At 45.1% G+C, this 57,671-nt stretch carries 51 protein-coding genes (1 of these 51 only partly in view); 45 read left to right on the top strand and 6 right to left on the bottom strand.

The window, feature by feature from the left end:
* Nucleotides 1-488 carry the 5' end (the start) of a 3'-5' exonuclease gene (locus tag AB4503_RS09075; protein ID WP_372114370.1) on the bottom strand. Its footprint begins 1,885 nt before the window's first position, so only the first 488 of its 2,373 coding nucleotides appear in the window; it begins with the start codon at nucleotides 486-488; the stop codon falls past the left edge of the window.
* Nucleotides 489-748: 260 nt separating this feature from the next.
* Here AB4503_RS09075 and AB4503_RS09070 point away from each other — a divergent pair, with 260 nt between their 5' ends.
* From AB4503_RS09070 to AB4503_RS08915, 32 genes are all read left to right on the top strand, one after another.
* Nucleotides 749-961 carry an HP1 family phage holin gene (locus tag AB4503_RS09070; protein WP_372114368.1) on the top strand — a complete coding sequence of 71 codons (213 nt, stop codon included), beginning with the start codon at nucleotides 749-751 and terminating at the stop codon, nucleotides 959-961.
* Nucleotides 942-1,469, top strand: a complete 528-nt coding sequence (locus AB4503_RS09065; RefSeq protein ID WP_372114366.1) for a lysozyme — start codon at nucleotides 942-944, stop codon at nucleotides 1,467-1,469. Before AB4503_RS09070 ends, AB4503_RS09065 begins: the two co-directional genes overlap by 20 nt.
* An 11-nt stretch (nucleotides 1,470-1,480) precedes the next feature.
* Nucleotides 1,481-1,837 carry a hypothetical protein gene (locus AB4503_RS09060; RefSeq protein ID WP_372114364.1) on the top strand — a complete coding sequence of 119 codons (357 nt, stop codon included), beginning with the start codon at nucleotides 1,481-1,483 and terminating at the stop codon, nucleotides 1,835-1,837.
* Nucleotides 1,779-2,051 (top strand): hypothetical protein, encoded by a 273-nt coding sequence (locus tag AB4503_RS09055; RefSeq protein ID WP_372114362.1) that lies wholly within the window; start codon nucleotides 1,779-1,781, stop codon nucleotides 2,049-2,051. The genes AB4503_RS09060 and AB4503_RS09055 overlap by 59 nt, the downstream gene beginning before the upstream one ends.
* A gap of 270 nt (nucleotides 2,052-2,321) precedes the next feature.
* Nucleotides 2,322-2,792 carry a hypothetical protein gene (locus AB4503_RS09050; protein ID WP_048616574.1) on the top strand — a complete coding sequence of 157 codons (471 nt, stop codon included), beginning with the start codon at nucleotides 2,322-2,324 and terminating at the stop codon, nucleotides 2,790-2,792.
* Nucleotides 2,773-4,869 (top strand): terminase gpA endonuclease subunit, encoded by a 2,097-nt coding sequence (locus AB4503_RS09045; protein ID WP_372114360.1) that lies wholly within the window; start codon nucleotides 2,773-2,775, stop codon nucleotides 4,867-4,869. The genes AB4503_RS09050 and AB4503_RS09045 overlap by 20 nt, the downstream gene beginning before the upstream one ends.
* On the top strand, nucleotides 4,866-5,087 hold the full coding sequence (locus AB4503_RS09040; RefSeq protein ID WP_048663569.1) for a hypothetical protein: 222 nt from the start codon (nucleotides 4,866-4,868) through the stop codon (nucleotides 5,085-5,087). Before AB4503_RS09045 ends, AB4503_RS09040 begins: the two co-directional genes overlap by 4 nt.
* On the top strand, nucleotides 5,080-6,573 hold the full coding sequence (locus AB4503_RS09035; protein WP_372114358.1) for a phage portal protein: 1,494 nt from the start codon (nucleotides 5,080-5,082) through the stop codon (nucleotides 6,571-6,573). Before AB4503_RS09040 ends, AB4503_RS09035 begins: the two co-directional genes overlap by 8 nt.
* Complete coding sequence (locus AB4503_RS09030; RefSeq protein ID WP_372114356.1) at nucleotides 6,554-8,566, top strand: ClpP-like prohead protease/major capsid protein fusion protein; 2,013 nt, start codon at nucleotides 6,554-6,556, stop codon at nucleotides 8,564-8,566. The genes AB4503_RS09035 and AB4503_RS09030 overlap by 20 nt, the downstream gene beginning before the upstream one ends.
* A gap of 68 nt (nucleotides 8,567-8,634) precedes the next feature.
* The gene (locus AB4503_RS09025; protein ID WP_105057278.1) at nucleotides 8,635-8,976 is read left to right on the top strand and encodes a capsid cement protein; all 342 of its coding nucleotides are present in this window, start codon (nucleotides 8,635-8,637) and stop codon (nucleotides 8,974-8,976) included.
* Entirely contained in the window at nucleotides 8,976-9,302 is a 327-nt protein-coding gene (locus tag AB4503_RS09020; RefSeq protein ID WP_105057277.1) for a hypothetical protein, read from the top strand. The genes AB4503_RS09025 and AB4503_RS09020 overlap by 1 nt, the downstream gene beginning before the upstream one ends.
* Nucleotides 9,283-9,807, top strand: coding sequence for a phage tail protein (locus AB4503_RS09015; protein ID WP_105057276.1), 525 nt, complete (start codon nucleotides 9,283-9,285; stop codon nucleotides 9,805-9,807). The genes AB4503_RS09020 and AB4503_RS09015 overlap by 20 nt, the downstream gene beginning before the upstream one ends.
* Nucleotides 9,808-9,817: 10 nt before the next feature.
* Nucleotides 9,818-10,294 (top strand): hypothetical protein, encoded by a 477-nt coding sequence (locus tag AB4503_RS09010; protein WP_372114443.1) that lies wholly within the window; start codon nucleotides 9,818-9,820, stop codon nucleotides 10,292-10,294.
* Nucleotides 10,242-10,835 (top strand): phage baseplate assembly protein V, encoded by a 594-nt coding sequence (locus AB4503_RS09005; protein ID WP_371692060.1) that lies wholly within the window; start codon nucleotides 10,242-10,244, stop codon nucleotides 10,833-10,835. The genes AB4503_RS09010 and AB4503_RS09005 overlap by 53 nt, the downstream gene beginning before the upstream one ends.
* Entirely contained in the window at nucleotides 10,832-11,164 is a 333-nt protein-coding gene (locus AB4503_RS09000; protein WP_371692039.1) for a phage baseplate protein, read from the top strand. Before AB4503_RS09005 ends, AB4503_RS09000 begins: the two co-directional genes overlap by 4 nt.
* Nucleotides 11,161-12,141, top strand: coding sequence for a baseplate J/gp47 family protein (locus AB4503_RS08995; protein ID WP_105057272.1), 981 nt, complete (start codon nucleotides 11,161-11,163; stop codon nucleotides 12,139-12,141). Before AB4503_RS09000 ends, AB4503_RS08995 begins: the two co-directional genes overlap by 4 nt.
* Complete coding sequence (locus tag AB4503_RS08990; protein WP_132940498.1) at nucleotides 12,125-12,775, top strand: phage tail protein I; 651 nt, start codon at nucleotides 12,125-12,127, stop codon at nucleotides 12,773-12,775. The genes AB4503_RS08995 and AB4503_RS08990 overlap by 17 nt, the downstream gene beginning before the upstream one ends.
* On the top strand, nucleotides 12,772-13,308 hold the full coding sequence (locus AB4503_RS08985) for a phage tail protein (protein ID WP_050650694.1): 537 nt from the start codon (nucleotides 12,772-12,774) through the stop codon (nucleotides 13,306-13,308). Before AB4503_RS08990 ends, AB4503_RS08985 begins: the two co-directional genes overlap by 4 nt.
* The gene (locus tag AB4503_RS08980; protein WP_050650693.1) at nucleotides 13,308-14,102 is read left to right on the top strand and encodes a hypothetical protein; all 795 of its coding nucleotides are present in this window, start codon (nucleotides 13,308-13,310) and stop codon (nucleotides 14,100-14,102) included. The genes AB4503_RS08985 and AB4503_RS08980 overlap by 1 nt, the downstream gene beginning before the upstream one ends.
* 7 nt (nucleotides 14,103-14,109) lie before the next feature.
* A complete protein-coding gene (locus AB4503_RS08975; protein WP_048666461.1) occupies nucleotides 14,110-14,439 on the top strand; it encodes a tail fiber assembly protein in 330 nt (109 codons plus the stop codon).
* A gap of 85 nt (nucleotides 14,440-14,524) precedes the next feature.
* Complete coding sequence (locus AB4503_RS08970; RefSeq protein ID WP_048666410.1) at nucleotides 14,525-14,722, top strand: hypothetical protein; 198 nt, start codon at nucleotides 14,525-14,527, stop codon at nucleotides 14,720-14,722.
* The gene (locus tag AB4503_RS08965; protein ID WP_371692036.1) at nucleotides 14,722-15,891 is read left to right on the top strand and encodes a phage tail protein; all 1,170 of its coding nucleotides are present in this window, start codon (nucleotides 14,722-14,724) and stop codon (nucleotides 15,889-15,891) included. The genes AB4503_RS08970 and AB4503_RS08965 overlap by 1 nt, the downstream gene beginning before the upstream one ends.
* Complete coding sequence (locus AB4503_RS08960; RefSeq protein ID WP_132813622.1) at nucleotides 15,884-16,372, top strand: phage major tail tube protein; 489 nt, start codon at nucleotides 15,884-15,886, stop codon at nucleotides 16,370-16,372. The genes AB4503_RS08965 and AB4503_RS08960 overlap by 8 nt, the downstream gene beginning before the upstream one ends.
* Nucleotides 16,373-16,836: 464 nt before the next feature.
* On the top strand, nucleotides 16,837-17,277 hold the full coding sequence (locus AB4503_RS08955) for a phage antirepressor KilAC domain-containing protein (RefSeq protein WP_371692059.1): 441 nt from the start codon (nucleotides 16,837-16,839) through the stop codon (nucleotides 17,275-17,277).
* A complete protein-coding gene (locus tag AB4503_RS08950) occupies nucleotides 17,274-17,471 on the top strand; it encodes a hypothetical protein (RefSeq protein WP_050650688.1) in 198 nt (65 codons plus the stop codon). Before AB4503_RS08955 ends, AB4503_RS08950 begins: the two co-directional genes overlap by 4 nt.
* 59 nt (nucleotides 17,472-17,530) lie before the next feature.
* Nucleotides 17,531-18,094: a phage tail assembly protein gene (locus tag AB4503_RS08945; RefSeq protein ID WP_371692035.1), complete on the top strand. Its 564-nt coding sequence runs from the start codon at nucleotides 17,531-17,533 to the stop codon at nucleotides 18,092-18,094.
* 112 nt (nucleotides 18,095-18,206) lie between these two features.
* Complete coding sequence (locus AB4503_RS08940) at nucleotides 18,207-20,948, top strand: phage tail tape measure protein (RefSeq protein WP_372114350.1); 2,742 nt, start codon at nucleotides 18,207-18,209, stop codon at nucleotides 20,946-20,948.
* Nucleotides 20,949-20,950: 2 nt separating this feature from the next.
* The gene (locus AB4503_RS08935) at nucleotides 20,951-21,319 is read left to right on the top strand and encodes a phage tail protein (RefSeq protein ID WP_132813625.1); all 369 of its coding nucleotides are present in this window, start codon (nucleotides 20,951-20,953) and stop codon (nucleotides 21,317-21,319) included.
* Nucleotides 21,316-21,519 carry a hypothetical protein gene (locus AB4503_RS08930; RefSeq protein ID WP_017101207.1) on the top strand — a complete coding sequence of 68 codons (204 nt, stop codon included), beginning with the start codon at nucleotides 21,316-21,318 and terminating at the stop codon, nucleotides 21,517-21,519. Before AB4503_RS08935 ends, AB4503_RS08930 begins: the two co-directional genes overlap by 4 nt.
* A complete protein-coding gene (locus AB4503_RS08925; RefSeq protein ID WP_132813627.1) occupies nucleotides 21,519-22,493 on the top strand; it encodes a hypothetical protein in 975 nt (324 codons plus the stop codon). Before AB4503_RS08930 ends, AB4503_RS08925 begins: the two co-directional genes overlap by 1 nt.
* A gap of 1 nt (nucleotide 22,494) precedes the next feature.
* Nucleotides 22,495-23,730: a tyrosine-type recombinase/integrase gene (locus tag AB4503_RS08920; RefSeq protein ID WP_372114348.1), complete on the top strand. Its 1,236-nt coding sequence runs from the start codon at nucleotides 22,495-22,497 to the stop codon at nucleotides 23,728-23,730.
* 78 nt (nucleotides 23,731-23,808) lie between these two features.
* Complete coding sequence (locus AB4503_RS08915) at nucleotides 23,809-24,096, top strand: MarR family transcriptional regulator (protein WP_371692031.1); 288 nt, start codon at nucleotides 23,809-23,811, stop codon at nucleotides 24,094-24,096.
* A 6-nt stretch (nucleotides 24,097-24,102) separates the two neighbouring features.
* Here AB4503_RS08915 and AB4503_RS08910 read toward each other — a convergent pair whose 3' ends face one another.
* Nucleotides 24,103-24,333 (bottom strand): hypothetical protein, encoded by a 231-nt coding sequence (locus AB4503_RS08910; RefSeq protein ID WP_048666401.1) that lies wholly within the window; start codon nucleotides 24,331-24,333, stop codon nucleotides 24,103-24,105.
* 432 nt (nucleotides 24,334-24,765) lie between these two features.
* Here AB4503_RS08910 and AB4503_RS08905 point away from each other — a divergent pair, with 432 nt between their 5' ends.
* The 10 genes from AB4503_RS08905 to AB4503_RS08860 all read left to right on the top strand — a co-directional run bounded on the left by AB4503_RS08905 (nucleotide 24,766) and on the right by AB4503_RS08860 (nucleotide 32,294).
* The gene (locus AB4503_RS08905; protein WP_372114345.1) at nucleotides 24,766-25,137 is read left to right on the top strand and encodes a hypothetical protein; all 372 of its coding nucleotides are present in this window, start codon (nucleotides 24,766-24,768) and stop codon (nucleotides 25,135-25,137) included.
* A 17-nt stretch (nucleotides 25,138-25,154) separates the two neighbouring features.
* Nucleotides 25,155-26,465, top strand: coding sequence for a nucleoside 2-deoxyribosyltransferase (locus AB4503_RS08900; protein ID WP_372114343.1), 1,311 nt, complete (start codon nucleotides 25,155-25,157; stop codon nucleotides 26,463-26,465).
* The gene (locus AB4503_RS08895; protein WP_017101214.1) at nucleotides 26,458-27,090 is read left to right on the top strand and encodes a 7-cyano-7-deazaguanine synthase; all 633 of its coding nucleotides are present in this window, start codon (nucleotides 26,458-26,460) and stop codon (nucleotides 27,088-27,090) included. The genes AB4503_RS08900 and AB4503_RS08895 overlap by 8 nt, the downstream gene beginning before the upstream one ends.
* Complete coding sequence (locus tag AB4503_RS08890) at nucleotides 27,087-27,755, top strand: hypothetical protein (RefSeq protein WP_123304895.1); 669 nt, start codon at nucleotides 27,087-27,089, stop codon at nucleotides 27,753-27,755. The genes AB4503_RS08895 and AB4503_RS08890 overlap by 4 nt, the downstream gene beginning before the upstream one ends.
* A gap of 297 nt (nucleotides 27,756-28,052) precedes the next feature.
* The gene (gene thrS / locus AB4503_RS08885) at nucleotides 28,053-29,981 is read left to right on the top strand and encodes a threonine--tRNA ligase (RefSeq protein WP_017059786.1); all 1,929 of its coding nucleotides are present in this window, start codon (nucleotides 28,053-28,055) and stop codon (nucleotides 29,979-29,981) included.
* Nucleotides 29,982-29,983: 2 nt separating this feature from the next.
* Nucleotides 29,984-30,535 (top strand): translation initiation factor IF-3, encoded by a 552-nt coding sequence (infC, locus tag AB4503_RS08880; protein ID WP_076654893.1) that lies wholly within the window; start codon nucleotides 29,984-29,986, stop codon nucleotides 30,533-30,535.
* Between the two features lie 104 nt (nucleotides 30,536-30,639).
* Nucleotides 30,640-30,834 carry a 50S ribosomal protein L35 gene (gene rpmI / locus AB4503_RS08875; RefSeq protein WP_004738430.1) on the top strand — a complete coding sequence of 65 codons (195 nt, stop codon included), beginning with the start codon at nucleotides 30,640-30,642 and terminating at the stop codon, nucleotides 30,832-30,834.
* Between the two features lie 42 nt (nucleotides 30,835-30,876).
* Nucleotides 30,877-31,230, top strand: a complete 354-nt coding sequence (gene rplT, locus AB4503_RS08870; RefSeq protein ID WP_004733517.1) for a 50S ribosomal protein L20 — start codon at nucleotides 30,877-30,879, stop codon at nucleotides 31,228-31,230.
* A gap of 231 nt (nucleotides 31,231-31,461) precedes the next feature.
* Nucleotides 31,462-31,776 (top strand): N(4)-acetylcytidine aminohydrolase, encoded by a 315-nt coding sequence (gene yqfB / locus AB4503_RS08865; protein ID WP_017063603.1) that lies wholly within the window; start codon nucleotides 31,462-31,464, stop codon nucleotides 31,774-31,776.
* Between the two features lie 68 nt (nucleotides 31,777-31,844).
* Nucleotides 31,845-32,294: a hypothetical protein gene (locus tag AB4503_RS08860; RefSeq protein ID WP_017063604.1), complete on the top strand. Its 450-nt coding sequence runs from the start codon at nucleotides 31,845-31,847 to the stop codon at nucleotides 32,292-32,294.
* Between the two features lie 81 nt (nucleotides 32,295-32,375).
* Here the strand turns inward: AB4503_RS08860 and AB4503_RS08855 are convergent, their stop codons facing one another.
* The 4 genes from AB4503_RS08855 to AB4503_RS08840 all read right to left on the bottom strand — a co-directional run bounded on the left by AB4503_RS08855 (nucleotide 32,376) and on the right by AB4503_RS08840 (nucleotide 37,831).
* Nucleotides 32,376-33,614, bottom strand: a complete 1,239-nt coding sequence (locus AB4503_RS08855) for a leucine-rich repeat-containing protein kinase family protein (RefSeq protein WP_017063605.1) — start codon at nucleotides 33,612-33,614, stop codon at nucleotides 32,376-32,378.
* 114 nt (nucleotides 33,615-33,728) lie between these two features.
* Nucleotides 33,729-35,303 carry an ATP-binding cassette domain-containing protein gene (locus tag AB4503_RS08850; protein WP_372114340.1) on the bottom strand — a complete coding sequence of 525 codons (1,575 nt, stop codon included), beginning with the start codon at nucleotides 35,301-35,303 and terminating at the stop codon, nucleotides 33,729-33,731.
* A gap of 516 nt (nucleotides 35,304-35,819) precedes the next feature.
* Complete coding sequence (locus AB4503_RS08845) at nucleotides 35,820-36,398, bottom strand: TetR/AcrR family transcriptional regulator (RefSeq protein WP_372114338.1); 579 nt, start codon at nucleotides 36,396-36,398, stop codon at nucleotides 35,820-35,822.
* The gene (locus tag AB4503_RS08840) at nucleotides 36,395-37,831 is read right to left on the bottom strand and encodes a coniferyl aldehyde dehydrogenase (protein ID WP_372058030.1); all 1,437 of its coding nucleotides are present in this window, start codon (nucleotides 37,829-37,831) and stop codon (nucleotides 36,395-36,397) included. Before AB4503_RS08840 ends, AB4503_RS08845 begins: the two co-directional genes overlap by 4 nt.
* 561 nt (nucleotides 37,832-38,392) lie before the next feature.
* Between AB4503_RS08840 and speA the strand changes: the two genes are divergently transcribed.
* The 3 genes from speA to AB4503_RS08825 all read left to right on the top strand — a co-directional run.
* Nucleotides 38,393-40,300 carry an arginine decarboxylase gene (gene speA, locus AB4503_RS08835; protein WP_372114336.1) on the top strand — a complete coding sequence of 636 codons (1,908 nt, stop codon included), beginning with the start codon at nucleotides 38,393-38,395 and terminating at the stop codon, nucleotides 40,298-40,300.
* The gene (gene speB, locus AB4503_RS08830) at nucleotides 40,300-41,226 is read left to right on the top strand and encodes an agmatinase (protein ID WP_136973983.1); all 927 of its coding nucleotides are present in this window, start codon (nucleotides 40,300-40,302) and stop codon (nucleotides 41,224-41,226) included. The genes speA and speB overlap by 1 nt, the downstream gene beginning before the upstream one ends.
* A 661-nt stretch (nucleotides 41,227-41,887) precedes the next feature.
* Nucleotides 41,888-57,671, top strand: a 15,784-nt coding sequence (locus tag AB4503_RS08825; RefSeq protein ID WP_372114335.1) for a retention module-containing protein, incomplete at its 3' end; no start/stop codon positions are given.

Genomic DNA, 57,671 nt, shown 5'->3' with positions numbered 1-57,671 from the left:
TCACTTTCAAGCTTGAATGGGGCTAAGTGCTTTTCGCTTACATGGCGTAATAATGGAAGAGCAAGTAAGTCTTCTGAAGAAGTAAGATCAGGTTCGATGAATTTATGGCTTTCTGGGTCTTTTGAACTAATTTGTATGAACTCTAACGTGTTATCTTTTTTGCTTTTTACCCATTGGTATTGTTTATGAGAGTCTAACCAGCTTTCAGCATCTTCATGATCACCAACAAATAAAAATGCTCTCAATTTATTTTCACCATCAACTAACTGGACAACTAATCGAAAGCCATTTCCCAAATCGTATTTTTCTGCGTTAGGTAATCTACTTTCACCATGATTAGTTCGTTTTAGAGAGTTTATTTGGCCTTCTGATGCGGCCTCATGCATGGCTGCTCGAGTTTTGTTTATTGCATCTCTGCCTTTCTTTCCTGCTTTCGTTAAATTTCTGAAGCATTTGTTTATGTACTTAGTTTGAATTACTTTGTTCATTAGGACCGCTTATGAAATTGGTGTGATAATTTACTAAGCATTATGCAATATATTTTATTGCTATGTGAATGATATACTTCAAATTTAATGGTGTAAGCAACAGTGCTAGAGCAAAATACTTGATTCAATAACGAACTTGGTGCACTATTACCACATTAGAAAACCTCGCCCATTCGGCGGGGTTTTTCGTTTCTACCGTTTCTAACTGACAAAGCACCCCTTTCTATTGTGAAAGTCGGGTGCTTTTTTGTGGGAGTAATATGCAAGATAAACTCAGTTCATTCTCTTCATATCTCACTAGTGGCTTACTGGCTCTTACCGGGGCATTCAGCATCCAAGACTGGGCGGCGGTGATTGGTGTGGTGATGGTGTTTGTCACGTACTTCACCAACCGCAGCATTAAACTCAAATTGCTTGAGGAAGTGCGCAAGCAACGAATTTCGGAAGAGCTCAGTGAAAAACTTAATCAATAAAACCGTCTGTTCTGTCGTGGTTGTTCTTTCTATCGTTTTTAGTCTTGGTCCAAACATGCAAACCAGCCAACAAGGCCTGGCACATATCGCTAACCTCGAAGGATGCAGAACAAAAGCTTATCAATGCAGTGCTGATGTTTGGACCAATGGCCTTGGTCACACAACAGGCGTGAAACAAGGTGATGTGGTCAGTGAAGAACACATTGCTCGTAACTTCATTGCCGATATTAAAATCGCCGAAAAGTCCGTAAACAAACACCTAACCACTGACGTTACTCAAGCTCAGTTTGATGTTCTTGTGAGCTTTGTGTTTAACCTGGGCGCTGGCAACTTTAAACGTTCCACCATGCTTAAGTTGTTTAACCAAAACCAACCCTTAAAAGCGTGCCTTGAATTTTCACGTTGGGTTTATGTTAACGGCAAAAACTGCAGGGAACCTGATAGCCAATGTTCAGGGGTCGTGAAACGTCGCGAATTAGAACAACAAGCTTGTTTGAACGGTTGGTAATAAGGAACTTTATGAACTTCTCTATCAAAAATGCTTTGTTGATAGGTTTGGTTCTGTTGCTGCTTGGTAGCTTCGCTTTCTCTGCGTATCTGCTTGATTTAACCAAGGTGCAAGCAAAGCGCTACGGTGAGCTGCAGGGTCAGTTTCAAGACTCACTCAACAAAAATAAGTCACTGTCTATCACCATTAAAACTTTAAGCGATGAAGTTCGGCAGGCTCAAAGCGCTGCGGATGAGTTGCTGCTAACTAAGGCCGCTCGGAAGACTGAAACGATTCACACAGTGACCCAAATCAAAGAGGTTCTGAACCATGAAGAATGTGCAGATGTGCCTATTCCTGATGCTTCTGAGTGGTTGTACTACCACTGAGGTCCTCACTGAATACCAAGACCGCTTAGTTCTTCCTCCTGCCGTTTATTTGACTTCTTGCACACAACCTTTTACTGCTCCCCCTAAAACCTACGGTGAAGCGGTAGAGCGCGACCCTATGTGGCTAGAAGCCTGGCGCAATTGCGCTAACCAAATCGAGCATTTACGTCGCTTTTATGGCTACGAGAGTGCAATACCAAATACGGGCAAATAACACTTATTACTTGGGTGGTCGTCCACCGTTATCCGTTGTTGCCCGTAATTCATTCCTTACGAGGGTGTTCAAGCGTGGGTTCCTCGCTGTCTTGCTTGTTAGCCATGATCATACTCAGCTCGCTGCTGAAACTCCTTATATGTTAGCGCAAGTCCAGATTCAAAAAGGAACAAGCAGAGTTTGAGAGAGCTTCATTAATCAGCAACGTCAGCTTAATGCGAATAAGGACGTGACACTCGGAGAGACGAGACTCATTCAAGAGGGCTTTCAATGAACAATGAAAAACGACTTTGGAATTTAACTGAGTTGGAAGCGTTCGATTATCACCGTTCTACGATCCGAAAAAAGCTTAAGTCTGCAGGCATTGAGCCTATCGCCTATAAAGGCAATATTCCCCTTTACGATGTGGTTCAAGTTGCCCCGTATTTATGCAAAGCAATGATTAAAGAAAGTGATGCTCCGGATTTGATGGGTTTTAAAACCGCCGCTGAGCTCAGAGCCTACGTTCAATCCGAGCGAGAGAAGTTAGCATTGCAGAAAGACTCAAGCGAGTGCATTGCAAAAGAAGACTACGAAAATGAAATCGCGATTTGTATCTCCGGTGTGAAGGGCTTTAAAGACAAAGTGATCACACGTATTGAATCGGCGATACCAACGGCAACAACGCAGCAGCTAGAAGATTTAGAAAACTTACTTAATTTTGATTTAAAGGCGGTATCCGATGGGCTTGAACACGTTTGATTCACGCCTTGGGGTTCAATTCGCCGATGCGGGCAAGGTTCGACGCGAGCTCGCTTATCTTTGTGCGCCAACCGATAAAACCCCCATTGAAGCTGCTGATGAAGATTTGTGGATCTCAGATGGTACTGACGTAACGAAATTTCTGTCTTCATTGGTTCCTTATATGAAGGAGCCAATGAACTGTCTAGCAAGGCGTATTTATGAAGCGGTGATTGTGGTGGGTCCTGCGCGTTCCGGGAAAACTAAAGCATTAGTTGAAGGGTGGATTAATTACACCGTGACGCAAGCTCCTGGCGATATGCTACTGATTTACAGCACTAAAACTAAAGCGGCAGATATGTCTAAGTCTGACTTAGACCGCTGCTTTTTAGCGACGCCAAGCATTGCACGTTTAAGAACGGGGCGAAAATCTGACGATAACATCACTTCTAAAAAGTTTAAAAACGGTATGAATCTCAAGTTAGATTCCGCGACAGAAACCAGTTTATCGGCCTCAACATATCGATATGCCGGCGCGACCGATTACGACAGAGCAGATGATGGCGTTGGCCAAGAAGGCTCTAAGTTTGAACTGATGTTAATGCGCGTTCAAAACGCTAAGTCTTCAGGCATGGTGATGGCCGAAAGCTCTCCTGGTCGTATTGTTAGGCACCCTAAACCGGAAGAAGAATTACTTGCCCATGAGGCGCAACCATGTGGCGGCATCGCATCACTGTACAACCAAGGCGATAGACGCCGTTTCTATTGGTCGTGTGACGATTGTCATACTCACTTTAGACCAGAATTCGAAACCTTAAAATGGGACGATAAAGGGGACCCTTTGCTCTCGTCTCAAACCGCGTATGTGGCTTGCCCAAGGTGTGGACATCGTATTGAAGAAGTCGAAAAACATTCGAAGAACCTGAGTGGGCATTGGTTTCGTGAGGGCGCGGTTAATCAATACGGTGAGTTAGTCGAAGAAGAATCAGAAATACGCACAACCAAATGGGCCACGTTTTGGTTTGAAGGCGTGATAGCTGCTTACAGCAGTTGGCAAAACTTGGTGTATCGCTACCTCAATGCCGAAGCCATTTATGAAGACAGTGGTGATGAAGATGCACTGATTTCATTCATCAATACCCGAATGGGGCGCTCTTATATTCTTCAATCTCAAGGGCAAGATATTGGTGCTCATGAGTTGATGGAAAAAGCCAAAGGCAATCCTTATTTGCGTGGTGTAGTGCCTGTCGGTGGTCGATTTTTGATCATGAGTATCGATGTGCAAGGCGGTAAATCCAATGCTCGGTTTGTGGTGCAAGCTCAAGTGTTTGGCGAAGGGCTGCAGCGCTGGGTTATCGACCGTTTTGAAATTTTAACGACACCACATCGAAGTGGTGACCGTATTAACCCAGCCATTTACGCTGAAGATTGGGATTTTCTCATCGAGCAGGTGATCAAGAAAACATACCCTGTTGCCGATGGTAGTGGACGAGTCATGAAACCAATATTAACACTGTGTGATTCTGGTGGTTCGGCTTCTGAAAAAGACGGTAAGAAAACTTCAGTGACCGATTTTGCTTACCAGTTTTATAACCGCCTTAAAGCGAAAGGGTTGGCCCACTTGTTTCGACTTGTGAAAGGGGCCAGCAACAAAGACATGGATTCATTGATTAAAGAATCTTACCCAGATAAGCGCAGCAAACTGGCGCATGGTGAGATCCCTTTATTACTGCTGCACACCAATCGACTAAAAAACCGTGTGGTGGCCAGCTATTCCCGTGAAGAATTTGGCTCTCGGTATTTCAATTTGCCCGCCTGGGCGGAAAGAGAGTGGTTTGATGAACTGACGGCGGAATTCATCGATGAAAAAGGCCAATGGATTTGCCCTGATAAGACGCGTAACGAAAGTTTTGATTTATGCGCGTATGCCGAAGCGGGGATGCACTTTCTTGGTGGTGATGACATCCATTGGGAAAGCGCACCCCCTTGGGCGTGTGAATGGCAGATTAACCCGAATGTGATTGATGCTGACTTACAGCCTGTTTTCGAGCGCAAGCCTAAGAAACGTTATAACCACTCAAGAGGTATTTTCGGATGAGTTTAGTGATACCGACCAATCAAGAACGTTTGCAGTGGTACCTCGAAGCCGAACAGAAAATCTTACAGCAACAGTCGGTGAAGACGGCAGAAGATGAAGAGTTGACCTTGGCGAGTTTAGCGACGGTGCGTAAAGAGATAGAGCGTTTGCAGCGCATTATCGCTCTGCAAGTTCAAGGGGGACGACGCTCTATGATACGGAGAAATTATCTTGAGTAGCCAAAACTTGCTCGACAAGCTCGTGGCCATATTCAGTCCTAGGAAAGGGTTGGAACGTGCCTACGACAGACGGCTTTTGAATAAATACAATGCAGCACTTCCCCGTAATCCGCACACCAAAAAGACAAATAAACAATCAAAAGGCGATGCCAATTCGTTGAACAAAGGCGCGAAAGCGGTGTATCAACGTGCCCGACATATGGATGAAAATAACCCGTTTGTTACGGCCATTTTGGATGAGCTTTGCGCCAATGTAATTGGTCCGAATGGCATCATGGTGGAGCCTCAGCCTTTAAACCACAAAGGGGAAGTGCATGTCGAATGCGCTCAGGCGATCATGACCTGGTGGGAGAACTTTTCTTTAAATCAAAACATCGATGCTGAACATTCTCGCGCGGAAACGGAGTGGCTTGCGGGTCGAACATGGTTTCGTGATGGCGAGGTGTTTTGTCGAATGTTCATGGGTAAGCACAGTGATTTGAATTACCCAACAGAGACGCCCTTTGCGGTGCAACCCTTTGAGCCTGATTTTATTCCTTCCCACATAACGGCAGCTGAAGGGGGACTGTTTGAAGGTATTAAGCGAAACAAGCTCGGGCAGGCTGTGAGCTATTTGATTCAGAGAGACTCAAGAGGGTTTGAGTTCGTTGATGTCGATGCGCAGTTTGTCTGCCATTTAAAGTTTACTCGGCGTTTTCATCAAAACCGTGGCATTTCCCTTTTGCATTCCATTTTGGATTTGGTCGATGACATCGAAGATTACGACCAATCTGAGCGTATTAGTGCCCAGATAGCGAGTCGTTTTGCTTATTACATAAAACGAGATCCGACATTGAATTCAAATGCAACGGACGCGTTCGATCGCGGCGGCGATTTGTTTTTAGGGATGGGAAACTCGTTTGAACTGGCACCCGGTGAAGATGCAGGGGTGGTGGAGAACAACCGAAAAGAAACCATGAGCAGCCCGTTTCGAAATGCCCAGCTTCGATTAGCCAGTGGCGGTGCAGGAGTGAACAACTCTAGCGTCACCCGAGACTATAGCAACGGCAGTTATTCCGCTCAGCGCCAAGAGTTAATCGATTCGTTCAGTCGTTATCGAGTGCTGCAGCGAAAGTTCGTTTTAGGTTGGACTCGTCCACAGTATCGACATGCTTTGCAGATGGCGATGTTAGCCGGTGAAGTCAACATCCCCGCAGGGGTTAAGCGAGACTCTATTTTTAATGCGATCTATCAGGCGCCAGTGATGCCATGGATTGACCCTAGCAAAGAAATGGTAGGCGTCGAAAAAGGAACCCGTTTAGGTTTGCATTCCTTAAGTCATGCACAACGTGAACGTAATATTAACCCGTTGTCGACTCGTCGCGAAATTCAATCTGAACGTCAACAAATGAACGATATGCACATCGTGAGTACGTCGGACCCTGCTCATGCGGTGAAGCTCAACAATCAAAAAGAAGAGGCAAACAATGCCAAAACCAAAGAATAGCTGGTACACGCTTAAGAACGAAGCTGATGTGATTAAGATTTGGGTGCATGGAGATATCAGTGCTTGGGATATTGATGCAATGGAAATCATTGCGGCGTTGCAAGTGGCCAAGAATAAAGAGGTTGAATTGCGAATGCTCAGTGGTGGAGGCAGTGTTTACCAAGGTCTTGCAATGTATAACGCACTGAAGGCGCATAAAGGAAAGGTGATGGGCATTGTCGATGGCATGGCCGCGAGCATTGCGACTTATGTCCTGCTTGCCTGCGACTCTATCCGTATGCCTGAAAATGCCATGTTGATGATCCATAACCCTACTATCGGAGCGTGGGGCGGTGAGAAGGAAATCAACTCAGCGTTTCAACAGTTGCAAGCAGCGACCAAGACCATTTCTGAAGCGTACGCTGAAAAGTCGGGTCAACCTCTTGAAGAAGTACTGACTGCCATGGAGAAAGAAACGTGGTTCACCGCGCAGGCCGCTAAAGAGTGGGGGCTTGTTGATGAGGTGGTTGAAGCGGTTGACCTCAGGAACGCATTACAAAACCTCGATGAATCTGATTTTAAGAATTTCAAACAAGCGCCAGCCGAGTTGATGAATTCGCTAACGCAACAGGTGAATGAACCGACACCTTTAGCAGCGTCTGCTCAGCCCAATGAACCTCAAATAGACAAACCTAAGCAGGTAAGCGACATGCCGAAACCAAATGAAGAATTACAAAACGCTGTAAAAGCAGAGAACCAACGCCAAGCAGATATTCGTGCGTTGTGTGCTCAACATAAAGTCAGCGAGGCACTCACCAATGAAATGCTGGCTGACTTATCGTGCTCAGTGGGACAGGCATCCACTAAGATTTTAGAAAGTATTGGCAGCCAATCAGCGGCAGGTCAACAAGAGCCTGAAGCGAATTTGACGGCTACGCACATGAGACTTGGCAACGGTAACCATGTCAAAGACGAACTGCAAAATGCGTTGAATGCACGTTGTGGTGTTGAGGATTTAGAAAAAGACAACGCGTTCGGTCATGAGTCATTACTGAATATGGCGCGTGCTTGCCTCGATGTGAATGCTCGAAGCGCGATCACCAAGAATGAATTGGTGAACCGAGCGTTTAACTCCGGTGATTTTGGCGACATCATCACTGAAGGTATTCGAACCGTGATGCGCGATGAAGCGCAAGCAAGAGCCCCGATGTGGCGTGAACTGGCTAACGTAGAGAACCTGACGGATTTTCGTGAAACTGAGCTAGTGATGGTTAATGACGCGCCGGACTTGATGAAAATAGCGGAAGATGGCGAATACAAAGCGGCGATCTTAAAAGGCAGCGGCGAGCGCATTCAGCTTGCGACCTTTGGGCGTGAAATCCAGTTCACTCGTCATGCCATCATTAATGATGAAATTGGTTTAGTGGCGAAGGTGCCTCGTAAATTCATGCAGTCCGGTTATCGTCTGTCAGACAAGCTTATGTTTAACGCTATCCTCGCGGGCAAGATGGCCGATGGTGGCAATGTCTTTAAAGTAGGTGAAGATAAAGACTGGGGTAACTTTATCAATGACATTCCAGCAGGCGATTACGCGGCGATGATTATGGCTCTGCATAAGGTATTTGCGACAGCAACCACCATCCCACTCAGTGGTGAAGCAGGGCAAGGCGATGCGTTAGATCTTCGTGGTGAGGTTCTGATTGCGAGTCCAGACCATGCCTCAATGTTTGAAGCGGTTTTGAATACGGCGAGTAAACCGGATGCCTTTAACCCGGCTTATAGAAAATTCGGTAAGGTGATTGAAACCGCGCGTTTAGGCGAGGTGAATGGCGCTCTGGCACTAACAGGTAAAGACTTTGATACCGTAGTGATGGGCTTCTTAGATGGCCAGCAAGACCCATGGCTAGAAACGGGCGACGGTTGGAGCAGCGATGGTGCCAAGTTCCGCATTACTTACGACTTAATGTCGAAGGTATTGGATCGCCGTGGTATTGCCCAAGCGACCTTTGGGTAAAGCTTGGAAGAACAGTTTGATTTGATTCACAGGGTGAGCATTGCTCGCCCTTTTTTAATGGTGACAATATGCGTTTAAGCGATGGGAAAAAGATTGTGGCGACCGTGCCAACGGGTGGTTTTAAGAAAGATGTCCCTTGTCTACTTGGAGCTTTATTAGTGGTGCCCAACTTTACGGCAAAAGCTGGTGAGATGGTGGTGTGTTACACACAAGGTCATTTTGATGGCCCGATTAAAGCCGGTGATAGCGTAAGCTTTGCATCCGAAGCGGCTTACTTTAAAAACGGTGAGTTTACCAAGACAAAGCCCACGGCATCGGGGGACGTATCTCAACCGGTTGGGGTGTTCATTGATGGTGGGGTGCTTCTGACTGGCGGTGTACTCACTGAGTTTGTGACTAACGACTCGTGATGAGTGAGTTTGAATCGGCTCGGCGTCTTATTCGTCAATCTATCCAACGTTGTTTTGGTCGTCCTCTTTTTTTGATGACACCACAAGGAAAGCAGATTGAAGTGATCGGATACATCCGAAGTCACGAGAAGGGCGTGAATCAAGTGTATTTACTGGCTACGGATTCTGAGCTCCCTGAAAGCTGTACTTTGCTTTATCGCGATAAACGGTACCGGTTAGTTTTTGATACAGCGGCTAAAAGTCCCAACGGCACGAGTCAGCTTATGAGGGAATATGTCCTGGTATTCGATCCCCAAGGTGCGCAGCATGAGTGGTCTGAATTTTAGTCGTTCCCAATTGCTTTTAGATACTGAGTTTATTCGTCGTTATGAAGCGTTTTCAGAAGAAATTCCGAAAGCAGTACTTCGCGCGGCTTCGCTCACCTCTCGATGGTTACGAGGGGTATCGATGGCAGAGCTTGGCTATGAGCTCAGTATTGATAACAAAGCACTGCGTTCGCGATTTCGAGTGTACAAAAACGGTCGCGTGTCGAAGCTGTGGATTGGTGTTCGTGAAATTGGTGTTCACCGACTGGGTAAGCCCGTTCAAAACCGCTTAGGTGTCCGAGTGGGTGAGCATTTTTTTGCTGGCGCGTTTATTTTTCCGATGGATAGCGATGAACTCTTGGTATGGCGAAGGCGCGGTAAGTCGAGATCTCCCATAGAAAGAGTCAACATCGATATTGCGGATGATGTGGATTCGATTGTTGAGAACTACTTACCCGATATTAATCGTAAATTTGAGGCGTTTTTTCATCGTGAATTCAAACACGTTCTTTCGCTCGCCGCGTGAGTGGGTCTTATTGGTGGTCAATCACTTAGAGCAGCGGCTTACGCTTAAGGTCGATACTGTTTATCGACGCCAAGCGGTGGAGTTGGCCCACACCACCATCAGTTATCACATTGGTGAGGCCGAGCCGGTGAATGAATATGCCAACGACGGGCGTCACCTTCATGACATTGAATTGAGGTTCTTGGTTGAAGTACCTATATCCATGGATGGGTTTGATTTGGAAGCGTTGGACGCTTCAACGCGTGTAGAGCGAGAATTGTTGAATCAACAATTTGGTGCGTCGAGCGATTTAGACGGTGCGGTAGTGGTGTCTAATCTTCCTAGCAAATTTGATCCAAAAAATGGGGTGTTTGCACGAACCGTGACGATGAAGCAGCGTATTCGATTAGGCCCAGTGGAAGAGAGCTGGCATTACATTGATGGGGGCTCCCACCATGCTAACCAAGCTGATGAAGCATGTGAGCGCATTAGAGAAGAAGGTGCTTGAATTACATGAAGAGTTAGAAGAGAACAATCGCGCTTCGGCCAATCTACTGCGCCTAGGTGTTGTTGTGAAAGCAGAGGCAAACACCGTCGATATTCAGACAGGGGATAATCTTGTAAAGAGGATCCCTTTTTTTGTGCTTGCGGCAGGAAGGGTCAGCCATTATCGGCGCCCTTCAGTTAACGAGCAGTGTTTGCTGATGAATTTGGGAAGCGGTGACAACTTAAACAATGCCGTGGCGTTAATGGGATTACCTTCTACTCACTTTCAAAGCCCAACAGTCAAAGAGAACGAGGTGATGACCGATTACGGTAACGGCATGTCAGAGCTTTATAACCTCGATAACGGCTCTCTTATTTGCCGGTATCCAGGGGGCATGAAGATCTATGGTGATACTTGGCAGGATGGGGATTATCAAGCTACTGGAGAGGTCACCGATCATACTCGTTCGATGCAAGCTGACAGAGAGATTTATAACGAACACGATCATCCAGGCATACTTCCTGGTCCTGCGAAAACCAAGCCAACGGAGCAACAACAATGATTGGTATTGATCCCAAAACAGGACACACCGTAACCGGTGCCAGTGCCTTGAGCTGTCGTTTTGCAAAGGTACTAACGACAGAAGTCAGTTCACGAGTAAAACGCCGAGGCGTTGGTAATCGAGCGGTTTCGCGTTTGGGAAAGCAGCAGACACCCACCGAAGCCATGATAGTTCAAAATCTAACGTTAGAGGCTTTATCCAATCCATTAAATGGGTTAACGGATTATCAAGGCATTCAGTGCCAAGCCATCCCATACTTGAATGGATTCAGAGTGAAAGTCTCGGGAACATGGCGCGGTGAACCTCTGCAATTAAGAGGGGTATTATGAGCAATAAACCTCAAGCTTTCAGTGAGCCTAACTTTGAATCTCTGCTGGATGAATACATCAATTTTGCGGTGGAATATTGCGCTCAGCGAGATGAAGATAAAGCGAAACAATTACGCGAGGCCTTTAATAATCAAGGTGAGCTGCTCGCTCAGGTGACACAAGCGTTTGTCTTAAAACGAACCGCTGAAATACGAGAGCAGAACCATCAAGCTTTGCAGATGTTTCGTAAGTACGTGACCGATACCGAAATGGTAGATTTGTTGGCGTTGCAATACAGTTTAAAGCGTCAGGTCATAGAAGCCGGTGATGATACGGTTTTTCCCACAAAGCCTGCAGTCATGGAGTCTAATCAAAGCCTGCTTCAGCGTTTTGATTTAGCGCCTTTCCAGTTTCATACAACGGGCACTCGGCTTGGTTATCGTTTTCATGCCATGACTTTAGAAGAGCGGCCCACCATTACGGTGAATTCTGAAAAAGATGCTCTGGTAATGCGTTATGAGTTTCCTGAAACCTCCTTACCTAACCCTATCAAAGATGCGCAAGCTAGGATGCTAGAACCTAATTCAGGCAAAGTTTGTGTGGCGTTATTAAGCCGCACATCACCCAATGGTGTTCCAAGTGCGGCATTGCTTGAAAGAGCAAGACAATACCTAAACCGCGATGACATCGCGCAAGAGTCGGATGAGGTCACGGTAAAAGCGGCAACGCCTAAGCCTTATCAAATTGAAGTGACGCTTTTTACAGGAGCGGATCCCAACAATGAGGTCGAAAAGGCGTCGGCGGTCGTTGTGGCTTGGCAGTTTGCCGAAAAAGCACAAAGGCTTGGCGGCATTATTGACCGGGAAGAAGTGGCCCATATCTTTTATGAGCTGGGTGCGAAACGGGCCAAGGTTCAAGCACCGGCAGTGGATGTTGTGTGCGCTTGGGATGAAGCGCCACATTGTACGGAGGTGATGGTGAATGTCCGATCTGAATAAGGCGTTTCTATCGGTTCAGCCCAATAATGCTTCTCTTATTGAAGAGGCTTTGGAGTTTGCTTGGACAGAACTTATTCAATCCACTTTTTGTCCGTATCCCAACCTCAAGCAACCTTTATTGACGGAGAAAACCTTTGTGGTTTTGCTTGCGGGTGAGCGAGGTGTAACGGATTGGCAGCCAAAAGACACGCTAGAAAGTCAACGTAAAACGGTGGATAAGGCGTTTGATATTCATCGAAAAGCCGGAACGCGATTTGGTTTGTCTATTGCACTGGATGCGATTGATTGTGATGTGGAAGTGACACCTTGGCATCAAATGCAACCAAGACACGCGCCGTATCATATTGAATGTATCGCATGGCAACGAAACCAGCCGCTTGATAAGGCGGCGACAACCCGAGTCTTAAGTCGCATTGAGAGCACGAAGTCTGAGCGAGACACGGTTGATTTCATTATGGCCCTTGGCGCTGAATTTGGGTTTGAATTTTCAGCGGTGAAGCACAATAGCGTTATTGCGAAAGACGATCACTGCAGCGGTAACATTAAAGCCTCATCAGGCTTTGCTTCTCTGTATTGGTGCGCAGCCACACGCCTAATTATTACAACTGATTTTGAATTTGGAGCAGTAGCATGAGTTATGTCGTGCAATACACCGATGCGGGGCTCGCTGAGCTTATTAGCGCTCGCCACCAAGGGCTAAAAGGAGCAATCAAATACATTGCTGTGGGGGATCGTAGTTATACACCGACGACAGATCAGAATGCGTTGAAAAACGAACTTCAACGCGAAGTAATTTTGGACTGGGAGGAGCTCAGCCCCACACAGTTGAGAATGGGCGCCGTATTCAAAGGCAGCCAAGAATATGAGGTTCGTGAAGTGGGGTTCTTTTTAGAATCCGGTACTTTGTTGGCGGTGTATTCAGCCCCGAATACATTACTGACATACAAATCGGCGAATTCGAGTTGGTTACAGAAATTCACACTGGATGTGTCGCCACTGCCGAGCAGCAGCGTGACAATCGAGGTCGGGACCGAGAATGTGAATTTACTGATGTCTGAAGAGGTGCTGACCACTGCTATCACAACGATCTCTTTGGGAACAACACAAATTAAAATAGCTCATCAGCATTTGTTGCTTAGTGAGCGGCTAAGAACGGAGCTAGGTTAATGAGTATCGAACAAAAGATTACAGATTTACAGCGAACTTCGGCAGAGCAGACAGCAGCTTCACAAGCGTTGTCGCAAGAAGTTGCAGGAAAAATGGGGGAGATTGATCAAAAAGTGGTTGAAGCCAAAGATAGCTTTGATCGTTGGCGTGATGACGTTCAAGCAAAAGATATCAATGGTCAAAGTGTCTATAAGTCGGTGATTGATTTAACGGGGTTGAGTACCGACCATTTTTATCCAGTCTGGTGGAGAATGCCAGATAATGAAGAGGGGTGCTCACGAATCACTATTTCAAGAGGGTCTTCGGAAGACCGAAATCTGGCTCCTTTCGGGCAAGGGGCTTTTATTGCAGGGTTAAATCTGCAAATAGAAGGTGTGGGATCTTTCTGGAGTGGGGATGCAAATTACCTGACCATCAAACGATTTTCTCAAACCTACCGAAAAACTGTCCGAGCAGTTCAGTTTGGTATGAAATGTATTGCTCGCCCCATTAGCAATGTTAAGCCTTTATATGCAGGGTATGAATCCGGGCAGGTCGTAGACCATTCTTGGCGAAGTGGGTGCTACCTCAGAGGTGGGCTGACTTATCACGTAAGAAAAAGTTTCGATGGCCAGCTCTGGTATAGCCGAGAGGATGGGGAAGTGTCAGCAGGAATATTTTCACCTGCAAATTTTGAAATTGAATGGAAAGTTAAGGCGTATCATATCGATGATCCATTTCTTGGCTCTGACTATGAAGAGCATCGTCTAGCTTATACGTTAGATTACGATAAACGTTATGCAAGAAAAGACTGAGGGCGACATGAGTTACTATATCAAAGAGTTGGCTTATTCTAATGGAGAGACACTTTACAATGTGCCTGCAGAACTTGGAATTTTGATTGAAATGGGCTTTAGTGAAGATCGAGCTTCAGAGATTTGCCTAGAGGCTGAACATGAGGCTCTATGGGAACTTATTCGAGCAGAGCGTCATTCAAAGCTTATGGAGACGGATTTTACTCAAGTGGGTGATGCTCCAATTACAGATGAAAAGAAGCTTGCGTTTGCAGCGTACCGTCAAGCGCTTCGTGATTTACCTCAAAACTTTTCCAATCCAAATGACGTCATTTGGCCAGAAAAGCCAACCCAATAAACCGCTTCTAATAAGGCGGTTTTTTTGTACCTAGACAAAGCCCTTTGCAGCAATGTGAAGGGCTTTTTTATTGGAGCGTTTCTCTGTGCAGAAATCAAAAGTAAAAACATTGGAATACCCGATCATCAAAGAGTTTCGATTGAATGGTCGTTGGGTGTCTCCAAATGAAAAAACTATCCATCTTTTGCCTCAACAAACGGCCTTTCTTATCCAAAACGGGAAATTAGGGCCAGCGATTGAAGTCAAGGTGTCGTCTAAATTCACAGAAAAAGAGGGCAAGTAATGCTCACGCCAATCCAAGATTTTGAACTCAATGGGGTAGAAGTTAACACCATTGAGCCTCAACCAAGCATGGGACCACTTGCATTGCAGGTGGTTCATTTAATTGGTACCGCGCCAAATAAGAATACGGGCTTGAGTTATAACGAGCCAACGCGTTTATGGAATTACAGTCATGCGATGTTATCGCTTGATAGCGTTGGGACCAGGCAAGGCACATTGCCTAATGTGATTCGCTACTTACTTGAATACGTTAAGTGCATTGTGTACGTAACGATTGTGGAAGCCAATGCGGAAGTCTCAGTGACTGAAGCGAATATTATCGGCGGGGTAAACAGTTCTACAGGGGCGATCACCGGCCTTGAAACCGTTAAGGCGTGTGCAGAAACGCCAACCATCATCGCGGCGCCAGGCTTTAACTCGAAAGCCGTGGGTCAAAAGCTGGCGCTTATTGGTCGTGACGTTCGCTGTCGTCCGGTTCTTGATGGCCCAAATACGAATGATATGGAAGCTGCAGAGTTCGCCGCTGAATTTGGATCGGAAGGGACAGGACAAGATAAGTTGTCGATTATCGACCCATGGTTTTTGAAAACCTATGATGGCGTGCAATCTCTTATGCCTGCTTCTATTGCTTTGGTGGCAGCGATGGCCTCAGTTGAAGGCTGGGAGAGTCCGCAAAATCGAGGGGTGCTTTGTGATGAAACTGCTCGTAATGTTTCATACAAAATTAACGATAAAACTACTCAAGCCAATTTCTTGAATAATCATGGTGTGGTGACGATAGCTCGCACACGAATGGGGGGAATGTCTATCATTGGCAACCGTTCTAATACCGGGCGTTTTCTTTCTCATGTCGGTTTGGAAGATTTGATGGCGCGTAAGCTGGAAGAAACCAGCCAACCGCTGATGGGTAAGCAGCTTACCGAAGAGTTTATGGATCAAGTTGTTGACCGTTTAACGAACTGGGGCCAAAACTTGGTGGCTCAGGGCGTTATCCCAGTATTTAAAGCATTCCTGCACCCAAGCAAAAACAACCTAGAGAATTATACCTCTGGGCGTTGGTACTTGTGTGTCAACTATGGTCGCTATGCTCCGAATGAGCACATGGTCTATGAAATGAGTGTAGACAACGGCCTTATCGAAGCGTGGCTAGAGGAGGTCATCAATGGCTGATCGTATTCGCATGCGGCTCTCGGCGCAGATTGAATCTGTGCCGCTGATGAACGAAATCGTGGAGTTCACTCCGGTTGATATTAAAACCAAGACGGTGTCCAACGAGGGCTCGTTTGTCGAGTCTGAAGATGTCGTGGGCTTTGAGCCGCTTAAGTGGACGCTTAAAGTACGTGGTGATCATCAAAAAATCCAAAATGCCCTTGGCCGCTTCTTTATGGATAACGCTCAAATTAACGTGACGGAAAAAGGAAAAGACACCGCTCAGGCGAAGTACCAAGAGGTTTACTCGATGTACGGGCCAATCACCAACATCAAAAAAGATGCAGTAAAGATGGGAGAAAAGCCAACAGTAACCATTGAGGGGACCTGTAAAGCATACAAACTCACCGATACGGGTACTGTCATTCACGACATTAATGTCGATACGGGCAAGACCGTCGTTGGCGGTGTGGATTTGATGGGGACGGCGGGTATTAGTTAGGAGAGGTGTTAAGACACCTCGACCAGTGGCAGGGTAAAGGGTCGTTTGTTTTTATCTTGCTCGACTGCTTTGAGCTTGTTAATGCGAATAACTATTGGTTATTTTGGCGTAACAGAGTTTATTCCCAAGCTATCATAAAGCCACTCGCATCCCAGTCATACGGGAGCGTGTAACCGGAATCGACCAATGATGAGATTATGGGTTTTATGACGGCCTCGACGACAGGCTCTTCACCATCGCACAGTTCAAACTCGTCTAGAGAAATGTAAGCGGTAAAGAGCCCAAGTGCGGAGCGGCGGTGGACTTCATTCGTAATTTGGTTCAGTAAACTCGACTGAAGAGAGTCTTTACTCGCTAATGCTTTTTCTTTTGCAGGTTGGCTTAGCCCCCGTTTTCAGTTAACAGTCAATCAAGCATTTTTAGACTCTAAACAAGTAGAACGCCCTGAACTAACCACAACCGAGATATTAGAGATTGCTTTAGAAGCCTCAAAAGAGCGTGATGTTCTTAGGGTAGAAAACAAAGAACAAGCTGAAAAAATCGAAGGGCTTGAAAATCTATTTAAAGGTGGATTGACCGCTCCACAGTTTGGCCGAATGCTTAATGGTATTAACGTCCAACGAATCAACGCTTTTCTTGTTGAATTAGGATGGGTGTATAGAGAGCGTGGTAAAAAGTCTGGTTATCGTGTTGCTAGTTATGCAAGAGATAACTATATGACAGAAAAGGAGAGCGTGATCTCTATGCATGGGTACGACTCTTTTGTAACAGCCACGCCAATCTTGCTACAAAAAGGCGCTATCAAGTTATATGAGCTGTATTTAAAGGGTAAGTTACCAATGAAGAAGAATTGGGATAGTGAGTACACCCACCTTAAGCTTAGTAAGGAACTGGTGGCAGCATGAGTAAAGCTGATAACCCAGAATGGGAAGATATTGAGCACGCTCTTATATCATTTCGCAGTATTTCTTCAATGCTCTGTATTGTGCTTGAAGGCCAAGAGCGAAAAACGGATCAGTACTCAGCTATTGAAGGTGTTATTCAGCTAGCTGATTTTCAAGAGCGCAAGCTAAGTAATTTGGTTTGTCAGACTCACTAACCTTATCCAATCAAAACCTAAGCCACCCAAATCGGGTGGCTTTTTTTATGGAAAAATTCATGAAAAATCAAAGCAAACTGACTTTCTTTTCGCGTGAAAGCGTGACCCTTAAAACGATCCCTGTTGCGCAGTTCCGTAAGCTGCCGCACATCGAAGCCGAACAAGAACTCACGGCTAAACAGCTCTTCGAACAACGTAAAGCCGTGATTATGGCGTGCAGTGATGTGGCCAAAGAAGAGTTCGAAACCTTATCGGTGCCTGACTTCAATCAACTCTATGACGACATCTGTGATTTGATTCTAAAACCATCAGATGAACTGCGGGGTGAACAGCTTAATGGTAAGTCGGTAGAGTTTGCCTTGCTGCATCCTTTCGAAAATGAAGTGGGGGAAAAGATTAATAAGGTGAAGTTTGCCATTCCTAAAGTAGCGCATTCTGAAGCGCTGGCGGACATCCTTGAAGAGCGAGCGCGTGAAGACTTCATGTTTGAGGTGATTACGGGTTTGCAAACGTCCGATCTTGATTTTCTCTCAATCAATGATTATCTGGCGCTAAAACCGCAGGTGGGCGCTTTTTTTCAACAATCGGCGGCGTACTTTCGCCCGATGACGTTGAGAGCCTAATCGACCTCGTTCCAATGCACCGAAATACATCTGAGTCTGAACTAAGGCGATGGCCACAAGATGTCGCGGTGCGTCGTTATGAGCTTATTCTCGCCAAACTTGGGGTGAAATAATGTCCGAGAAAATTAACCTCATTCTGAATACCACCGTCAATGGTCTTGAGGACATTGTTTCAACGACTACAGCCACAGAGCGGTTAACCGCGGCACTTGAAAGCCAGCGTGGAGAGGTGATCTCACTTAATGGCAAGCTCAAGCAATTAAATGGTTTTGAGTCTGCCAGCAAGCGAGCAGCTAAGTTAGCCGGTCAGCTTGATGATGCTAAAGCAAAGGTGACTCGCCTTAGTCAAGAACTGGAAGACAACAAACAGCGAACTTCGGGTCTTCGGGTTGAATACAGTAAGACACAAGCGGAGATAAAAGGCCTCAATTCTCAACTGAAAAAGGCCTCGGGCGAAGGGGCCATTGATTTAAAGAATCGGTTATACGAAGCGCAAAAACGGCTAGATTCATTTAACGATGAGATTCACCAGGGCAAGGTGAAAACCAATGAGTTGAATGCGGCCTATAAAGCGGCAGGTAAACGGGTTACCCAGCTAACCGATAGCCAAAATAAGCAGCGCGAAAAACTCAGAGGGCTGGGCGCCGCGTTAAAAGAGTCTGGGATCAATACTGGCCGTATGAGTGATGAGCAAAGAAAGCTCGAAGCTCAGGCAGAAAAGGCCACAGCGGCTATCGCCAAACAAAACCGTCACTTGAAAGAGATGAAATCAATTCAATCACGAATTGATACTCGCGATGCAAAATTGAGTGAGATTGGCGGTCAAGCGACGTCGCTTGCCATGGCTGCTGCACCAATAGCGGCGACGGTGTGGTCGGCAGTAAAGAACGAAAGCTCGTTTGCTGATGTGAAAAAGGTGGTCGATATGACCCCTGAAGAAGCAGATGCCATGCGTAATTGGTCGCTAAGAACCTCCACTGAAACACCGATGAGCGCCAATGACATCAACGCTATGTTGGCAGCTGGTGGGCAAAGCGGCATCAAAGACAAAGCCGAGTTAAAACAGTTCGTGCTCGATTCTGCACAAATGGGTGTCGCTTTCGACATGGAAGCTGGCCAAGCGGGTGAAACCCTCGCGGTATTTAAAGCAGCATTAGGGTTAGATCAAAATGGTGCGATGGGCCTTGCTGGCCTTGCCAACCATTTATCGAACAACTCGAATGCGAAAGCTAACGACATTGCAGGCGTAATGGCTAGGCAAGGCGCGTCTGCCAAAATGGCGGGGTTCTCCGCTAATGAAGCCGCGGCGCTTTCGGCGTCGATGTTGTCTGCAGGTATGGGGGAAGAACGCTCTGCAACCGCACTTAAGAATATTTCAGGTCGCCTCACTCTTGGCGGCGCAGCAACCAAAGCGCAGCAAACCGCGTTATCAACCGTAGGTTTCGATTCAGTAGAACTCGCCACATCAATGCAAAACGATGCTTCGGGGACGTTATTGCTAGTGCTTGAAGCCATAAGAGATGCGCCATTAGAAGAGCAAAGTGCATTAATCACTCAAATCTTTGGTGAGGAAGCGAAAGGGGCTGTGGCTTCACTGGCGGGCAACACGGATCTATTTCGTAAAACGCTCAAGTTAGCTAAGCAAGGGCAAGACGTTCATATTCAGTCATTACAAGACGAATATGAGGCACGAATAAACACCAGTGAAAACGGCATTTCTCAGTTCATCAACAAGGTGAACCGTTTAAGCGTGATCGTTGGTACCGCTCTTTTACCTGCGCTCAATTGGGTACTTGAGCCATTAGGTGATGGCATCAATCTATTGGCGGATTTTGCCGAAGCTAACCAGGGCGTTACGGCTGCGGTTGGAATTGGTGTTGCTGGCTTATTGGCGTTCAAAGGCGCGATGTTAGCAGGCAAAGCCGCCTCCCTTATCTTTGGTAATACCCTCGATAAAGGGCGCTTGTTTCGAAAGGGCTTAAACCGAGAAATCCAACAAAGTGGCCGAGCAGCGGCTTTTGCAACGAAACAACTTAGCCGGTTAAACCGAACCATGATGAGCATGGGCTCTGGTCGTGGCGGTAGAGGAAGTGGCGGTGGTTTGGGTGCCAGTGGTAGTCGGTCAAAAAGCCGAATGCCTCCACGTAAGTTACGTTCACGAAACCCGCTTGCTCGAGCTTACAACATGGCGAGCACAATGATGACGGCCAACCGTGGTGCTTTGCCATTATCGTTAGGCGGTGGCGCATTAGCGATGATGCCAAGCGTTGCGATGGCGCAAGATGGCATCGCGCTCGCCGGTGATGTGGCTCAAGGTGCGGGTAAAGCAGGCTTAGGGAAATTACTTAGGCCTTTCGATATGGCGATCAGTGCCGGCAATATCGCAACGGCCGTCACCGAAGGCGATACCAAAACCGCCTTGACCGAAGGTGGTGGGCTACTTGGCAGCATGGGTGGCGCCAGTCTTGGAGCGACTATCGGCACAATGGTGTTCCCGGGTATTGGTACCGTGATTGGCGGTTTAGCCGGTTCACTATTAGGCGATCTTGGTGGTGAGCTGTTAGGAGGATGGTTCGGCGATAAGCTGGATTCGCCCGACGACAAACTCATGGCCTCGGAAACCGTGTCTGAAAAGTTGGTCGAGAAAGAGAAAACCGAAACTCTCGCTCGGCAAATACCCAACGTTACCTTTAAAACCGACGTCGCTATTCAAGCCGCACCAGGCATGGATGAACAGAAAATTGCAGCTCAGGTTACCGCTCAAATTGACCAACAAATGAAGTCTCAATATGACTCTTTAACGGGGCTTACCATCGACGATTCCATTAACGTATCTGCTATTGATAGAGGTTAACCATGCATCATTTAGTGATCGGGGAGTTCGTGTTTTCGGTTGGAGATAAAACGCCCATAACGAAGTTTGATAGAACCACGGCGGGCGCTTATTCCGAAGTCGGCCTCATTGATAATGCGCGTTCAGAGCGAACTGGCAGACCACTTGAAACGATAGACATCACAGCCAAATGGCTTCAATACAGCGCGGCTAAATCAGTGGATGCGATTCGTGCCTTGATTGATGAGCCTCAACAAGTGAGTGACGGTCAAGGTTTTAACCTGGGCCGTTGGACGATCAAACAGATTAAAGAGGGGCGCAGTGAGCTTATTCATGATGGGCGCGCCATGGTGACGGATATGTCTTTGCAGCTCTTGGAGTACCGTGGATGAAAATATTTGCGCGTAAAGGGGAACTAATCACTGATTTACTCTTTAAACAAACAGGTCAAGACAGCGATCAGTTAGAGATCGCGTTTTATCGCCTTAATCCGCATGTCCGTGGTGATGCCTTCACTGTAGATACCCATGTCCATATTCCTGAAATATCTACGGTGAAACCCACTCAATCTGTTACGAGGTCTTGGGACTAATGTTCAAACTAGTCGGCAAAAATAGCGAACTGTTATTGGCTCGCCTTAAATCGTGGCGTCTATCTGATGGCAACGGGATTGAGGGGGATAGCCTTTCTTTAACGATCAACTCTGATGACATTGACGGCATTCCCCCGAAGGGAGAAAAGTACTCAGTCTATTTGGGTGAAGTGCTGCGTGATGAATTTCAAATATCGAAACGTTCCATCAGCTTACATCCCCGAGAAGTGACTTTGGTGTTGTCTGTCGCCCCTTTCAGTATTAAAGATGAAACCGGTTATCGAGAGCGTAAATCGATGAGCTGGGACAAGACAACACTGGCTCAAGTTGTTGCGGATAATGTGACCCCTCATGGCTTTCAAACTTTTGTGCATCCGAGATTACAAAAAATTGAAATCGCGCATGTCGATCGCACTGATGAAAGTACGCCTTCGTTTTTGTACCGGCTTGCTAAGCAATATGATGCTGTCGCTAAACCTATCGATGGTCGCTTTATTTTTGCTCCCAAGGGGGAAGCCAGAAGCGCCAGTGGCAAAGACCTTGAAACCATCACGTTATCGCAGCCCAGTGGTAATCAGCCACAACTTCCGAATTTCATCAACGTGAGTATCGACCTCGATGGACGAACGGATGTCGCCGGTGTTAAGGCATTTTATCTTTCGACTGAGGACGGCACTCGACAGGAAGTGAGAAAAGGTAAGGCGCCATTTAAATCGATAGGTAAAGACAGAAACAGTCAACAAGAAGCAGAGCAGGCATGCGCGAGCGAACTCAGACGAATGCAGCGAGAGGGACGAAAGCTCAGTATCGAAGCGCCGCCAAACCCAGCGGTATTTGCGGAGGGGCTATTGATTCTCGATAGTTCTTTCCCTGATGCATTCCAAGGAACGTGCTCAATAGACAGCGTTTCGTTTTCAGGCCAAGGCTTACAACCAAGGCGCATGAGTATTAAAGCCACCTTAACAGGAGAATAGAATGATTAAGTTGAATGCCGGTGTTCATCATGCCGCTACTGTTCGCTGTAAGATTTCCGAAGCGCAAATTAGAAAATACTCGAAAGACCCAAGAGTGACGCAGTTGAAAGATGAGCGTTATTCGCTTTACTTGCGTTTTCGTAAGAATCGAGATCAGGGTTCGTGGGTTTATATGGAATATAAAGACGGTGCTCAGAGGCCTCATACGCTAGGGAAGTACCCGAACCTTTCAGCCCCTCATGTGTTTGATGTACTCAATTATTACGTCTTAGATCTCGCTCAGGGCAAAAGAGCGATATTTAATGAGTTTGAAACTGTTGATGAGTTGTTGGTTTGGCATCTAGACAGAGAGAATCGGTCACAGCACTTATCTGCAGAGCGGATCATCTCGCTCAAATGTATGGTTGACCTTCACCTCGTGCCCAGACTGCATGGGGAAAGAATTGCTGAGCTGACTCATCGGAAAATTGAGAAGTTGTTGATGAAACCGCTAAGGGAGAACAACTACTCAATCAGTTATATTCGATCTATCTTTCAGGCTTTAAAGGTTGCCTTCAAAAAGGCGAAGAAGTTAAAGATGATAGGGCATAACCCATTAACCGATATGGTGTTTACAGATTTCATCACGGCCAAAATTGAAGCAAAGGGATGCAGCCTTAAACCAGGCGATGTTCAAGAGTTATTGGAAGGGCTTTGCACATCAGAGCCTTTTGCCCGAGTTCTAGGTCTACTGATGCTTAGCCATGGTTCACGTATTGGTGAAACGCGTAAGGCCAAATGGTGCAACGTCTGTTTCAAAACTAAGCGATGGAAAATCCCTAAGTATGATACGAAGACAAAACGAGAGGTTATTTACCCATTAACAGACGAGATGGTCGAACTGTTAAAGGCGTTTAAAGCATGGCAGTTAGCTAACTATTACAAGGGTAACCATGTCTTTCCACAAACCAAACAAGATAAAGCACCAATATCTCGCGTCAGCGCTACGGAGTTAGTTAAAACGGTATCAAAGGGTAAATGGTGTGCTCATGACCTAAGGAAGCTAGCGAGAACTATCTGGGCTGATATAGGTATAGATTACCTAGTTGGTGAAACGCTGCTCAACCATGCCAAAGGAAAACTAGATCAGGCATACATCCATACTCACATTGAACTGCAAAAACTTGCAGCATTAAGATCTTATCATCAATGGCTAAAAAATTGCTGGCGGTCATGTTATTTGCCTACATTTGAATAATTTTGTAATGGCAAAAAGATCACCTAGATCAATCATTAATAGACTATTTAAATATGAATAGCAGGGGACAGTATTAGTATGGGTAATTTTGAGGAAAAGTGTGAGGTTAGTCACGCTTTAGTGGCGGCTGCGCGACATGCCCCACATCAGGTGAAATGGGTGAAGTTAAGCAAGACACAATTAAAGGTGTTGGATTCGATAAAACAGCATGAAGAAGTGACAGCGCAACTTATTGCTAAGCGATGTGATTTGTCACCAAGTTGGGCCAGTTCTTTACTGAGAGCATTACTTGAAAGAAGATACCTAAAAAGAACTAACGTCATCCCCCCGGAGGGGGGAATGACGTTTATTTATAGTAAAAATTAAAATTTGTTATTTTCGAGAGTTATGTTGACCCATAAAGTTTCTTTTTTGAGTTGGCCTTGGCGGACGTTTGTACCAGACTTTATTCTTAAGACTTGGTGATAATGAAGCAGGAGCACAAACTTCAGAAAGAATTTCATTTGCGCTATCCCAACTAAGTTTAATACCTGTCTGCTTGAGATGAAGCTCTATGAAGTCTGATGTTTGAAACTCAAAATTGTCTATGTTGCTTAAGTTCATAATATTTCTCTGTCTAAAGGTAATGCCGCTCCTTTTTACATGACAACTATATCCAAACAGAAAAGCTTAGTACATACTTTTTTATCTATCTAATTGTTTTATAACAATATTACACAGTGCTGTTACGATCTAGGTTCTTTGGGGCCGCTTTTATTCTCAAACGAGGCCACACCGCGCGAAACAAAAATTTTTGGGGTCATATGGTCACCACCACTAAATAGTTTTCTCTCAACATATCTAGTCGTTTCTGATTGAGTCGTGATGCGTAACGCTGAAAATAAATTTAGCTATCATTGCTAGATAATTACTTTTTTGTAGTTATGCGTGTTGGAGAATATGAGATATGCATCAGAGAGGGTATTTGTTTGTTACGTTATAGTCAGTGCTTCTGCGACGCTACGCGTTGATATTGTTAGTGAAAGGATTTTTTATATGGGAAGTACAGGCTCTGGGCGTTTTACGGATTATACGGGTGTGAGAGATGCTACAGGTCAAACGGGTGGTGAAAGTGGGACGGACAAATGCGAACTATCCTTTTCATGTATTCTCGAAGATGTGGGACAAGCTAGTTATTACAGTACTCATGGTTCACTACCAACTATTGGTACCACAGTATTGATTCAACTAGGTCAACCTCGAATTGTAGCTGTTCATAGTCAGAGTGGTTTAGAGTGTGGAGCTCTTCCTACACAGTTTAATTACCTAGCAGCGTGCATGAATGATGGGCATTCATATATAGGGATAGTTACTAAAGTTACAACAACCCCATTGCCATTGATTCAACTTGATGTTCGACACATTTAAATCTAGAGGATGAACTCATGGTTCTAGTTGTTGGAGAGGTTTTTGTTGATTACACACTTTCAACCTTTAACGAGAAATGCAAACTAAGACTCGGAGGAGTTGTTCATGCATGTCGAGGTCTCTGGGCTAGTGATAAGCGTTATAGCGCAGCCATAATTTGCCCAGAATACTTGCAAAAAGAAGCACAAAGTTACCTAATTGCACATGGATGTGAAGAAGTCATTATTCTCGGGGATATTACTGGATCACCTAATGTTATCTCTATCTCTGATGTAAAAGAGCTAGCACATCAGGGTTATGAGGACTTATTAAGGGATAATAAAGAGGTTAAACTTAAGTGCGTACACCAACAACTTGATAGTTTTGAAGATGTGTTGATTTTTCCAGGGAGCTTTAACCTTGAAGAATTATATGAGCAATTCTCTAGCAATGCCAAATTTAGTTTTGATATAGCTTATGGAATAGAATCTTTTTCAGAACTAGATTTCTATAGTGGAAGAATTTCTCTTTTGCTTACATCTACATCCTCCGAACTATTTGAATCTAATGCTAAACAAGATATTACTCCACTTATAGGTTTAGCATCTTCTTTGTCCGTCGAATGTTTCATACTGAAAGAAAATCGAGGAGGAAGTCGAGTATTTGATTTGATTTCTGATACCTCAGTAAGAATACCCGCAAAGTTAGGGATAACTCAAAACTCTGTAGGGGTTGGAGATGTCTACTCTGCCGCAGTTATAGCGCATAAAAATTTAGGTTGGGAGAATGCAGCATGGGTAGCCTCTATTGCCGCCACTAGCTACTCTCAAACAACTTTCCCAGACGATTTCAAGCGTGATGTGCAAAGAAATCTCTCTCTACCATTAGATGTTACGAAAGGACTGGGAGGAGTATATTTACCTTGGCATGAAAGACCTAAATACAACATATACCTTGCGGCACCGGATTTCTCGTATATAGATAGAAAGGATCTGGACTATGCTATAGCGAGTATGGAATATCATAATTTCACGCTCCGTAGACCAATTGTTGAGAACGGTGAACTAAATGAAGAGTCTTCAGAGCTTGAGAGAAGGCAGACATATTTTCAGGATGTAAAACTTATTGAAGAATGCGATGTAGTGTTCGCTATTCCTTTAAATCGTGATCCTGGAACATTGATTGAAATAGGTATAGCTCAAGCGACTCAAAAACCCGTTGTTACTTATGATCCAAATGCGGAAAATGATAATAATATGGTAATCATGGGTAGTAACTCATACTCAACAGACCTTGATTCAAGCCTTAATTCTATATTTGATATTCTTTCGGGCATGGAAAATGAATAAAATGGAAAAAGCAATAGTACTAACATCTGGTGGTTTAGATTCCACAACGGTTGTGTATCAACTCATAGCTAAAGGTATCGAAGTGTACCCCCTATTTTTTGACTATGGTCAGCATTGTGTGGAGACAGAGTGGGCAAGGCTTAACGAAGTAATCCCCCTGGATCTTGTAGTAAAACCAGAAAGAGTTGATATAAGTCAAATATTTGAAGGCTCTCAATCAAGGCTTATAAAAGAAGCTGATTTATGGAATGAAAATGTTATAGATGAAGACCTATACATACCATATAGAACCATGTTATTTTTCGCCGCCGCAGCTGCACGAGCTCAAACATTGAACATTTTCAATGTATTTACTGGTTTTATAAACAGTAATCATGCAAAAGAGATCGATTGTACTTCTGCTTTTATGAATAAATTAGATGGACTGACAGAATCAATTGGACCTGTTAGATTCCATTCACCTTTTAGGTTCGCAAGTAAAGCTGATGTAGTTAGTGCAGCTCTTAAACTGGATGTTCCCATTGGGAGGACATTCTCATGCCAGGCTTCAAGTTCATTTCCTTGTGGCGCTTGCCCAAATTGTGTCGAGCGTCTAAACGCGCTTTCTGAATTTATTGAGATATGAAAACTAATTTAAAAACAATTGAATATGCGGTTGATATATTGAAATCTGCTAGACAGCTAGCAGATTACGCCATTGAGTTAGGTGTTTCTCAAGAGGAGCGTGAGCACCGTCCTGTATATGATCATATGGGAGCTATATTGGCTGATTCTATCCTGCAGGCTGGGCTAAATTATGCATCTGTTGTAAAGCCCAGAGTTGAATCTATTCTTAACTCGCATTCAGAAAAAAGAACGTCATATACTCTTATTGAAATGATTGATAATCAACAAACGGCAGATTTTCTTAACTGGTCACATACAACAAAAATCAATCGGTTCGAGAGTATCGTTCGTTTCATGTACTCAAATGATGTAAATACTTCAGCAGATCTACGAGAAAAATTAGAACTAGATAGTTTTGGAATTGAGCTTCTGGAATTAGATGGAGTTGGACCTAAAACTGTCGATTACATGAAGTGTCTAGTTGGAATAGATTCTGTAGCGGTTGACCGCCATATTCGAACTTTTGCGCAAGAAGCAGGGATTGTGCAGAAGGACTATGAGTTTTTGCATAAATCATTTTGTTCTGCTGCTGATTTACTATCGATATCTCGTAGAAGTTTTGATTCTTGGGTATGGAGTACTCTTGCTACGTCGAAAAACCCCCAGCAGTCATTCATTTTTTGATTACACCAGATACTCTACTTTTACATAACCTATGTTGCCAAAATAAGAGATCTACATAGGTTATTGTAATTAGGGTTTCTGCGCTAGTGTCCACTAGAGACAAGTTATAGCTTAGTTGTCATTTCCCATCAATTCGTTACAATGCCCTTGTACTCACAAAGGCGCATCTGTATTTGTACCTAAGTTTGTACCAAATCTTACATATATCCCCACCAAGTTATCTAACTTGTTGAATTAAATATATTAAATAATTTTCATGTGTTGCTTGGTGTGCAACACCACTGTAAAGGACAAATAATGCCAATTATTACTCTTCCTGACGGTAGTCAGCGTCAATTTGACAACCCTGTATCAACTCTAGATGTTGCCCTATCAATCGGTCCTGGTCTTGCGAAAGCTACCATTGCTGGTCGTGTAGACGGCGAGCGTGTTGATGCTTGTGATCTTATCGAAAACGATGCAAGCCTAGAAATCATCACAGCTAAAGATGAAGTTGATGGCCTTGAAATCGTTCGTCACTCTTGTGCTCACCTTTTAGGCCACGCGGTTAAGCAGCTTTTTCCAGAAGCGAAAATGGCGATCGGTCCTACTATCGATAACGGTTTCTACTACGATATCGATCTTGAGCACTCTCTAACGCAAGACGATCTAGAAAAGATCGAAAAGCGCATGAAAGAGCTAGCGAAGACCAAATACCAGGTTGTTAAGAAGAAAGTTAGCTGGCAGGAAGCGCGCGACGCATTCGAAGCTCGCGGCGAGACTTACAAGATTGAAATCTTGGACGAGAACGTTTCTAAAGATGATCGTCCAGGCCTGTACCATCACGAAGAATACATCGATATGTGTCGTGGTCCACACGTGCCTAACATGAGCTTCTGCCAGCACTTCACTCTACTTAACGTAGCGGGTGCATACTGGCGTGGTAACAGTGACAACAAGATGCTTCAACGTATCTACGGCACTGCATTCCACGACAAGAAGGCACTTAAAGCTCACCTTGTGCGCCTAGAAGAAGCGGCTAAACGTGACCACCGTAAAATCGGTAAAGCGCTTGACCTATTCCACATGCAGCAAGAAGCACCAGGCATGGTGTTCTGGCACCACAACGGTTGGACTATCTTCCGTGAGCTAGAAGTATTTATTCGTCAAAAACTGACTGAGTACGATTACCAAGAAGTTAAAGGCCCATTAATGATGGACCGTGTTCTTTGGGAACGCTCTGGTCACTGGGATAAGTACGCTGAAGCGATGTTCACTACTTCTTCAGAGAACCGTGAATACGCTATCAAGCCAATGAACTGTCCTGGTCACGTTCAAATCTTCAACCAAGGTTTGAAATCTTACCGTGATCTACCGCTACGTATGGCTGAGTTCGGCTCATGTCACCGTAACGAGCCGTCTGGCGCACTTCACGGCATTATGCGTGTTCGTGGCTTCACTCAAGATGATGCTCACGTATTCTGTACTGAAGACCAAGTTCAACAAGAAGTTAAAGCTTGTATTGAAATGGTTTACGATACTTACACAACTTTCGGCTTCGAAAGCATCGTTGTTAAGCTATCTACTCGTCCAGAACAGCGTGTAGGTTCAGACGAAATGTGGGACCGTGCAGAGGCTGACCTTAAGCAAGCGCTAGAGGCAATGGACATTGCATACGAGATTCAAGAAGGCGAGGGTGCGTTCTACGGACCTAAGATTGAATTTACTTTGCATGATTGTTTGGACCGCGCTTGGCAATGTGGTACAGTGCAGCTCGATTTTGCATTACCAGAACGTTTAGGTGCTACTTACGTAGGTGAAGATAACGAGCGTCACACGCCAGTTATGATCCACCGCGCGATTTTAGGTTCACTAGAACGCTTCATTGGTATTCTTATTGAAGAATACGCTGGCTTCTTCCCAACGTGGTTGGCGCCAGAACAAGCAGTTGTAATGGGCATTACAGACAAACAGTCTGAATATGTACAAGAAATTACGAAAAAACTGCAAAAAAGTGGATTTAGAGTCAAAGCAGACTTGAGAAATGAGAAGATTGGCTTTAAAATCCGCGAACATACTTTGAAACGTGTACCGTTCATGCTTGTGTGTGGTGACCAAGAAATGGAAGCCGGCGAAATTGCAGTACGTACACGTAAAGGTAAGGACCTTGGCAAATTTAAAGTGGATGACTTTATTTCATACATCCAAGCCGAGGTTTCAAGCCGTAAGCTCAATCTGGAGGAATAGCTATTAAAGGCGGAAGACGTGGCCAACAACCGGCCAAACAAAACCAGCACCGTTTAAACGGTGACATTCGTGGCGTTCGTGAAGTGCGTCTAACTGGCGCAGACGGCGAAGCTGTTGGTGTAGTATCAATCGCTGAAGCGATGGAAGCTGCAAATGAAGCTGGTATGGATCTTGTAGAGATCAGCCCTAACGCCGAGCCGCCAGTTTGTCGTGTGATGGACTACGGTAAGTTCCTCTTCGAGAAGAGCAAAGCTGCGAAAGAGCAGAAGAAGAAGCAAAAGCAGGTTCAGATCAAGGAAATTAAATTCCGACCTGGAACTGATATTGGAGACTATCAGGTAAAACTACGCAACCTGACTGGTTTCCTAGAAGACGGCAACAAAGTGAAGGTAACAATTCGCTTCCGTGGCCGCGAAATGGCTCACCAAGAAATCGGTGTTGACGTTCTTAATCGTTTGAAAGCGGATACTGAAGAATTTGCAGTAGTCGAATCTTTCCCAACGAGAATTGAAGGTCGCCAGATGATCATGGTGTTGGCCCCTAAAAAGAAGTAATTAACGGCTTTGCAAGTAATTGAACCCTGCAGCCTCAGGTTGCGGGGTTTTATTCGCCCTAATTACTATGTTATTAACAACTCAACAATGCGGAGTTATTCATCATGCCTAAGATGAAAACCAACAAAGGTGCTGCTAAGCGTTTCCAGAAAACTGCTGGTGGTATTAAGTTTAAGCACGCTGGTAAACGTCACATCCTGACTAAGCGTACTACTAAGAACAAGCGTCAGCTACGTCCGAACTCGATCCTTCCTAAATGTGAAGTTGCTCAAGTTCTACGTATGATGCCATACGCTTAATTCTTTTTAGTTTATAAATTCGTTTAGTTTAGGAGAAGCATAATGCCTCGCGTAAAACGTGGTGTACAAGCTCGTGCACGTCATAAGAAAGTTCTAAAACAAGCTAAAGGTTACTACGGAGCACGTTCACGTGTTTACCGCGTAGCTTTCCAAGCAGTTACCAAAGCTGGTCAATACGCTTACCGTGACCGTCGCAACAAGAAACGTCAATTCCGTCAACTTTGGATTGCACGTATCAACGCGGCATCTCGTCAAAATGGTCTATCTTACAGCCGTTTCATCAATGGCCTAAAGAAAGCATCTATCGAGATCGACCGTAAGATTCTTGCTGACATCGCAGTATTCGACAAAGCAGCATTTGCTGTTCTAGTTGAAAAAGCGAAAGCATCTCTATAATTTAGAGTTAGCTTAAAGGTTTAAGAAAAGGAGAACTTCGGTTCTCCTTTTTTATTGCCTGTAATTTGGCTTTGCCATACTCTCTCGCATCTCGCATCTCGCATCTCGCATCTCGCATCTCGCATCTCGCATCTCGCATCTCGCATCTCGCACCTAATTTTTATTCGCTTGAACACGCATTCTGGTATATAAACATTTACCTAACCTTTAAATGTAAAGCGACCGAAATAAATGACCGCACCGACCACTATGACGTTCTTCGAACGTTTTGAAACTGACATCCTATCTGGCAAGAAGACGATTACTATTCGTGATGAATCTGAGCGAGACTACCAGCCAGGCAGTGTTGTGGAAGTATCGACGCTAGAGCAAGACCGTGTGTTCTGTAATCTTAAGATCATCAGCGTTGAGCCAATTTTGTTTGATGACTTAGGTGAGTTCCATGCTCAGCAAGAGAACATGACGCTGCAAGTACTGAAAGACGTGATTCAAGATATCTACCCGGGTATCTCTCAACTGTATGTGGTTTCTTACGAGCTTGTGTAGCCCGCTTTAAATAGAATTTGTTGATCAATACTGCGTCTAACGCAGAGCAATGATAAAGGGAAGCCACAATGAGTGAATTACAGAGCGAAACAGTTCAGCAAATTTTGCTTCAACTTTATTGTCGTGAGCAAAATGAGCAGCCGTTAATCTCTAGAACTGATCTCGACATTGCTCTTTATGATAGCGAAGGCTTTCTAGCGTGGCGTGACACAAGGCGTAACTTTACGGTCAGTGATATCGAGAATCGAGTTTGGGTGAAGAGCTGCCCCGGCGGTTACATCACTGAAGTGCACTTCAATGCTGACGGTTCTTTGATTGAATATCGTTTGTTCGACCGATTTGAAACAACAGGGCAGTGGCAACTAAAAGACGGTTTGTTACACGTCGAGATTCTGAAGGGTGAGAACTGCTACCAGTTTGCTGTTGTGGCTCGTGCTGACCTTAATATTCACTCTGCGGTTGAGTATAAGAGCGGAGAGCTGCATTCGTACTTGAAGCTTGTTCAAGTTGAAAGCTAAACGCTGGTTCGTTTAATTAGCATATAAAAAAGCCAACAGTGATGTTGGCTTTGTTGTCTTCAATCTGACTGAATACTTCTATTAAGCTTCGAAGTTCGCCAATCGAGTATAAAGCTCGCTGTCTTGATCTTGCTTTGCACAAATCGTCAGTAGGTCTTCAATAAAGTACTTCAATGCACGTGCTTCAATTCGGCGAATACCTTGTTGATGTTCTTCAGTTAGGTAGCCGTAGATAGTCGCAGCGCCAAAGTCACCAAAGATCATCTGACCTTGTTCGTTCACTAAAGTGTTGTGAGCGTATAGATCACCATGAGAGACTTTATTGGCATGAAGGTGTTCAAACACATCAATCATCTGCTCTGTAATGCTATTGATTTGAGCAATTGAAAGTTCGAAACCTTCTGGGAAAGTATCACGCGTGCAAGTCTCGAGTGTTGGTGGTAGCCCTAGGTTGTAGTAGCTGTTTGGAATGAGTTCCATCACCAAAGCTAGGTAATCTTGTTCCTCTACTTGGGCGATAGATTTTACCAAGTTGTTATGGTGTCCAGCCTGCAAGCACGCTTCCAGTTCATCATGTGGGTAGCCGTCACTGGTGACTTCGCCTTTAAACACTTTAACCGCCACTTCCTGTGGAAAATCGAAGTCGCTGTTTAGCCAGCTTGCATGCGAGATCACGCCAGATGCGCCTTGGCCAAGTACTTGATTCAGTGAATAGCTTTGAGAGCTAACCGCAGGCACGCTATCTAAGCTGCTAGGGTGTTTGCAAAACGGGTTACCCGCAAACGCTAACCAAGCCAGTTTTGGTAGCTTGATAAGGAACTCTGGGAATTCAGTCAACTGGTTTGCAGACAGGCGAACTAGCTCAAGGTTGGATAGGTTTTCCATGCTTTCTGGTAACACGCGAATCTTGTTACCCGCCAATGCCAGTTTCTGTAGTCGCGGTCTTTCACCTAGTGAGCTAGGCAGGGCCTCAATCTCATTGTCGGTCAGGATCAACCAGCGTAATTGAGGTGGTAGAGATACTTCACTTACGGTTTTGATTTGGTTGGTCTTGAAACCGATCATTTCAAGCTTAGGAAGTGACCCAAGAACATCAGGCAGGTGCGTAAACAGGTTATTCGACGCGAAGATAATACGCAGGTTAGTTAGCTTTGATAACTCGGCTGGTAGGTCTGACAGCTGATTACCTGAAAGGTCTAGGATCTCAAGAGAATCTGCAAGCTCTATGATTTCTAGAGGAAACTCGGTGAGACTTTCCGACAGTTTTAAGCGCTTAATACCTTTAAGTTGCCCTGATTTTAATTGTTCTAGAGTATGCAAACCTTAGCCTTATGAATAGATGTTCGAGGCGTGTAGTTTACTTGTCTCAATCGAGAAAGGCGAGCACCGGAGCGATGCTCGCGTAACTACACTAAGTGAACGAATTTACGAAGGTTAAAGTCGTATATGGTTTTGGCTGACGCCGACCTCCTTAACAAAATCAGCATCATGACTCACCAAGATAAATGCGCCTTGGTATTCACGTAAAGCGGACGCCAATACTTGCTTTGAGTCGATGTCTAGATGGTTGTCCGGTTCATCGAGCAATAGAAGCGGGGTGTCTTGTTTGTGGCTAACGATCAACATCGCCAGTTTCATTTTTTCACCACCACTTAAATGAGACACTTTTCGGTATACGGAGTCTCGCCTGAACCCTATTCCAGCGAGCAAGGTTCGTGCGTCACTTTCTGTTAACCCAAAGCTGTGTGTCATCAAACTATCGAATATGGTGTCGTTGGTGTCTAACAGGCCAAAATGTTGATCCAAGTATACGGTCGCCCCTAAGCGCTTAATGGATCCGATATAGTTCGAGTGCTGGCCATGAATGGCTTTTAACAGAGTCGATTTTCCGCACCCGTTAGCCCCGGTTAGATAGCATCGTTCGCCTTGTGATAGAGATAAGCTAATAGGAACACCAGAACCAAAATTTAGGCGACACTCTTCAACGGTTAATAGTGAGTGTTTTTTAGTAGCATTCGCTTGTTGTAGGTACAACGCTTGCGGCTTCAGTTGCTCTTGCTGTTCTTTAAGAGATTGAAGCTTATGTTGGTTTTGATCCTTTAAGTTCTTGTGGCTTGTTGCCGATGCGCCTTGGGTTCGCCCTGCTTTATCTTTCATGGCATCCAATAATATCTTGGGTTGGCTACCTGATTTTCGGAGTCGGTTACCTTGAGCCTCACGTTGTTGAGCTTTTTCTTTGTTAATCTGAGCTTGGCGCTCGAGTCGTTTCTTTTCGGACTGATGATGCGCAATCTGTTTATCTAGTGCATCGGCCTGATTCGACATTTGTTTGAAGTAGTCATCGTAGTTTCCTTTATAGAAACGTAACCCCAAACTGTTGAGATGGTAGATACCTTCCATTTGTCTCAATAAGCTTCGATCATGGCTGACGACAAGTACCTTACCTTCAAACAACTGGCATTGTTCTAGTAGCCAATTGCGTCCGTCGTTATCCAAATGGTTCGAAGGCTCATCGAGGATCAGTATGTCGTTATTTGATACGAATAGCTGATGAAGCTGTAACAGGGCGAGTTGCCCACCACTCAAAGAGCAACAAAGTGTGTTCAAATCACGAGTGATCTTTAATGTACCTAGCAACTGCTGGGTACGTGCCTCTAAATCCCAATCATCGCCAACGATATTGAAGTGCTGCAGTTCACAGCTACCTTGTTCTATGGCGCTTAACGCTTCTAACTTTTCGGTGAGTCCTAAGAAGTCAGCGATGGTGATGTTGGTATCCAGTAGCGTTGATGGTAACTGAGAGTAAAAGCCGATTGAACCTTGGCGCGAAACACTGCCCGTTGTGGGCTGTTTTTGTCCAACGAGCAACGAAAGTAACAATGACTTTCCAGCCCCATTTCTTCCGACTAGGCCTGTGAGGCGAGTGCTCAAATTAAAGGTGATGTTTTTGAATAACCACTCACCAGTATCGAGTTGGAATGAGAGATTATTGGCTAATATAGTCGGCATAGAAATACCTCCCTTTACGTGTAAACGAGTAAAAGGGGTGAGGCGCTTTTCTGTGCAAGCTCCTGCTGGATGCTAACAACAGATCGCCAAAGGCGTTACTTAGATAGATGACCAATCAAAGAGAGAAAGCGGCATTGAGATGGTTCCTGTCTTTGAGGTACTGATCTTAAAGATGTTTGTTTGTCAAAAAACGGATCTTTAAGAGCTTGATTTGTCGCGAAAATAGATGATGAAGTAACGCCCACTAACCCCGAGTGTCCAAATGATTTTTATAAAAATAAATCGGATGTCAGGATGTTAGTACTTCATTATGGCGTTATTCTCTTTTGAAATGATGGTGGGATGGTACTGAAAGAAAGTACTCTGAGTCAATATGTTGAGGTGATTAAATTGTGTTCAAATAATTAAAGCGCCTTTGTGGCGCTTTAGTGATCATTATTGGAAATCAGTTGAGTCTAGAACTTATATCTTTGGGTTTAGAGCTTAGAGCTTAGAGCCTTGGGCTTAAAGCTAAAGCTACTTGGTTTGCCCACCAACGGCGCGCCAACACATATCAAAGCTATCGTTGATGTACTTCGATGTTTGCTCTGGTGGAGACTCGCTTTGTTCAATCAGCCAGTTTGCACAAATCAGAAAGTGGCTATGAATGAAGTATCTAACAAGGTTAATGTCCAACACCATCAATTCACCATCTTGTTGCCCTTTCAAAATGATCTCGTCTAGCGATGCGAACATCTGTGAAACAATCACTTCTCGAGTTTGAGTCGTTGGGTCGAAATGAACATTGGTGAAGAACTTCATCGCAACCGGATTCTCTAATGCCCACTCAATTCCTGTGATCCACATGAACTTAAAGGTTTGGTAGCGATCTTCTACAGCCACATCAGTGTGCGGTTGAAGGGTCGAGAATAGCTCTAGCTTCAGCTCGCGAAACAGTTCATCAATCAATAGAGATTTATTCTCGAAGTGGTGGAACAACGTCGCTTTTGCCACGCCGGCTGTTTTCGCTATTTGTCCGGTAGATGTGCCCTCTAGCCCTTGTTGAGAGAAGAGCAGGAGTGCAGCATCTAGGATTTTTTGTCTTTTGGTGATCATCTATTGAGTACTTTGAACATCAGTTTCTTGATTGGGTTGTTGTAAGGAGGATGCATTAACTTGGTGAAGTTGATTTTTCCTCTACTTAGAACGGTTTTGGCATGGCTAAGGGTCTTGAAGCCCTCAATGCCGTGATAGTGTCCCATGCCTGAAGGGCCGATGCCACCGAATGGTGCGTCTTCTGCAGCCACATGCACCAAAGAATCATTAATACACACGCCGCCAGAGTGCGTGTCTGATAAAAGCTTGTCTTGGGTTTCTTTATTATGGCTCATTAGGTACAGAGCCAGTGGGCGTTCTCTCTCTGTGATGTAATTGATTGCTTCTTCGATGGAATCATAAGGCACGATAGGCAAAACAGGACCAAACAGCTCTTCTTGCATCGCGAGCATCTCATCGTTCACTTCGGTGAGAAGGTGCGGCGTCATTCTGTGGTTTACATCGTCTTGTGCTTGTTCGGTTACCGTGTGAATAACCGCGCCTTTGGCTTGTGCGTCTTCAATGACACCTTTCAAGCGATTGTATTGGCGCATGTTGATCACTGAGGTTAAGTCTTTACTCTCAATACCGGCTTTATAAAGCTTCTTGAAATAACGCTTATAGGCTGTGATGAACTCGTCTGATTTTTCTCGCGGCAATAAGATGTAATCAGGCGCTACACATATCTGGCCAGCGTTTAGACTCTTGGCAAACAAGATACGTTCAACAGCGTCAGCTACATCAAAGTCAGGGGCAATGATGGTTGGAGATTTGCCGCCTAATTCCAAGGTAACTGGTGTTAAGTTGTTAGCCGCTGCTCTCATAACGTGTTTACCCACAGCGGTTGAGCCTGTGAAAAGGATATGGTCAAACGGCAGTTGGCTAAATTTAGCGGAAACGTCAGCTTCGCCTTCGATAATCGCAACCTGATCTTCACTAAAGCCTTCGGCCAACATCGCTTTTAAAACTCGGTTGGTCGCTGGAGTAAACTCCGACATCTTGAGCATCGCCGTGTTGCCCGCTGCTAACGCTGTGATCAGAGGGCCTAAAGAGAGCATGACTGGGAAGTTCCAAGGCACGATGATACCAACCACACCTACTGGCTGATAATGCACAGTAATCTTGGCTGGTGTTAGCATCAAGCCGGCTTTTCGACGTGAAGGCTTCAACCACTTCTTCAGGTTTTTATCACTGTAATTGATCTGGTGTAGGGAAGGGGTGATGTCAGCAATTAAGCTGTCGTGCTCTGCTCGATGGCCATAATCTTCTGATACCGCCTCAATCAACAGCTCTTGATAGCGCATTAACAACGCTTTTAGTACTGAGAGGTTTTTTCTTCTCTGCTCAAGCGTTGGATTAACATTACTGCGGTAGTGATCTTTTTGTCGGTCGAACATTTGATCCATGTCGTTGATGCTCGACGTGTTTGGTTCAAGGTCTAGATTATGGCTCATAGTATCCCCTAAATTCGAAAGCTGACCGATTGGTCGGTCAGTTGAATTTACAAGAAGATCGAATCGAATACAAGATATGCACGAGAAAAGTTCAATAATTGAGCGGTTACAACATTGAAGTGAGCGAGTTTTAGTTGGAAGAACGAAGTGTTTATAGGTATCGAATCACGGGATACAAGTTGTGTTTGTGATAGCGAGAGTTCAGATTGGGAAGTGCGCATATTTGTCACAACCCTGACTTAACTTGACCAGATTAGCCAAGAATTTTATGTGTCTTTGGTATTTTATTCACCTGATTTTTTGTTAGAAAGTGCTTTAAATCTAATGCGCTTCAGCCTGTTTTTTGGCCTAAAACCTTGTAATACCTTACCTGTCACTTTAAGTCGGATCGACGATAAAAAAACGTAATCGTAACCACAAATATCAATGGTTGGACTCACTCTTAATAATATCGGTTAATGCAGCCAACAAATCGTTTTTGAACGTTTTTTGTTGGGTTATACCTCGCTATTCCAATGAGGTATCTTCTGTCGATGGCCCTATAGTGTGAGGTCTCTAGAATTGGAAAATTCGGTTAATTTGGAACGCATCCGTGCTGAGTATAATGTAAAGCACTGGAGCCAAGGTTTTTATGGAATTGATGATAACGGTGAGGTGTATGTATCACCGAGCGAAACCGATCATCAAGTTCCTCTTAGTCAGATCGTAAAACAGTTAGAGCAGAGAAATATTGGTTTGCCTGCTCTTGTGCGTTTTCCTCAAATAGTGCACCAACGTGTGCACAATATCTGTAACGCATTTAACCAAGCGATCGACGAATATCAGTATGACAACCGTTACCTGCTTGTTTACCCGATTAAAGTTAACCAACAGAAAGAAGTGGTTGACGAGATCTTAGCGAGCCAAGCTCAATTAGAGCAGAAGCAATTGGGCCTAGAAGCAGGTAGCAAGCCTGAACTATTAGCGGTATTGGCACTGGCTCAAAAAGCGAGCTCAGTGATCGTGTGTAACGGTTACAAAGACAGAGAATACATCCGTCTAGCGCTGATTGGCGAAAAGCTAGGTCATAAAGTATTCATCGTTTTAGAGAAGCTATCTGAGCTTGATCTTGTTCTTTCTGAAGCGAAAGCGCTTGGCGTGAAACCTCGTTTAGGTTTGCGTATTCGTCTTGCTTCTCAAGGCGCAGGTAAATGGCAAGCGAGTGGTGGCGAGAAGTCGAAGTTCGGCTTGTCTGCATCACAAGTGCTGACTGTTATTGAACGCTTGAAAGCAGAAGACCAACTGGATGTTCTAGAGCTAGTGCATTTCCATCTTGGTTCACAAATGGCCAATATTCGTGATGTACGAAATGGTGTGAGCGAAGCGGCTCGTTTCTACTGTGAACTGCGCGATATCGGTGCTCAATTGAAGTACTTAGATGTTGGTGGTGGTTTGGCTGTGGATTACGACGGTACACGTAGCCAGTCTTCAAACTCAATGAACTACGGCTTGCTTGAGTACGCTCGCAACATCGTAATGACAGTAGGGGGTATTTGTAAGCTCTACAATCAGCCGCAACCTGTGATCATTTCTGAATCTGGTCGTTCGTTGACTGCGCATCACGCTGTGCTTGTTACTAACGTGATCGGTACAGAAAGCTATTCTCCGGAAGATATGGCGGCTCCAGAAGCTGACGCACCAATGTTGCTTAATAACATGTGGAAGAACTTCTTAGAGCTAGATGCGGGTAATGATGACCGAGCGTTGATCGAGATCTACAACGACACGCAAAGCGATATCGCAGAAGCGCACAACCAATTTGCAACAGGCATGCTGAATCTTCAGCACCGTGCTTGGGCAGAGCAGATGTCTTTGCGTATTAACTACGAACTTAGCTCTCGTATGAGTACTAAGAACCGTTACCACCGTCCTATTTTGGATGAGTTGAGCGAGCGTTTAGCCGACAAGTTCTTCGTGAACTTCTCGCTGTTCCAATCTTTACCAGATGCTTGGGGTATTGATCAGGTATTCCCTGTATTACCTCTAAGTGGTTTGGATAATGCGGATGAGCGACGCGCTGTAGTACTGGATATCACCTGTGATTCTGACGGTACGATTGATCAGTACGTTGATGGCCAAGGTATTGAAACAACGCTGCCAGTTCCTGCGTGGAACCCAGATGAACCATACCTGATGGGCTTTTTCTTAGTCGGCGCATATCAAGAGATCTTGGGCGATATGCACAACCTATTTGGTGATACCCACAGTGTCGTGGTGAATGTTGATGAAAGTGGTCAAGCGAATATCGACTACATCAATGAAGGCGATACGGTTGAAGACATGATGCGTTATGTTCATATCGATACGGATCTGATTCGTCAGAACTACAAAGATTTGGTCACGGCGAAAGTACCAGCACAAGAGCAGCAAAGCGTACTTGAAGAGTTAGAGCAAGGCTTGATGGGTTACACCTATCTTGAGGATTTTTAATGAACGATCTATTTACCAAACCAGATTACTCGCTGTACTCCAATGCGATGACGTTTATGCGTCGTCCATTGGTGCAAAACCCAATCGACAACGATGCTGATGTGGTTGTGTTGGGCGCGCCGTTAGATATGGCGACGTCTGGTCGTCCGGGTGCTCGTATGGGACCTGATGCGATTCGTCGTGCGTCAGTAAACTTGGCGTGGGAAGGTAAAAAATTCCCTTGGGACTTCAATGTATTTGAACACACCTCGGTCATTGATGCTGGCGACCTTGTGTTTGATTGCGGTGATGCAGAAGACCTAACTCAACGTTTAGAAGCAGCTGCTGATGCGATTCTAAACAGTGGTAAAACTCTGTTAGGTTTAGGTGGCGATCACTTCATTACACTGCCTTTGTTAAGAGCATATGGCAAGAAGTACGGTGAGATGGCTCTGATTCACTTCGACGCGCACACTGACACTTACAGTCAGGGTAGTCGTTACGATCACGGTACTATGTTCTACCATGCGCCAAATGAAGGTTTAATTTCGCCTGAACATTCAGTGCAAATTGGTATTCGTACAGAGTACAAGCAGGAAGGGCACGGCTTTAACGTTATTAACGCGATGCAAGCGAACGACATGAGCGTGGACGATATCATTGCTCAAGTGAAAGGTATTGTTGGTAATAAGCCAGTGTACTTAACGTTTGATATCGATTGTCTGGATCCTGCTTTTGCTCCGGGTACCGGCACACCAGTATGTGGTGGTTTGAACTCAGATAAAGTGCTCAAAATCATCCGTGGCTTACAGGGTATCAACATGGTTGGTATGGACGTTGTAGAAGTGTCTCCTGCCTATGACCAAAGCGAAATTACGGCATTGGCTGGTGCGACGATTGCTCTCGAGCTGCTTTACGTCTGGACTGCAAATCGCCTTGCTAAATAGTTGTGTGTCATTGCTAACAGCATAACGCTATATACTGATTTTAAAGCCCATTAAGGTTCAACTTAGTGGGCTTTTTTTGGATACCTCGAAATATCCATTTGCAACTTCTACTCATTGTCCCTGTATACCCATTCAATACTCTAACTGTTGTATATGTAATTGACGCCATATACGGTGTTTGAACAGTTTCTCATCAGCTTTATGCTGCACCTTGTCTCAAATATGGGATTTAGTTCTTCTTTGGGGTTTAGGTATATATCGACCCTATCAATCGCCCATAAATCCTAATGATTTATCAACTTTATTACTGTATATATTTATAAAAATTTGAGGTGTAATTAAGGTGTGCGTTTTATTGCATATTAATCAACACCCTATAAACTTTTGCTTAGTCCATGAACAAACTAAAGTGAATGCCTAGATTTGTGAAAAGAAGTCACTTCGCACAGACATGACATTTCGGATAAGGAAGACTAGGCTTAAAGTTAAGTAAACTATAAAAAAAACAGGCGAAACGGAACTGACTCATCACATACATCAGTCTACGTAATTGATTGTTAATGCAGAGAATAAGTTCTGAATATAATTTAAGCCTGAAACTGTTATTACTATCATTTTCACGATGTTGGGCAATACAGCATTTTGTGACCTCGGGGGATATATGGGTATTGAAGTTTCGCGCCAAGCTGCAGTTGTAGAGGCAGTGAGTGGAGAAGTCATTGCGGTTAAGTCTGATGGAAGCGCACGAAAAATTTCAGTTGGCGATATTATTCGTGAAAACGAGATTGTTATCACCGCAAACCAAGCAGAGCTGTTATTAGGTAACCCAAACGGTGTCACTGAGGTGGCAAGTAATTGTGTTGGCTGTGTTGATCAAGACTTAGTGTGGGCTGATGCTCCTATCGCTGGAGAAGTTAATTTTGACTTACAGCAAGCCGATGCAGGAGATTTTGATGATGATGAATTTGCTGCTATCCAAGAAGCCATTTTAGGTGGTGCCGATCCGACCCAAATCTTAGAAGCAACGGCTGCGGGGGGCGGATTAGGTTCTGCAAACGCTGGCTTTGTGACGATTGACTACAACTACACCGAAACTCATCCGTCGACATTTTTTGAGACCGCAGGTCTAGCAGAACAAACGGTTGATGAAGACCGAGAAGAGTTCAGAACAATAACCCGTTCATCGGGAGGTCAATCAATCAGTGAAGTGCTCACCGAAGGCTCCATTTCTGGCAATACCTACCCCCAATCTATTACAATTACCGAAACGATTATTGCTGGTAGTTTAGCGCTCTCCCCTGATTCTTTTGTTCCAGAAGCACTGTCTCTCGCTTCGCTACTCACAGAGCTAAACAGTGATATTACTTCAAGTGGTCAACCCGTTACGTTTACTTATGATGCGGCGACGAACTCTATCATTGGTGTTCAAGGCACCGATGAAGTATTACGCATCGACATCGATGTTGTTAGTGTTGGAAATAACGCTGAGCTTTCATTGACCACAACGATTTCTCAACCAATTGATCACGTAACGTCTGTTGGTGGCGGTCAGGTTTCCTATACAGGCGATCAAATTAACATCACTTTTGATATTCAAGGTGAAGACACCGCCGGAAACCCATTAGCAACACCAATTAATGCGCAAGTTGCCGTGGTTGATGGGGGCGATCCGTCTGCTGAAAGTGTGAATATCAGTAACGTAGAAACTAGCAGTGCAGCAATTGAAGGAACGTTCTCCAATATTGGTAGTGATAATCTTCAATCAGCTGTATTTGATGCTGGTGCACTGGACCAGTTTGATGGGTTGCTCAGTGATAATCAAAATACGCTTGCAAGGCTATCTGATGATGGAACAACGATTACTCTGTCCATCCAAGGTCGAGGTGAGGTTGTTCTCACTATCTCACTAGATACCGATGGTACTTATAAATTCGAGCAGTTTAATCCAATAGAACAAGTGGGCACCGATTCACTGACGTTCGATTTACCGATCACGATTACCGATTTCGACCAAGATGTTGTAACCAATAACATCAACATTGTTATCACTGATGGCGATAGCCCAGTCATTACTAATGTCGATAGTATTAGTGTCGATGAAGCAGGCATCATTGGTGGCTCACAAGAGGGAACCGCGCCTGTAGCGGGGAGCGGAAGTATCACTGCCGATATTTTCGAAAGCGACATCATCGACCATTATGAACTGGAGCCGACGGAATTTAATACGGGTGGCAGCTTGGTTTCAAATGGTGAGGCTGTGCTACTTGAGCTGATTGGTGAGATCGGTGGTGTAAGAACTTATGAAGGTTACGTTGAGGTCAATGGAACGAGAATTACGGTCTTTGATGTTAAAATTGATAGCCCTTCATTGGGCAACTATGAGTTTAATCTTTATGAAGAACTTTCTCATCAAGGCGCTGAAGATGCGCTGCTAACTTTTGCATTGCCAATTTATGCTGTTGATGCAGATGGCGACCGTTCTGCACTATCTGGCGGTTCGAGTACACCAGAAGCCGCAGAGATTCTCGTTAATGTCACAGATGATGTTGTTGAGCTAGTTGATAAAGTTGAGTCAGTCACGGAACCAACTTTAGCCGGCGATACCGTTGTTTCGTATAACCTATTCAACTTCGAAGGCGCTGATGGCTCGACAATTCAATCTTTTAACTATGATGGTGTTGATTACTCACTAGATCAGAGCTTGCTGCCAGATGCTGTTCAAACATTCAGTTTTACTGAGGGTGTTGTAACCATCTCACTAAATGGCGATTTTAGTTTTGAAGTTGCGCGCGATATTGACCATACAAACAGTGAAACCATTGTAAAACAGTTCTCGTTTTTAGCTGAAGATGGTGATGGAGACACTGACACTTCAACACTTGAGCTAAGTATCACTGACGGTCAAGATCCAATCATTGATTTGATCCCGCCAGTTACTCTCTCAGAAGCCAACCTTGCTGATGGATCCTCTCCAAGTGGAAGTGCGGTCAGCGCTACCGAGACGATTACCTTTACTGCTGGTAGTGATGATGTAGCTAAATTTCGTATTGAACCAACTGAATTCAATGTCGATGGGACACTGAAATCGAATGGGTTTGCGGTTGAGATAAAAGAAGACTCTGCTATTCAGGGCACTTACATCGGTTTTATTACCAACGCTTCTGGCTCTGAAATCCCAGTATTCACCATTAGTTTCTCTGCTACTACGTTAGGTGAATACACCTTTACCTTACTTGAAGCGCTAGACCATGTGGATGGCCGAGATAAAAACGATTTAAGCTTTGAGCTTCCTGTTTATGCGGTAGACAGCGATGGCGATGACTCATTGGTGTCTCAGCTTAATGTGACTATTGGTGATGACGTTCAAATCATGCAAGACGGTACGTTAGATATCATCGAGCCAAATCTTGCTGACGGCACTGTAACAACCAACACCATTGACGTGATGCCCGATCAAAGTGCAGATGGCGCGACCATCACTCAGTTCAATTATGACGGTGTCGTAAATACACTGGATCAAAGTATTTCAGGCGAGCAGCAGTTTAACTTCGCAGAAGGTCGCTTGTTCATCACCCTTGAAGGTGAAATGCGTTTCGAGCCAAACCGTTACCTAGACCACTCTGCGAGTGAAGACATTGTTAAGTCGATAGTCGTGACGTCGAATGACTTTGATAACGACCCGGTGACATCAACCGTTACTTTGACCATTACTGATGGTGATAACCCTACTATCGATGCTGTTCCGAGTGTTGCTCTTGAAGAATCGGATCTCGCTGATGGCTCATCACCAAGCGGCAGTGCGGTTAGCCAAACAGAAACCATCACTTTCACCAACCAAAGTGACGATGTTGAGAAATTCCGTTTAGAGCCTAGTGAATTTAACGTTGGCGATTCTCTCACGTCCGATGGTCTGGTGATCGAGATTAGAGAAGAACCTGCAGGTTCGGGTAATTATATCGGTTTCACGACTGATATTTCGAATACTGAAACTACCGTTTTCACTCTTGATTTCAGCAGTACTAATTTGGGTGAATACACCTTTACGCTTATCGAAGCGATTGACCACACGCCGATTCAAGGCAATAACGACCTCACATTCAACTTGCCTGTTTACGCCGTCGATAGCGACGGTGACGACTCTCTGATGTCTCCGTTGGCGGTGACGATCACCGATGACGTTCAAGTGATGGTCAATAGCTCACTCGATATTGAAGAGCCAACGGTCTCGGATTTAGCGGCAGGTACGCCGACCACGACAACGGTTAATGTTCTTGATGAAGAAGGCGCTGATGGAACGACCATTACTCAGTTGACCTACGATGGTGGAGCGGTACTAACACTTGACCAAAGCGATACGGGTGAACAGAAATTTGATGTTCCTGAGGGTTCGCTGTATATCACCCTACAGGGCGACGTGCGTTTCGAGCCTAATCGCAATCTCGACCACACAGGTGGAGACATTGTTAAATCGATAGTGGTGACCTCAAGTGATTCTGATAACGATCTTGTTTCCTCAACGGTTGCGCTGACCATTACCGATGGCGATATTCCAACGATTGATAATGTACCAAGTGTTACGCTATCTGAATCCAACCTGAGTGATGGCTCTACTCCAAGCGGCAGTGCGGTCAGTCAAACTGAGACGATTACCTTCACCAACCAAAGTGATGATGTGACGAGTTTCCGTATTGAACCTACTGAGTTCAATATTGGCGGCCTTCTAAAATCGAATGGACTGACGGTTGAGTTGAAAGTCGACCCAAGTACGCCGGGTGGCTACATCGGCTTTGTGACGACGGCGCCTAATGTTGAAACGAACGTGTTCACGATTAGTTTTTCGGATACCAATATCGGTCAATACACCTTCACACTGTTGGAAGCGTTAGATCACGTTGATGGGCTAGGAAATAACAACCTAAGCTTTGACCTGCCGGTTTACGCTGTTGATAAAGATGGTGATGATTCACTGGTGTCTCAACTCAATGTGACTATCGGTGATGATGTCCAAATCATGCAAAACGGCACATTAGATATCGTTGAACCGAATGTTGCTGATTTGGCTGGTGGTACTGTAACAACCAATACCATCGATGTGATGCCAGAACAAAGTGCCGATGGCGCGACGATCACTCAATTTACGTATGATGGTCAAACTCGAACATTGGATCAAACTGACAATGGTGAGCAGCAATTTAGCTTCACAGAAGGTGAGTTGTTTATCACTCTTGAAGGTGAAGTGCGTTTTGAGCCAAATCGTAATTTAGACCACACAACGAGCGAAGACATCGTGAAGTCGATTGTGGTGACTTCAAGTGACTTCGATAACGATCCCGTGACAGCAACGGTTACGCTGACGATTACCGATGGTGATATCCCAACCATCGATGCCGTGCCAAGCGTTACTCTATCTGAAACTAACCTTAGCGATGGCTCTAGCCCGAGCGGTAGCGCAGTAAGTCAAACCGAGACGATTACTTTCACTAACCAAAGTGATGATGTGACGAGTTTCCGCATTGAACCAACTGAGTTTAATGTCGGTGGTGTACTGAAATCGAATGGGTTTGCGGTCGAGATAAAAGAAGATTCTGCTAATCCGGGCACTTACATAGGCTTTATTACCAACGGTTCGAGCGCTGAAGTCCCCGTGTTTACCATTAGCTTCTCTTCAGCCACGTTAGGTGAATACACTTTCACTCTACTTGAAGCGCTAGACCATGTTGCTGGCCTAGCGAACAATGATCTGAGCTTTGATCTGCCTGTTTATGCGGTAGACAGTGATGGTGATGATTCACTGGTATCGCAGCTTAATGTAACGATTGATGATGATGTTCAAATCATGCAAGGTGGTGCGCTCAATATTACCGAGCCGACCGTCGCTGATTTAGCGGCTGGTACACCGACCACGGCTACTTTTGATGTCATGCCAAACCAAAGTGCTGACGGCGCGACCATCACTCAGTTCACTTATGATGGCGTCGTAAACACCCTCGATCAAAATATTGCAGGCGAACAGCAGTTTATCTTCGCAGAAGGCAAACTGTACATTACCCTCGAAGGTGAAGTTCGCTTTGAGCCTAATCGAGATCTTGACCATACGGCCGGCGATATTGTTAAGTCGATAGTGGTGACCTCAAGCGATTTCGACAAAGACTCAGTCACGTCAACCGTTACGTTAACGATCACCGATGGTGATATTCCAACCATTGATGTTATTCCAACGGTTAGCTTATCTGAAACGAACCTGACGGATGGTTCAGCCCCAAGTGGCAGTGCGGTAAGTCAAACCGAAACCATCACCTTCACTAATCAAAGTGATGATGTGGTCCGCTTCCGCCTTGAACCAACAGAGTTCAATACCAATGATGCACTCACATCGAATGGTTTAGCTGTTGAATTACGTGAAGATCCGCAAGGGTCGGGCAACTACATCGGATTTACAACCAGCTCGTCGAATGCGGTAACCACAGTATTTACGTTGAGTTTTTCTGGGACAACCTTAGGTGAATACACCTTTACCTTAATCGAAGCCTTGGATCATCAAGATGCACGTGTCAACAACGACCTGAGTTTTGATCTGCCTGTGTATGCGGTGGATAGTGACGGCGACGATTCGTTAGTCTCTCAGCTTGGCGTGACTATTGGTGATGATGTGCAGTTGATGCAAGGCGGCACAATAACCAGTCGTGAGCCTGCTGGAGTCGTCGAAACATCGAATACTCTGGACGTGATGCCAAATCAGAGCGCAGATGGAGCAAAAATCACTTCATTTGTGTTTGATGGAAACAGTGCAGAAAGCCTTGATCTCAATGTGAATGGCGAGCAAGAGTTTGTGTTCACTGAAGGTTCTGTATTTATTACCACAGAAGGTGAGATACGATTCGAGCCTGTGCGAAATCAAGATCACACGAGTGGTGATATTACTAAGACGATTGTTGTTACATCTACTGACCTTGATGGTGATATCGTCTCATCTACCGTGACATTGAAGATTACCGATGGTGATCTTCCAACGATCGATTTGGTCCCTGGAATTACGCTCTCAGAAGTGGATCTCGCTGATGGTTCTTCGCCAACCGGCAATCCAGTGGCGATGACTCAAGTTATTACCTATTCAGAGGGTAGTGACGATGTTAGTTATTTCAGAATTGACCCTGCTCAGTTCAATACTTCGGGGGCTTTGAAGTCGAATGGATTAGAGGTTGAGATTAAAGAGCAGCCAGCGAATTCTGGTAATTACATTGGCTTCGTCAAGGACGGTTCTAACGTCGAAACCAACGTCTTCACGATCAGTTTCTCGACAACCAATCTAGGGCAATATACGTTCACACTGCTTGAAGCGTTAGACCATACAGATGGATTACAAAACAATACTCTAAGTTTCGATGTCCCTGTTTTAGCGGTTGATACCGATGGTGATGATTCTGCAATGTCGCCAATGACCGTGGTGATCACCGATGATGTACAAGGCGTTCAAGATGGGGCGTTAAGTATCACTGAGCCTTCACTTGCTGATATAGCAGCAGGTACGCCAACCACGCCAACAATCGACGTTATGCCGACACAGAGTGCTGATGGCGCGAAAGTGACTCAGTTTATCTACGATGGTGGCACGACTGTTACGTTAGACCCAACTGTGTCTACAGAACAAGTTTTTACCGTAACCGATGGCTTACTGTACATCACGATTGAAGGTGAGGTGCGCTTTGAACCAAGTAGAAATCTAGACCATTCATCTGGCGATATCGTGAGAACGATAGTCGTGACGACCAGTGATTTTGATAACGATACCGATACCGCGGATGTCACGTTGACGATCAAAGACGGAATTGATCCGGTTATCGATGTAGTGCCAGATATTAACCTATCGGAAGTTGGTCTTGCTGATGGCTCTATGCCGAGTGGTTCAGCGGTTAGCTCGACACAAACGATCACTTATACCGTGGGTAGTGATGATTTAAGCCACTTTAGAATTGCAACCAACGAGTTCAATCCTGGCGACCTACTCAAATCAAATGGTCTTGTTGTTCAGTTAAAAGAAGATCCTGCTTCACCTGGCGACTACATCGGGTTTACTGATGACGGGGCCGGTAACGTAACTAATGTATTCACCATTGATTTTGATAGCGTTAATAAAGGGCAGTTCACCTTCACTTTGATTGAAGCGTTAGATCACCTTGATGGTGATCTTAATAACAGCCTCAACTTCAACCTGCCTGTTTACGCCGTTGATACCGATGGTGATGATTCGGTTAAACGCGATGTCATGGTAACGATACAAGATGACATTCAACAGATGCAAGATGGCACGTTAAGCATCACAGAGCCAAATACTGGCACACCAACCACTGCTACTGTTGATGTAATGCCTACACCAAGTGCTGATGGGGCGACCATTACTCAGTTTACTTTTGGTGGCGGTTCAGCGATCACCTTGGATCAAACTAACAATGGCGAGCAAGAGTTTACCTTCACTGAAGGCTCACTGTTTGTCACGCTAAGCGGTGATGTAAGGTTCGAACCAAACCGAAATCTAGATCATTCTGCGGGCGACATTGTTAAGTCGATTGTGTTTACGTCTTCTGACTTTGATAAAGATACCTTTTCATCAACAGTCACGCTTACGATTGTTGATGGCGATGGACCAACAATCAACGTTGTGCCAAGTGTCAGCTTGTCGGAAAGCTTACTTGCGGATGGTTCGACACCTAGCGGAACGCCTGTCAGTGTGACTCAGACTATCACCTCGCTAGCGAGCAGTGATGACATTGGAAAAATAGTCGTTGAAGCTGGGCTGTTCAATACCAACGGCGTGTTGAAGTCTGATGGCCTTGAATTGAGTTTACGTGAGGAGCCTGCGGGTTCTGGCGACTACATTGCGTTTACGACGGATGGTTCGGGTGGTGAGAAAATCATATTCACCCTAGATTTTGATGATACTAATCCTAGCCAGTATACCTTTACGCTGCTTGAGCGTTTGGATCACGTTGATGGCTTAGGAAGCAACGATCTGAGTTTTGATCTTTCTGTTTACGCGCAAGACACCGATGGCGATATTTCAGCGTCTAAACCGCTTTCAGTAACCATCACCGATGATGTTCAGTTAATGAAGTCTGGTGCGCTTAGCATCACTGAACCAAGCACGGGCACACCTACCACAACGACATTTGATGTGATGCCTGCGCAAAGTGCTGATGGCGCCACCATAACCAAATTTACTTATGGTAGTCAGCCTGAAGAGTCTCTGGTGCAAACCAACACTGGTGAGCAAGAGTTTGTATTTACGGAAGGTTCGTTGTTTATCACGCTTGAAGGTGATGTGCGCTTTGAGCCTAATCGAAACCTGAATCATTCTGGTGGTGATATCGTTAAGACGATTACCGTGACATCAGAAGATAAAGACGGTGATATTGTTACTTCGACCGTGACATTGACGATTTCAGATGGTGCTCCACCGGTAATTGATACTGTACCAACGGTTGCATTGGAAGAAGCGAATCTCGTGGATGGTTCATCTCCGAGCTTACCTGTGAGCCAAACTGAAACCATTGCTTTCACAGCGGGAAGTGATGATGTGAGCTATTTCCGTATTGATACCACTCAGTTCAACACGTCTGGTGATTTGAAATCGGATGGCCTAGTGGTTCAGCTTAAAGAAGATCCAGCCAACAGCGGAACCTATATTGGTTTCGTTGAGAGTGGGGGTGTTCAAACGGATATCTTTACCATCACTTTTAATAGTGTAGTGCTAGGCGAATACACCTTCACTTTGTTGGAAGAGCTCGATCATCTGCCTGTGCAAGGCAACAACGATCAAGTATTCACTCTGCCAGTGATCGCGGTCGACCAAGACAATACCGACTCTGTGATGAAACCTTTGACCGTTACTATCACCGATGATGTGCCTGTCATTACCGATACGACAGCGACCAGCACATTTGTGGTTGATGAAGATGATCTCGGCTCTGCGATTTCTCAAGCAACAGGTGCATTTGTTACCACAGAAGGTGCAGACCAAGTAGAGGTTTACGAACTGCGTAATATCTCTGCGCTTGAAGCGACATTGACCTCTGGAACTGAAGCGATTTCTATTACAGAAGTCACAGGTGCCGCCAACACAACGACCTATCAAGGTACGACGACAAGTGGAACTCCTATCTTCACGCTCGCGCTAGCGAATGACGGCTCTTATACGTTTACGTTGCTAGGTCCTCTAAACCACCCAACAAGCCCGAATTCCAATACCTTAACGATTCCATTTGATGTCGTTGCGGTTGATGGTGACGGCGATGATTCTAACCAATATGTATTGCCAATCGAGGTGCTAGACGATGCGACAGTAATGAGTGCGCCGACGGGTGAAACGGTTGTCGATGAAGACGATCTTACTGGTATTGGTTCCGATCAATCTGAAGACACCATTATTAATGGCCTGTTCACTGTCGATGAAGGCGCGGATGGTGTTGTGAAGTATGAACTGGTTGATGAAGATTTGGTTCTGACTGGCTTAACCTCCAACGGAGAAAGTTTAGAGTGGCTTGCTGTTTCACAAAGCGGCACAACATTTACTTACGTTGCTCAAACTGCAACGAGTAATGAAGCTGTGTTCGAGATTATTTTCGATACCTCGGATAACAGCTACCAATTTGAATTGTTTAAACCACTTAAACACCCTGATGGTGCAGATGAAAATGCGATTGACCTTAATTTCTCTGTTGTTGCAGAAGATTTTGATCAAGACCAATCAAACGCGATCGATTTGAAAATCACGGTGACTGATGATGTTCCATTGGTGACAACTCAATCGATCACACGAATTGAAGGCCAGGGCTATGGTAATTCCAAAGTTGACATGTTTGCTAATGCGACGGATGTCGGCGCGGATGGCGCGGTACTGAGTCGAATTGAGGGCATTACCAGTAATGGTGCAGATATTGTTTTCCGTACAGGAAACAGCGGGCCGTACAGCAGCAGTTTCGATTTAAATAGCGGTAGTCAACAAGTACGAGTGTACGAACAAACCGACGATGGTAGTGGTGGCGTGGATACCCGTGAGCTAGGGCGTTTGCGTATCAACTCAAATGGCGAGGTTGAATTTAGAGCTAACGGCTATCTCGATCATGACGGCCTAGACACCATCGATTTTTCGATTAATGTGATTGCGACGGATGGCGATTTAGATACCTCTGAAACACCGTTAGATATAACGATTACTGATAGGGACTCTACAAGAATCGCTCTGAAAGTGACGACCTTCGAGGATGCGGGTAGAGACTCAACCATACCTTATGCAACAGGCGATGAGCCGGCTCTTGAGAATATTCAAGATAACCAAAATGGTTTGCCTAATGCGCCAGCTCAAGTTGCGCTGCAAGTTAGTCTGTATGACCAAGATAACGCTGAATCTATTGGCCAGTTGACGATTAAAAGCCCGAACGGAGGTGATAGTCATCAAGGTACTTTTTATTACTTTGATGGTGCTGACTACATTGAATTAGTGCCTGAGTCAAATGGGAGCATTATATTTGGTCCTCCTCAACTCGAACAAAGCTTTGCTCCAAATCCGAATGAGTCAAGACAAACTATTGCGACGATAGACAACTTGTTCTTTGTTCCGGACCAACACGTTAGTTCGGATGAAACTGGTGGGCGCGTTCGTTATGAGCTAGAAATTGAGAAAAATGGCAATACGGATCACACCGTTAACTCAAACTTCAGAATCGAGATTGAAGCGGTAGCGGATATTGCAACGTGGGATGACGCCAACAGTACTTATCAGTATCAAGTGAATGAAGATGAAGACAATGTTACGTTGCAGCTGAATGCTGAATCGCAAGATAACAGTAATACTGAGACGATTACCTATGAACTTGAAGCGATTCAGGGTGATGGGAAGTTTGAGTTACTTGATCAAAATGGCAATGTGTTAACGCCTGTTAATGGTGTTTATATCATCGCATCTGCTGATATCAATAGCACAGTCGTTAACCCAATCGACAACTTCTCTGGACAAATTGAGTTCAAAGCGACGGCAATTACGGAAGAGACGCTTAACCCATACGATGACTCAGCGAACGGCGGGTTAGACAAAACGACCGCTCGCTCTGTTGAGCAAAATATTATCATTGATGTGACTGCCGACGCGGATCCTGGTTCATTCAGTGTTAACAGGATTCGTATTAACGAAGACAATATTGATGACCCAGACTACCTAGGTCCTCTGGACAACAAAGATGCCTTCACGCTAGACGAAGTCATCACAATGAACGGCTCAGTGGACACTGATGGTTCAGAAGAGCTATTTGTTCGTATCAGTAATATTACCGAAGGGGCGGTGCTTTATTTCCTTGGAACTACGACCCCAGTTCCTACAATCACCATTAACGGTATTGATTATCAGGAAGTGGCGTATTCCGATCTCGCCAACGTAGAGATTGTTCCGACTAAACACAGCAATGTCGATTTTACTTTTGATGTAACCGGTGTGGTTAAAGACACTGCGAACCTCTCTACTGGTGCACAAGTTGATGAAGAAATCCTAGGAACTAAAACGGTTAACGTTGAGGTTAAAGGGGTTGCAGATATTCCTTATGGCGGTACAAACGGTTCGGCTTGGACAGCAATCACCGATGGCACAACACCTGGTGTTCAAACCACGATCCAAGAGAGCCAGAATGGAGACAGCTACGCCGAGCTTGATTTCACCGTGTTGTCGGGAGAGAGAAGACCTGATCCTGCAGCAGTAGATCAAACCCCATTACCTGACGATGGTTCAGAATCCATAACCGTTATCCTCTCGGGTATTCCTGATGGCGTTATTCTGGAAGACGGTGACGGTACCATTATTGACCTTAACTTTGTCGGTTACGAAACCGGTCCGGGTGGTAGCCCCGATCTTTCTAAACCTATCTACGAAGCGAACATCACTGACGCAGGTAAAACCTCAGGAATCCGCATCAGACCTGTCGATTCTTCTACAGAGAACATTCACATTCAGGGTAAAGTGATCGTGACTGAGAATGACGGTCATACGCTTACGTTTGACCAAGAAGTGCGAGTGTTGGTCGAACCTAGAATCGATACCTCAGCGACGTACAGCACAGTCACTAATGGCGATGAAGATACGGCGATCAGTATTGATTGGCACCCAGAGGGTACTGATTATATTGATGATGATGAGCATTTCACTTCTATTGTGATCAGTGCCATTCCGACAGATGTTGAAAGTGTTGTGGTTAATGGCGATGTAACTTGGGTTTACGATGCTTCAGCAGGCACTTTAACCATTACGCCGAAGAGTGGACAGACGGCAGAAGAGTTTACTCAAATTGCACTGAACAATAATTTTATTCAGATCACACCTGAACAAGACTCGAGCACCGACTTTACGCTTAATACGGTTGTCATGATCGAAGAGCGAGATCATGAGTATGTTGATGCGACTGATCCTGGTCAGGGCATCGCTACCGCGACAATCACGGGCTCGATTGATGTTATCGTACGTCCAGTCGTTGAGCCGAAAGACGCTAGCAACAAGCTTATCGTCGATGATGTGCTGGGTACTGGAGCACTAGCAACCGTAGTTGCTGATGCAAACACTGGCGTGCTTAAGTTCACAACCAACAGCGATAATACATCGGTTACGGATGAGTTCGTCATTCGATATCAAGAAACAGATGCTTCGTCCGCTATCGAAGAAGTTGACCAGTTAGTTATTGAATTAACAAACGTGGACGGTTCGGAGCTATCAGATGCTGTACTCAATCAACTGCTCGTTATTGGCGCTGCTTATGAAGGCAATGGGCGCTGGGTTGTAACGAATGAAGACATATTTAGCATCAGTGCATCGAACGGCCTTGTTCTTCCTTCAGGAAACAGCGGGGCAGGAGGGTTCAATGACATCAAGATGGATATCTTTAGCACGGTAATAGACCGAGGTGATGGTGCTGAGGTTGAGTCATCTACGGCCGCTCGTAGGGACGGAGAAGTCACTCTGTCATTCCCTCAAGTGGTGGCTGGGAGTACTAAGGTTGCAGCCGATATTGATATAACACCAGACAGTGTTGTTGATGCGATTGAGGACACCCAGTTAGATCTAGGTACGGCATTGAATGGTTTAATTACTTTCTCGGGCGAAGATGACTCAACTGATCAAGTGACCATCATTATTGATGACAGTGTGACCATTAATCCAGGAGCGGTGAACGAAGTCACCTTCCCAATTAGTTTATCGGGAAGCAGCGACCTAGACTTTGTTAATGGCAAATATGTATTCCAGACTACCGTCGATCAAGGGGTCTCGACCGACCTCTCTGGACTACTGCTTAACTTACCAGCCGACTACTCCGGCGACTTTAGGTTGCCGTTGACGATAGTAACTAAAGACGTATTGTCGGGGGATGAGAAAACTCTAGTGACAGAAGTAGTCATTAAAGTTGCTCCTGATGTTGAAGGTAACCCAGATATTGACGTTACTGTCGTTGGTTCGCTTGACGATTCGTTTAACCCTGTCGATACCGACGGTCAAGCAGGGCAAGATCCAGTCGGCTACGAAGATACCTATATCCAACTTGATTTCAGCTCGACCATTGATGACCAAGTAAGCGGAGTTGAAGGTGGTGACGAAAAATTCACCTCTATCACACTGACGTTAAATGACACGAGTGTTGGGGCTTTCTATACCAGCGCAGGGGTATCGCTTGGCACATCGGTGACCTTTAATGAAGCTGAGATTAATGCAGGCGCGTTGGATAATGTACTATTCCGACCGGCGTTAAATTACCCAACAGATAATGACGTAAATCAGGTGCAAGTGAATGTCAGCGGGACGATTACCGATACTGCTACATACAATGATGCAGCTTCGCCAACTGGCAGCGCGACTGATACCGATACTTTCTCTACCAATGTCAGTTTTGAAGTCGTTCCTGTGGTGGATGACGTGTCTGTCACTGGCCCGGGTAGCGATCCTGATGTTATCGAGATTACGGGTACTGAGGACCAGCTGATTTCTTTGTCGGGCACAGGGCCTGTATCGATTGCACTGACTGACCTTGATGGCTCAGAACAGTTTGTGTCGATTAAGTTTACAGATGTACCTGATGGCTTCCAGATGCGTGCAGACGCTGGTTCGGCATACACGGTGAAGAATAATGGTGGTGGTGAGTGGAGTGTTCAACTACCTCAAGCATCAGGGTTATCGTTCGACTTGAGTGAGATTTCGATTTTACCGCCTAAGGACTTCAGTGGTACGGCTGAATTTGGTGTTGCCGTATTTACTCAAGAATCTTTGTTGGGTGTGCCTACTGCAGCATCAAATCTGCCAAGCTTTAAGCTGCATGTGGTACCTGTGGGTGATGATGTTGATACTAATCCAACAGATTCTGTGACAGGTAACGAAGGTCAAAACATTGATATCGAAATCAATGCGACGATTTTGGATAAAGAGCTATCTGCAACGGGCAACGGCACTTATACCGAGAATGCACCAGAGACACTTCGAGTAGAAGTTGCGGGCGTTCCTCAAGATGCCTCTATCTATTATCCAGACGGCACAACCTTGGCTAGTTATGATCCAGTTACGCAGCTTTGGACACTTGATGTTCCTGCACAGTCGCTCGATAAGATCGTATTCAATTCAGGTGAACACAATAGCGATACGGGTAATGTATTAGGCATTAATGGCCCGCTGCAGATTACCGTTCGCTCTGTGGATACTGACGCTGATAACACCGAATATTTGGGGACGCCAACCAGCTTCGATGTTGATCTGGTGATTGATCCTATTAACGATCAACCGATCTTTGTGAACGTAACGAATATTGAAACATCGGAAGACATTAGTGTTGCTATCGACAACTTTAGTATCTACGACGTTGATGCTAACTTTGATAATCCAGACGCTCCGTATGTTCTTACGTTGCAAGTCGATCAAACACTTCCGGGAGCGCAAGGTGTGTTTGAGTTTACGAGCTCACCTGACGTGACGTTTGTATTGCAACCTGGTGGCTCATTGGTGATTACCGGTAAAGAAGCCGACATCAATACCGCATTGACTAATGGAGCCGTGACTTTCAAACCAGACCCAGACCAGAACTATCTCAACCAGAGTGGTTTAGTCACGATTAATGCAACACTCGATGACGGCGGTAATAATGGCTTGATTGATGCGGGTGATCCGAATACAGCTCAAACTAATCAAACTACGTTCACCATTAAGGTGACGGAAGTGAACGATGCGCCTGTCGCGACAGATGTTGATTTAGGTTCGATTGCAGAAGATGGTCAAATCGTCATTGTAGAAGGGGATTTAATTGCAGCAAGCTCTGACCCAGAAAACCACAACTTAACAGTAACTGGTGTAACTCTGACTCAGGGACAAGGCCAACTAACCCGCTTTGAAAATGCAGGTGGCGCCGATGACGCGGCGATTACCGGACCATTCTGGC

The organism is Vibrio sp. 10N.222.55.B11 (assembly GCF_041473705.1).
Taxonomy (GTDB): domain Bacteria; phylum Pseudomonadota; class Gammaproteobacteria; order Enterobacterales; family Vibrionaceae; genus Vibrio; species Vibrio crassostreae_C.
The sequence above is the reverse complement of the archived record's forward strand: the minus strand, read 5'-3'. Positions and strand labels throughout refer to the sequence as shown.

Excerpts from the sequence above, each read along its gene's own strand:
- AB4503_RS08945 (WP_371692035.1), top strand. The coding sequence starts at position 17,531 with ATGAAAAATCAAAGCAAACTGACTTTCTTTTCGCGTGAAAGCGTGACC.
- AB4503_RS08840 (WP_372058030.1), bottom strand. The coding sequence starts at position 37,831 with ATGAGCCATAATCTAGACCTTGAACCAAACACGTCGAGCATCAACGAC.
- AB4503_RS08975 (WP_048666461.1), top strand. The coding sequence starts at position 14,110 with ATGAGTTACTATATCAAAGAGTTGGCTTATTCTAATGGAGAGACACTT.
- AB4503_RS09040 (WP_048663569.1), top strand. The coding sequence starts at position 4,866 with ATGAGTTTAGTGATACCGACCAATCAAGAACGTTTGCAGTGGTACCTC.
- AB4503_RS08965 (WP_371692036.1), top strand. The coding sequence starts at position 14,722 with ATGCTCACGCCAATCCAAGATTTTGAACTCAATGGGGTAGAAGTTAAC.
- AB4503_RS08915 (WP_371692031.1), top strand. The coding sequence starts at position 23,809 with ATGGGTAATTTTGAGGAAAAGTGTGAGGTTAGTCACGCTTTAGTGGCG.
- AB4503_RS09020 (WP_105057277.1), top strand. The coding sequence starts at position 8,976 with ATGAGTGAGTTTGAATCGGCTCGGCGTCTTATTCGTCAATCTATCCAA.
- AB4503_RS08985 (WP_050650694.1), top strand. The coding sequence starts at position 12,772 with ATGAGTTATGTCGTGCAATACACCGATGCGGGGCTCGCTGAGCTTATT.
- rplT (WP_004733517.1), top strand. The coding sequence starts at position 30,877 with ATGCCTCGCGTAAAACGTGGTGTACAAGCTCGTGCACGTCATAAGAAA.
- AB4503_RS09015 (WP_105057276.1), top strand. The coding sequence starts at position 9,283 with ATGAGTGGTCTGAATTTTAGTCGTTCCCAATTGCTTTTAGATACTGAG.
- AB4503_RS09060 (WP_372114364.1), top strand. The coding sequence starts at position 1,481 with ATGAACTTCTCTATCAAAAATGCTTTGTTGATAGGTTTGGTTCTGTTG.
- AB4503_RS09050 (WP_048616574.1), top strand. The coding sequence starts at position 2,322 with ATGAACAATGAAAAACGACTTTGGAATTTAACTGAGTTGGAAGCGTTC.
- yqfB (WP_017063603.1), top strand. The coding sequence starts at position 31,462 with ATGACCGCACCGACCACTATGACGTTCTTCGAACGTTTTGAAACTGAC.
- AB4503_RS09055 (WP_372114362.1), top strand. The coding sequence starts at position 1,779 with ATGAAGAATGTGCAGATGTGCCTATTCCTGATGCTTCTGAGTGGTTGT.
- AB4503_RS08845 (WP_372114338.1), bottom strand. The coding sequence starts at position 36,398 with ATGATCACCAAAAGACAAAAAATCCTAGATGCTGCACTCCTGCTCTTC.
- AB4503_RS09025 (WP_105057278.1), top strand. The coding sequence starts at position 8,635 with ATGCGTTTAAGCGATGGGAAAAAGATTGTGGCGACCGTGCCAACGGGT.
- speB (WP_136973983.1), top strand. The coding sequence starts at position 40,300 with ATGAACGATCTATTTACCAAACCAGATTACTCGCTGTACTCCAATGCG.
- AB4503_RS08860 (WP_017063604.1), top strand. The coding sequence starts at position 31,845 with ATGAGTGAATTACAGAGCGAAACAGTTCAGCAAATTTTGCTTCAACTT.
- AB4503_RS08910 (WP_048666401.1), bottom strand. The coding sequence starts at position 24,333 with ATGAACTTAAGCAACATAGACAATTTTGAGTTTCAAACATCAGACTTC.
- AB4503_RS08950 (WP_050650688.1), top strand. The coding sequence starts at position 17,274 with ATGAGTAAAGCTGATAACCCAGAATGGGAAGATATTGAGCACGCTCTT.
- AB4503_RS08940 (WP_372114350.1), top strand. The coding sequence starts at position 18,207 with ATGTCCGAGAAAATTAACCTCATTCTGAATACCACCGTCAATGGTCTT.
- rpmI (WP_004738430.1), top strand. The coding sequence starts at position 30,640 with ATGCCTAAGATGAAAACCAACAAAGGTGCTGCTAAGCGTTTCCAGAAA.
- AB4503_RS08980 (WP_050650693.1), top strand. The coding sequence starts at position 13,308 with ATGAGTATCGAACAAAAGATTACAGATTTACAGCGAACTTCGGCAGAG.
- AB4503_RS08900 (WP_372114343.1), top strand. The coding sequence starts at position 25,155 with ATGGTTCTAGTTGTTGGAGAGGTTTTTGTTGATTACACACTTTCAACC.
- AB4503_RS08890 (WP_123304895.1), top strand. The coding sequence starts at position 27,087 with ATGAAAACTAATTTAAAAACAATTGAATATGCGGTTGATATATTGAAA.
- AB4503_RS08850 (WP_372114340.1), bottom strand. The coding sequence starts at position 35,303 with ATGCCGACTATATTAGCCAATAATCTCTCATTCCAACTCGATACTGGT.
- AB4503_RS08990 (WP_132940498.1), top strand. The coding sequence starts at position 12,125 with ATGTCCGATCTGAATAAGGCGTTTCTATCGGTTCAGCCCAATAATGCT.
- AB4503_RS08920 (WP_372114348.1), top strand. The coding sequence starts at position 22,495 with ATGATTAAGTTGAATGCCGGTGTTCATCATGCCGCTACTGTTCGCTGT.
- AB4503_RS08930 (WP_017101207.1), top strand. The coding sequence starts at position 21,316 with ATGAAAATATTTGCGCGTAAAGGGGAACTAATCACTGATTTACTCTTT.
- AB4503_RS08925 (WP_132813627.1), top strand. The coding sequence starts at position 21,519 with ATGTTCAAACTAGTCGGCAAAAATAGCGAACTGTTATTGGCTCGCCTT.
- AB4503_RS08960 (WP_132813622.1), top strand. The coding sequence starts at position 15,884 with ATGGCTGATCGTATTCGCATGCGGCTCTCGGCGCAGATTGAATCTGTG.
- AB4503_RS09000 (WP_371692039.1), top strand. The coding sequence starts at position 10,832 with ATGATTGGTATTGATCCCAAAACAGGACACACCGTAACCGGTGCCAGT.
- AB4503_RS08995 (WP_105057272.1), top strand. The coding sequence starts at position 11,161 with ATGAGCAATAAACCTCAAGCTTTCAGTGAGCCTAACTTTGAATCTCTG.
- AB4503_RS09070 (WP_372114368.1), top strand. The coding sequence starts at position 749 with ATGCAAGATAAACTCAGTTCATTCTCTTCATATCTCACTAGTGGCTTA.
- AB4503_RS09030 (WP_372114356.1), top strand. The coding sequence starts at position 6,554 with ATGCCAAAACCAAAGAATAGCTGGTACACGCTTAAGAACGAAGCTGAT.
- thrS (WP_017059786.1), top strand. The coding sequence starts at position 28,053 with ATGCCAATTATTACTCTTCCTGACGGTAGTCAGCGTCAATTTGACAAC.
- AB4503_RS09045 (WP_372114360.1), top strand. The coding sequence starts at position 2,773 with ATGGGCTTGAACACGTTTGATTCACGCCTTGGGGTTCAATTCGCCGAT.
- AB4503_RS09005 (WP_371692060.1), top strand. The coding sequence starts at position 10,242 with ATGCTAACCAAGCTGATGAAGCATGTGAGCGCATTAGAGAAGAAGGTG.
- AB4503_RS08895 (WP_017101214.1), top strand. The coding sequence starts at position 26,458 with ATGAATAAAATGGAAAAAGCAATAGTACTAACATCTGGTGGTTTAGAT.
- AB4503_RS08935 (WP_132813625.1), top strand. The coding sequence starts at position 20,951 with ATGCATCATTTAGTGATCGGGGAGTTCGTGTTTTCGGTTGGAGATAAA.
- AB4503_RS08905 (WP_372114345.1), top strand. The coding sequence starts at position 24,766 with ATGGGAAGTACAGGCTCTGGGCGTTTTACGGATTATACGGGTGTGAGA.